Consider the following 55430-nt stretch of genomic DNA (forward strand, 5'->3'; position numbering starts at 1 on the left):
CTGGATTTCCTGACCGATCTGGTGCATAGGGACGCCGCCTCGGAAGGCTTGCTTCCCGTCGCGACCGCCCTGGACGACATCCCGGAGCTGGCCGTGACGGATCAAGACGCCTTCTCGCTTCGGCAGGGACGGCCGATCGTTCTGCTCCCCAGACAGGTCGAAACGTTGAAGAGCCGCCTTCGGGAGGGCTCCAGAACCGTTTCAGCCTTTCAGGGCCAGACCCTCGTCGCTCTCGGTCAGTTGCGGGCCGGCCGGCTAGAACCCGACCGCGTTTTCAACCTCCTTTAGGAGCTCCCCCGATGTCGATTACTGCTGAACGCAAACACGAAGTCATCGCCGACAACGCCCGCACCGAGGGCGACACCGGTTCGGCCGAGGTCCAGGTCGCGATCCTTTCGGAACGCATCGCCAACCTCACCGAGCACTTCAAGACGCACAAGAAGGACAACCACTCGCGCCGCGGCCTGCTCAAGATGGTCTCGCAGCGTCGTCGCCTTCTTGACCACCTGTCGAAGGTCGATCGCGAGCGCTACACGGCGCTGATCACCAAGCTGAACCTGCGCCGCTAAGAGGCGCCGGGACGAGCGGAAGAGTTTTTCGAGGCGCGGGCCATGTCCGCGCCTCGTTCCGCATCCAGAACCAAACCGCGCGCCGCGGTATTATCCGGCGCAGACGCGAGGGCTGAAACCGGTCCTCACCACTCCCGGACGGTTCGCGATGGCGCGGCCGCCCATGGACCGAAGGACTGAACGCCCGACGCTCCACCCACTGATGGGACCCCGCGCGGAATCCGCCCGCGGGATACGAAAGACGAAACATGTTCGATATCAAACGCAAGACGATCGATTGGGCCGGCCGCCCGCTGACGCTGGAAACGGGCCGCATCGCCCGCCAGGCCGACGGCGCCGTTCTGGCCACCTACGGCGAGACCGTCGTCCTCGCCACCGTCGTCTACGGTCGCGCGCCGAAGCCGGGCCTGGATTTCTTCCCGCTGACCGTCAACTACCAGGAAAAAACCTTCGCCGCCGGCAAGATCCCGGGCGGCTATTTCAAGCGTGAAGGCCGTCCCACCGAGAAGGAGACCCTGGTCTCCCGCCTGATCGACCGCCCGATCCGCCCGCTGTTCGTCAAGGGCTTCAAGAACGAGACCCAGGTCGTCGTCACCGTCCTCCAGCACGACATGGAGAACGATCCGGACGTGCTGGGCATGATCGCCGCCTCGGCCGCCCTGACCATCTCGGGCGTGCCCTTCATGGGCCCGATCGGCTCGGCCCGCGTCGGCTACATCGACGGCGAGCTGGTGCTCAACCCGACCCTCGACCAGATGCCCGACAGCCAGCTCGACCTCGTCGTCGCCGGCACCCAGGACGCCCTGATGATGGTCGAATCCGAAGCCAAGGAGCTGTCGGAAGAGATCATGCTGAACGCCCTGATGTTCGCGCATCGCGGCATGCAGCCGGTGATCGACGCGATCATCGACCTGGCCGAACACGCCGCCAAGGAGCCGTTCGACTTCCAGGCTGACGACGTCTCGGACATCGTCGCCTCGATCCAGTCGCTGGTCGGCGAGGACATCAAGGCCGCCTACACCCACGTTGGCAAGTACGATCGTCGCTCGGGCGTGGACATGGCCAAGAAGAAGGCCGCCGAGAAGCTGGTAAAGACCGACGAGAACCCGGACGGCGTCGACGCCTCCAAATTCTCCACCGCCTTCAAGGAATGCGAAGCCCACGTCCTGCGTCGCGACATCATCGACAACGGCCACCGCGTCGATGGCCGCGCCCTCGACAAGGTCCGTGACATTGTCTCGGAAGTCGGCATCTTCCCGCGCACCCACGGCTCGGCCCTGTTCACCCGCGGTGAAACCCAGGCCATCGTCGTCGCCACCCTCGGCACCGGCGAGGACGAGCAGTACGTCGACGCCCTGAGCGGGACGTACAAGGAGAAGTTCCTCCTGCACTACAACTTCCCGCCCTATTCGGTCGGCGAGACCGGTCGGATGGGCGGCGCGGGCCGTCGGGAAATCGGTCACGGCAAGCTGGCCTGGCGGGCGATCCGTCCGATGCTGCCGTCGTCGGAAGAATTCCCCTACACCATCCGTCTGGTGTCCGAGATCACCGAGTCCAACGGCTCCTCGTCGATGGCCACGGTCTGCGGCTCGTCGCTCGCCCTGATGGACGCCGGCGTGCCGCTGAAGCGTCCGGTCTCCGGCATCGCCATGGGCCTGATCCTCGAGCCCTCGGGCGAGTTCGCCATCCTGTCCGACATCCTCGGTGACGAGGATCACCTCGGCGACATGGACTTCAAGGTGGCCGGCACGCGCGAAGGCATCACCAGCCTGCAGATGGACATCAAGGTCGCCGGCATCACCGAAGAGATCATGCGCAAGGCCATCGCCCAGGCTTCGGCCGGCCGCCTGCACATCCTCGACGAGATGGACAAGGCCATCGATGGCGCCCGCACCGAGCTGGGCGAGTTCGCGCCCAAGATCGAGCAGATCAAGGTTCCGACCGACAAGATCCGCGACATCATCGGCACCGGCGGCAAGATCATCCGCGAGATCGTCGAAAAGACCGGCGCCAAGATCAATATCGAGGACGACGGCACGGTGAAGATCGCCGCCTCCGAGCAGGAGAAGATCGACGCCGCCAAGGCCTGGATCTCGTCGATCGTGTCCGAGCCCGAGCCCGGCATGATCTACACAGGCAAGGTCGTGAAGGTCGTCGACTTCGGCGCCTTCGTGAACTTCTTCGGCGCCAAGGACGGTCTCGTCCACGTGTCGCAGATCAGCATGGAGCGCGTCGCCAACCCCGCCGACGTCCTGACCGAAGGTCAGGAAGTGAAGGTGAAGTTCCTGGGCATGGACGACCGCGGCAAGACCAAGCTGTCGATGAAGGTCGTCGATCAGGAAACCGGCGAGGACCTGACCGACAAGATCAACGCCGAGCGCGCCGAGCGCGGCGAGCCCCCGATGTCGGAAGACACCGGCGGCCGTCCGAAGCGTGAAGGCGGCGGCGACCGTGATCGCGGTCGTAGCCGTCGCTAACCGGCGACGTCAGCGCTGAACGAAAGAAGGCCCCGGTGGAAACGCCGGGGCCTTTTTCATGGTCGCTGCCTGCCGCCCTGTTCTTACCGCGGCGCCCGCTTGGCCAAAATCCGCTGCAGCGTCCGCCGGTGCATGCCCAGCCGCCGCGCCGTCTCCGAGACATTGTGGTCGCACAGCTCATAGACCCGCTGGATATGTTCCCAGCGCACCCGGTCGGCGCTCATCGGGTTTTCGGGCGGCTCGGGGGCCTCGCCGGTCATCAGCAGGGCCTTGACCACGTCATCGGCGTCGGCCGGCTTCTGCAGATAGTCGACCGCCCCGGCCTTCACCGCCGCCACGGCGGTGGCGATGGCGCCATAGCCGGTCAGCATGACGATGCGGGAATCCTCGCGCCGCTCGCGGATGGCCTCGACCACCTTCAGGCCGTTGCCGTCCTCAAGCCGCATATCCAGCACGGCGAAGGCGGGGACGGAGGTGCGCAGCGCCTCGCGGGCTTCGGCGACCGAGCCGGCCGTGACGACCTCGAAGCCCCGGCTCTCCAGAGCCCGGCCCAGACGGGTCCGCAAGGCGTTGTCGTCGTCGAGCAGCAGCAGGGTCTTGTCCGCCAGGGCGGCGATCCGGTCTTCGCTCTCGGGCATCGATGTTCTCCTTGCGGCTGAAGTCGGTAACGGCGGGGCTGCGGTCAAGGTTCAGCGCGGGGGTGCGACATCACGACGGCGCCGCTTCAAGGGCCGGCCGGGACCAGCGCACGGCGACGCGCGCTCCCCGGGGCTGGGTTTTCTGGGGTTGTCCCTTCTGCGCCGTCGGGGCCGGGTCGCCCGGACCCACCATGACCCGGCCTCCGGTCCGCTCCAGCAGGGTGCGGGCGATGAAGAATCCCAGGCCCATGCCGCCCTGGCTGGGGGCGATGGCTTCGGGCTCGGGCACGACCTTTCGACCGCTGGCGCCCTTGCGGCCCTTGCGGCCGGGCGCGGCGGCGGCGACAGAGGCGGCGATCTGGGCGGCCAGCGCCCGGCGCGCCTTGCCCTGCGGCCGGCTGGTGACATAGGGCTCGCCCAGTCGCGGCAGAATGTCGGGCGGGAAGCCGGGGCCGTCGTCGACGACCTCGATCTCGATGAAGCCGGCGTCGACCAGGGCCTGCACCCGCACCCGGCTGGTGGCGAAGTCGGCGGCGTTCTCGATCAGGGTGGACAGACCGTGCACCACCTCGGGCAGGCGGCGCACGCGCGGCGCGGCTTCGCCCGACGCGGTCCGCACCTTGACCTCGAAGGCCAGGTCGAAGCCCCGGTGCGGCTCCACCACCTCTTCAAGCAGGGCCTTGAGCCCGACCTCGGCGAAGGCGGCGTCGCCTTCCTCCGGCTGCTGCGACAGCTGTTTGAGAATATCCCGGCAGCGTTCGGCCTGCTGCAGGATCAGGGCCGCGTCCTCGGCCGCCGGCCCGTCCTTCGCCGAGGCCCGCAGCAGTTCGCGCGCGACGACCTGGATGGTCGCCAGCGGCGTGCCCAGTTCATGCGCCGCCGCCGCCGCCAGCCCGCCCAGCGCCGCCAGCCGCTGCTCGCGCTGCAGCACGTCCTGTGTCGTGGCGAGGGCCAGCTCCAGCTTCTCGGCGTCCGCCGCCACGCGCCACGCATAGGCGGCGGTGAAGACCACGCCGGTGATCAGCGCCAGCCCGGTGCCGAAGCGATACAGCGGCGGCAGCTCCAGTTCGGTCCCCGCCTGCCACGGCAGCGGCATCGAGAAGAAGAACAGGCCGACCGTGGCCAGCAGCACCATCAGCCCCATCAGCGCCGCCTGACGGCCCGGCAGCGAGGCCGCCGCCACCGTCACCGGCGCCACCAGCAGCAGGCAGAAGGGGTTCTGCAGCCCGCCGGTCAAGGCCAGCAGGACCGACAGCTGCAGGATGTCGAAGCCGAGGTGCGCCGCGGTCATCGACCCGTCCGGCAGCGAGCCGTCGCTTCGCCTCAGCCGGGCGGTGGCGTTCAGGTTCATCGCCACGCTGGCGGCGATGGCGGCCAGACAGCCCCATAGCGGCAGGTCGAAATGGAACCAGGCGGTGGCGACGAAGATGGTGGCGCTCTGCCCGGCGATGGCCAGCCAGCGCAGGATCACGAGGGTCCGGAGCGACAGGCCCCGACTGCGGCGCGGCAGGTTGCGCCAGCCGCTGAAGCGACGGCCGCCATCCGGGGCGTCGAACTGCGGCGATGGGGGCTCTTGGGTCGGGCTCACACGTCTTCTATAGACCAGCCGCGCCCGCATGGCGCGTCTTGCCGGGGGCCGTTATGCCGCGTCGTTCCATCCTGCTTTTCGCCGCCGCCTGCGCCGTCATCGCCGCGGCCCTGATCGTGACCACCCTGGTGCTGGTCAGCCGCCCGTCCGGCGCCCCGCGCGCGGGCGAGGTGATAACGAGCGGGCAGGCCGACGTCGGCGGCCCGTTCCAGCTGGTCGATCACGATGGCCGGCCGGTCGACCAGTCGATGCTGGAAGGCAAATGGTCGCTGGTCTTCTTCGGCTTCACCTACTGCCCCGACTTCTGCCCGACCACCCTGGCCGCCCTCGACGCCACCAAACAGCGGCTGGGCGACAAGGCGAAGGACCTGCAGATCGTCTTCATCAGCATCGACCCCGAGCGCGACACGCCGCAGGCCCTGAAGGACTACCTGTCCTCAGACGGCTTCCCCGAGGGCGTCATCGGCCTGACCGGCACGCCGGCACAGGTGAAGGCCGCCGCTGACGCCTACAAGGCCTACTACCAGAAGGTTGGAGAGGGCGAGGGCTACACCATGAACCACTCCCTGACCGTCTATCTGATGGGTCCGGACGGCAAGTTCCGCACAGCGGTGGCCGAGGAGCTGGGGCCCGACCGCTCGGCCGAGGTGATCGAGCGGGCGATGGCGCGGGGCTGACCGGCCGCGTCGTGTCGACAAGGCGGAGCCTTGTTACCGCGGCCCGACGACCCGCTGCGTCGGGTCGACAGGGCGGAGACCTGTGACCGCGGCCCACTACAATGTGATCGCCGATAATCTTTTTGCAGTGCGGCGCGTTCTATGCTGCCCTGCCATATACCGGCGGGGGCCGTCTCAGGACACGCATGCTTTATTCGCTTCACGAGCTCGCCTACCATTCGGCGACGCCGTTCCGGATCGGGGCCCAGATGGCCCGCCAGTTCTGGAGTTCTCCGTTCAATCCGGCGGCTGACACCGCCCTTGCGCGCACCGCCTGGGCCTCGGCCGAGCTGTTCGAGAGCGTCACGCGCCGCTACGGCAAGCCGGCCTGGGGGCTGGAGGTCGTCACCATCGCAGACCGGCCGGTCCGCACCACGGAACAGGTGGTCTGGTCCTCGCCCTGGTGCCGGCTGGTGCGCTTCGCCCGCCACATCGGCGATCTCAAGCGGGCCGGAAAGCCGACCTCGGCGCCGGCGGTGCTGATCGTCGCCCCGCTGTCCGGCCACTACGCCACCCTGCTGCGCGGCACGGTGGAGGGCTTCCTGCAGGACCACGACGTCTATGTCACCGACTGGGTCAACGCCCGGCAGGTTCCGATGCTGGAGGGGCGGTTCGACTTCTTCGACTACATCGACCACGTGCGGACCATGCTGGGCGTGATCGGGCCGCGGGCTCATGTGGTCGGCGTCTGCCAGCCGGGACCGCCGGTGCTGGCCGCCTGCGCCCTGATGGCGGAGGACGAGGACCCCAACCGGCCCGCCTCCATGACCTTCATGGGCTCGCCGATCGATGCGCGGCTGTCGCCGACGGTGACCAATGAACTGGCCGAGCAGAAGCCGTTCGCCTGGTTCAAATCGAACATGATCCACACCGTGCCATGGCCCTATCCGGGCTTCGGGCGGCGGGTCTATCCGGGCTTCGTCCAGCTCTACAGCTTCATGTCGATGAACGAGGAGCGGCACCGCGACGCGCACCACGAGTATTTCCAGCACCTCGTCAACGGCGATGGCGACGGGGTGGAGAAGCACGAGGAGTTCTACAACGAGTACCTCTCGGTGCTGGACCTGACCGAGGAATTCTACCTCCAGACCATCGACATCGTGTTCCAGCAGCACCTGCTGCCGCGCGGCCTGCTGGAGCATCGCGGGCGCAAGGTCGACGTGACGAAGATCACCGACATCGGCCTGATGACGGTCGAGGGGGGTAAGGACGACATCTCCGGCGTCGGCCAGACCCAGGCGGCGCATGGCCTGTGTTCCAGCCTGACCGACGAGCGGCGCACCCTGTACGTCCACCCCGAGGTGGGCCATTACGGGGTCTTCAACGGTCGCCGCTTCCGCGATGACATCTATCCGCGGGTGCGCGACTTCATCGCCAGCAACGAGGCGCTCTGTGCAGTACCGGAACGGCCAGCGGCTGCCGCCTGACGCCGTCGGCGTTCCGGCCCGGCTGTCGGTCAATCCGCGCGCCCGGCGGCTGTCGATCCGCATCGACGGCCGCGCGGGAGAGGCCGTGCTGGTCGCCCCGTCCGAACGCGGCCTCGCCCAGGCCGTCGCCTTCGCCCGCACCAAGGCCGGCTGGATGCGTCAGCGGCTGGCCGAGCGGCCGGAGGGATCGCCGCTCGAACCCGGCGCGGCGATTCCCCTGTTCGGCCGGGACACCCGGCTGGTCGCGACCGGCGGCGCGGGCGCGGCGCGCCTGATCGATGCGCCCGACGGCCCGGTTATCCAGTCCGGCGGCGAGGGCGAGGCCTTCTCGCGTCGGGTCGAGAACCTCATCAAACGTCTGGCGCGGCAGGTGCTGGTCGAGCGGACCGAGCATCATCTGCGCACCCTGGGCCAGCGGCCGGTGAAGGTCTCGATCGCCGACACCAGGAGCCGCTGGGGCTCCTGCAGCCCGCACAACCGCTCGATCCGCTACAGCTGGCGCGTGATCATGGCCCCGCCCGCCGTGGCCGACTATCTGGCCGCCCACGAGGTCGCGCATCTGGTTCACGCCGACCACAGCCCGGCCTATTGGGCGGTGGTTCAGACGCTGGTCGGAGACCACCGGCCGTTCCGCAAATGGCTGCGTGAGAACGGCCCCGCCCTGCACGCGGTGGGGCGGTAGGGTCCTCAGAAGAACAGCGGATCGGCCTTCTTCTCGGGCGGCGGGGCCGGGTCGGGTTGCGGGGCCGGGTCGCGCTGGGGCTGCGGCTGGGTCGGACGCAGGACCGGCGGCTCGTTGCGGCCGGGGGTGGCCGGGCGTTGCGCCGGCGGCTCCATCAGGCCCTCGTCCAGCGGCTCGGCGGACGGGTCCGCCGGCGGATTGTCGCCGAACAGGTCGCCGATCTGGCCGATCAGGTTCTCGACCGGGCTGGGCGGTTGCCAGCCCTCGGGCATGGCCGGTCCGTCGGGGATCGGCGGCGCGTTCAGGCGGGGCAGGGCCGCCTCCATGAAACCGCGCCAGATGGCGGCCGGGGACGAACCGCCGGTGACGCCGCGCATCGGGGTGTTGTCGTCCTTGCCCACCCAGACCGCCGTGACGAAGCCGCCGGTGTAGCCGACGAACCAGGCGTCCTTGTAGTCCGAGGTGGTGCCGGTCTTGCCCGCCGTGTCGCGTCCGGCGATGGCCGCCGAGCGCCCGGTGCCCGAGGTCATGACCCCGCGCAACATCTGGTTCTGGTAATAGAGGAAGGGGTTCGAGATGGCCTGAACCGAGCCCGGCTCGCGGCTGGCGCGCTGGTAGATGACCCGGCCCTGCGGGGTACGGATGCGGCTGATGCCATAGGCCCGGACGCGCTTGCCGCCGTTGGCGAAGGCGTCATAGGCCTGGGCCATGTCCAGCGGCGAGACCTCGACGGCGCCCAGAGCCATGGCCGGCTCCAGCCCGATGCGCGAGGTGATGCCGAGGCGGCGCGCGGTGCGGGCGACGTTGTCGCGGCCGATCTGATCGGCCAGACCCGCCGCCACCGTATTGGTCGACTGGGCCACAGCATTGGCGAGGGTCATCTCGCCGGCGAAGGAGCCGGAATAGTTGCGCGGCGACCAGTTGCCGATGCGGATCGGGGCGTCATTGACCAGGGTCTGGGGCGTGTAGCCGCTCTCCAGCGCGGTCAGATAGACGAAGGGCTTCCACGCCGAGCCGGCCTGGCGGCGCGCGTCCACCGCCCGGTTGAACTGGCTGTCGGCATAGGAAGCCCCGCCAATCATGGCGCGCACCCGGCCCTCGCCATCCAGCGCCACCAGCGCCGCCTGCTGCACGCCCCTGGAGCGGTCGCGCTCGAGGATGCGGCGCACCGCCCGCTCGGCCGAAGTCTGCAGGGTCAGGTCCAGCGTCGTCTCGACGATCATGTCCTCGGTCGGTTCGCCCACCAGCTCCCGGATCTGCTTGTCCAGCCAGTCCACGAAATACTGCGCATGCTGGCTGGCCAGGGTGCGCGACACCCGCACCGGCTCGGTCACGGCTTGGGCGCGCTGTTCCGGCGTGATCACGCCGGCGTCGACCATCTCGTTCAGCACCACGGTGGCCCGGGTCGCCGCCCGCTCGCTCTCCGACACCGGCGAATAGCGCGACGGAGCCTTCAGCAGGCCGGCCAGCAAGGCCGCCTCGCCGACCGTCAGATCCTTGGCGCCCTTGTCGAAATAGCGCTGCGAGGCGGCTTCGATGCCGTAGGCGCCGGCGCCGAAATAGACCCGGTTCAGATAGAGGGCGAGAATCTCCTCCTTGGAGAATTTCATCTCCAGCCACACGGCCAGCATCAGCTCCTGGACCTTGCGCTTCATGTTCTGGTCCGGGCTCAGGAACAGGTTCTTGGCAAGCTGCTGGGTCAGGGTCGAGCCGCCCTGCACCACCCGGCCCGCGCGCATGTTGGCCGCGATGGCGCGGGTCATGCCTACGGGATCGAAGCCCGGGTGGTGATAGAAACGCCGGTCCTCGATGGCGATGAAGGCCGCCGGGACATAGTCGGGCAGGGCGTCCAGATCGGCCGGCGGGGCCATCTGGCTGCCGCGCACGGCGATCAGGGCCCCGTTGCGATCGAGGTAGGTGATCGAGGGCTGGCGATCGACATTGTACAGGGTCGAGGTGTCGGGCAGATCCCGCGCGAAGACGGCGAAGAAGACCACCAGGAAGATGAGGGCCCAGACGGCCAGCACCGATCCCCAGTAGATCAGCCGCTGCATGGTCGTGCGCGCCGGCTTCGGCTGCCCGCCGCCGCCGCCGCCCCGCCCGAAGCTGAAGCCGGAACCCGCCATCGAAACCTCATCCTGTCCGATCCGGTCTTAGCCGTTCGCCGGACACACGCAAACGCCCCTCACATCGTCACGCGACCGTGAGGGGCGTTTCCGCCGAAACCATGACCCTGGAGGGGCCTATTCTAAAAACGCGTTCACCTCGGCGGCGAAGATCGCGGGCTGGTCCAGCATGATGAAGTGGGCGCTGTCGTCGATCCGCTTGAGGGTGGCGCCCGGCAGGGTCGCGAACGAGCCGCGGTAGATGCCGTCCACCATCTCCTCCGTCATTCTCGGGTCGTTGAACTTCACATAGAGGACCGTGGTCGGGGCGGTGATGCGGGCCAGTTCGGCCCGCAGGTCGGTGACGATCAATTCCCGGAAGGCGGCGGCGGAAACCTTCTGGTCGCTGTTCCGGCTGTCCTCGAGGGGACCGGCGCGCAGGGCTTCGGTGTTGATCATCCCTACGATCTGGGCATCGGCCTGGGCCTGGTATTGATCGCGGGGCGAGTTGGCCATGCCCTGGTGGATCATGTCGGCCACAGGGGCGACGCTCTCGGCCGTCGGGGTCGTGCCCGGCTGGGCGAACATCGCGCCCATGAACGGCACCATGTCGACGACCATCAACTTGCCGACGCTGTCCGGGTGACGCGCGGCCAGCATCATGCCGATGGTCCCGCCCATCGAATGGCCGATCACCGCCGGCCTCTCAAGGCCCTGTTCGCGGATATAACGGGCGATGTCCTCGGCCACGGGGGCGGAGACGGGCCCCTCGGCATTGTCCTTGGGGGCCGCGCCGGCGAAGCCCTGGATGTGGATGCGATGGACGCGATAGCGGCCCTTCAGCTCCTCCGTCAGCGCGTCCCAGACCTCGGGCGAGGACGACAGGCCGGGGATCAGGATGACGTCTCCGACCGGGCTTTCAGGTCCATCGACGCGGACGTGGAACCGCCCCGACTCGAAATCGGCGTGCGTGTGCCCGTGGGCGGCGGGGGCGACCGGAGCGTGAGCGCCGTGGCTGTCCTGGGCCAGGACCGGGCTCGCCAGGGCGGCGGCGGCGAGCAGGGTCATTAGGGCGGTCTTCATTGGCGCGGTCTCTCCGTGAGCGTCCCGGTCGGATACGTCACTCGCTTTGCATTGTAAAGTGCTTTTCAGCATCGACGTTCGAGCGTCTGGCGGCGACCCGGGCGTCCGGCCTAGAATAGCGCCATGACCTCCGAGACCCTACCCGTTGACGCCCCCGCCGCAAGCCGCGCGGCGCCCTCCGCCGCCTTCGGCAAGGGCTTCGTACTCGACGCCTGGTATTTCGTCGCCCTGTCCCGCGACGTGAGGCCGGCCTCGCTGGAACGGCACGAGCTTCTGGGCGAGCCGGTGCTGGTCGGTCGCACCCGGGCCGGTCAGGTCTACGCCATGCGCGACATCTGCCCGCACCGCGCCGCCCCGCTGTCGGCCGGACGGCTGGTCGAGAAGCCCGGCGAGGGCGAGACCATCGAGTGCTGCTACCACGGCTGGCGCTTTCGACCCGACGGGGTCTGCGCCGCCATTCCCTCGCTGGTCGAGGCCCAGGACTATGAGCCGGAGCGCATCCGCGTCCGGTCCTATCCGGTGCGCGAGAGCCAGGGCATGGTCTTCGTCTGGATCGCCTCGGACCCGCGCAACCCGGCCGAGCCCGACCATGAGCCGCCGGTGTTTCCCGGCGTGGTCGGGGGCGAGGCCAAACTGGTCGAATCGATGGATTTCGACGCCCACATCGACCACGCCGTCGTCGGCCTGATGGACCCCGCCCACGGGCCCTATGTGCATCAGCAGTGGTGGTGGCGCTCAGAGCATTCGATGCACGAGAAGGCCAAGGCCTTCGAGCCGCGCGAGCTTGGCTTCGCCATGGTCCGCCACGCGCCGTCGTCGAACAGCCGGGCCTACAAGATCCTCGGCGGAGCTCCGGCCACCGAGATCACCTTCCGCCTGCCCGGCTACCGCTGGGAGCATATCCAGGTCGGCGAGCGGCAGGTGCTGGCCCTGACCTGTCTGACGCCGCGGTCGGAGACCCGGACCACGATCACCCAGATCTTCTGGTCCGACCACTGGGTGTTCGCCATCGCCAAACCCTTCCTGAGGCTGGGCGTGGTCGCCTTCCTGAAGCAGGACGGCGGCATGGTGAACCTGCAGAACGAGGGCCTGCGCTACGACCCCGCCCTGATCTGGATCGACGACGCCGACAAACAGGCGAAATGGTACCAGCAGCTGAAGCGGGAATGGGGGAAGAGCCGGGCCGAGGGGCGGGCGTTCCAGAACCCGGTCAAGGCCGCGACGCTAAGGTGGAAGAGCTGAGGCGGAGGGCTGCGGGCTCCCAGGCCACAAGCGGCGGTCTCAAGTGTCCGCCAAGGGTGGGGAGCGGACATTGCCTCGGCGCATACGCAGTGCCACGGTTGCCCCATGAGGAAGCACATCTTGGCCGTCAGAGTCTTGGCGATTGCTGTCTCGATATCGGTGGCCGCGCCTGCACTTGCAGATGAGCAGACACCACCCTGCCCCGTCCTTTGGGGGGAGCCCGGCAGGCCGCTGGTCTCGACGGCGGAAACCGCGAAGGCCATCTTCATCGCGGTCGAAGCGGATTTCTTTCCCGCTGCCGACCCTGAGCAATACCCGGAGGTCGTGGCCGAAGACGAAGGTGAGTGGTGGTCGGTGTTCCGCCACAGACCGCCAGAACCGCAGCCGGACGGCACCGTCATCGCCACCTTCGGCGGTGGTCAACTGTCATTGAAGATCGCCAAGTGCGACGCCAGAATCACTGAGGTGTGGTTCACCCGCTGACGACCGCTGAGGGTCGCGAGCAGACGCCCGCGTAAAGGTGGGAAGCGATCATAGCCGACTGATGATCACAGAGACGCTTCCGGCCTTCGCAAAGGCCACCTCATCAATGTGCTCGTGATAGCCTTCATGTTTCGCCATCGCCGTGCGGAGCGCGTAGGCGGCCAGCAGCAACAGACCATCCGTGTTCCCGGCCAACTCGACAGCGTTCTCGTGATGCCGGGTCGCGACAAACTCTGGAAACTGCTCTGGCTGGGTCCGGCGATCCACGAGTGCCCAGAGCGCGTCGTAGATTTCCGATACCGCCTTTTGGTCCTCCGGCGTAGCTGCTGGCATAGTCCACTCCCATCCGCGCGAGCGTAGCTTTAGCAGACGTTCCGACTGTCTGAGATGGGGCGCGAGCGGTCGGGGCCTAAGGGTGGAGAGCAGGCGTTGAGATAACCATCTACGCGATAGCGGGCCCATCAGCTGCAATGGTGCCGCGCATTGTCCTCAGACGACGCCGCATCGCCCACGCACCAATCATCCAGTAAACCATTAGCAGGAAAGTCCCGACGACCCTGTGAGCCGCAACTTTGGGCGTCCGATCCTCGGATGCCACCAAGGCAGCAGAAGCGAGCCATAGAGAGACGAAATAGAGGGCGGCGAGCGCGACCGTGACCACGGCAAAGACTCGCTCCGTCGTTCCCCCGTCCAATACGTTGCTGCTCAAGGCCAGGATTGGAACGCAGACGACCCCGACCTCAGCGACCCAGAACACCCAGTCACGGCTCGTGCCGACCGGACCGATCATTGCAAGCGCGGACCTCGATCCCCGGTAAATGCCGTGCGCCCATCCCAGTGGCAGCAGGAGAACCCAGACGGTCATGAATGCCATCGCGACCATCGCACCAATGTCCGCGCTCATCGTGAAGACCGGCGCGATGAGAGCGATGAGTCCGAGCAAGACGAACCAGATCGGGTGAATGAAAGCGAACTTCGTCGGAAAGGTCATGTCGGGGAGCATCCGTGAGACCGCCAAGGTCCGCAATGGGTCGGGAGCGGCCATTAGCTGCCATCTGAAAACAGGACCTACCCGCCCCCTCCCGTCATCCTCGGACTTGATCCGAGGATCAGACTGTCCGGTGCTCCATCGAGCCCTGCACGGTCGCGCTCGCCGGGCGTCACCGCCGCACAGTCCGCCTCCCGCCTCTGATCCTCGGATCAAGTCCGAGGATGACGGCGGGGTGTGTTGGAAGGCGCGCAAGAAAAAGGCCGCGACAGGCGACGTCGCGGCCTTTCACATGTCTCCGGGTCGTTCCTACTGCCGCGAGATCGCGCCGGCGAGGATCACGTCGACCTGCTGGGCCATGCGTTCGGTCAGCTGGGTGGTCGACCAGCCATCGTAGGCGGCGCGGCGGTAGTTGGACAGGAAGGCGTCATAGATCAGCTCGGACAGCAGCCGGACGTCGGCGTCCTGGCGCAGTTCGCCCTCGCGCACGCCGGCCTGCAGGGTGTCGGTGACGACGCTGAGCAGCGGCTTGATGGCGTCGCGGGTGCGCATCTCGGCGGCGACGGGCTGGAACCACGAGCGCGCGATCACCGCCTGGACCAGCGGCAGCTGCTCCAGCGAGCCGTGGTAGCCGGCGCCGAGCGCGGACAGCAGACGGTCGCGGGTCGAACCCTCGGCCGCGGCGGCCGTCTTCATCGTATCCGTCAGCCGCACCAGGTCCGTCGCCAGCACGGCCTCGAACAGCTCGGCCTTGTCCTGGAAATTGGCGAACACGGCGCCGGTGGACATGCCCGCGCCCTTGGCGATGTCGCGGATGGTGGCCGGCTCGTAGCCCCGCTCGGCGAACAGCTGACGGGCGGCGTCCAGAACCTTCTGGCGCGTGCGGACCTTGGCCGCCTGACGCCGGTTCAGGCGGGGAGCCTCGGCTTCGGACTGGGATTCGGAGGGGGAGGGGGACAGGGCGATATCTCGCATAAAACGGGTACTCGACTAAACGGCGGCTCTACGCCCGCCATCGAAAACTGACCGCCGAAGCGATGGGGAGGAAGCGGAACGCGATGCCATGCGCCCGCCGAAGGTCATCGTCTGACGACGGGGGCAATCATCACGCAACGATGACCAAAATGGGGTGCGGAGATTAATGAGGCGATGACCGCCGGGGTTAACGCCGCGACATCTTGACCGGGTCAGGGACGGACCGCGGACCTCAGGGCGCGCGCCTTGCGCGGCCGTTCGACGCTGTCGGGCATGGCGTCCTGGAACAGGGTTCGGAACCGGTCCCGGCGTTCGTGAATGGAGGCCAGCACCAGCCCCATCGGCACGCCCAGATCGACGAGGGTGTTCTCGGCCAGCTGCAGCGCCGCCTCGGTCGTCTCCGGCACGGCGTCGGTGACCCCAAGCTGGTACAGCCGCACCGCGTGACGTTCGTCGCGGGCGCGGGCGATCAGGATCAGGTCCGGCCGCAGCTGCCGCGCCGTCCGGACCGCCTCGTCCACCTGGGCCGGCGCATCCATGGTCACAATCACCGCCCGCGCCGTATCGATCCCGCAAAGCCTCATCATCTCGGGGCGCGCGGCGTCGCCATAGAAGACGTTGGCGCCTTCGGCCCGGCCCTTGGCCACGGTCGAGGGGTTGGAATCGACCGCCAGATAGCTTTGGCCGTGCTCGGTCAGCATCTCGCCGACCAGCCGCCCGACCCGGCCGAAGCCGACGATCAGGACCTGGTTTTCCGCCCCGACCGGCTCCATCGCCTCGGCGGGGAGGTCCGGCGCCGCCGCCGGCTTGCGGGTCAGGCGGTCGGCGATCAGCGCCATCAGGGGGATGGTGAAGATGCTGATCGTCGCCGCCAGCATCACGGTGCGGGTGAAGTCCGGCGAGGCGATGCCCTCGACCATCCCGGCCCCGAGGATGACGAAGGCGAACTCGCCGGCCGGGCCCAGCACCAGCGCTGTCTCGATGGCGGTGCGGTTCTTGACGCCCCACAGCCGCGCCGTCCCATAGATCAGGCCCGCTTTCAGCAGGGTCAGGGCGAGCGCCAGTCCGAACACACCCGCCGGATCGGCGGCCACGGCGTCCAGATCGAGGCTGATGCCGACGCCGACGAAGAACACCCCCAGCAACAGGCCCTTGAACGGCTCGATCGACAGTTCGACCTCGCGCCGGAACTCGGTTTCCGCCAGCAGCAGGCCGGCGACCAGGGCGCCCAGACTCATCGACAGTCCCGCCGCCTGGGCCGCCAGGCCGGCGCCGACGACGACCAGCAGGCTGGCGGCGACGAACATCTCCTGCCCCTGGCCGCGCGCCTTGGCCTTGGCCACGGAGCGGAACATCGGCCGCAGCACCAGCCGTCCCAGCCCCACGATCATGGCCAGGCCGACCGCCGCGGGGACCAGGGTCAGCAGCGCCGGACGCAGGACCGAAGGGTCGAACTCGCCGGCCGGGGTGGCGCCGGCCAGGGCTGTGGCGGCCATGACCGTCACCGTGATCAGGATCGGGGCCACCGCAAGGTCTTGCGCCAGCAGGATGGAGAAGGTGGTCCGCCCCGCCGCACCACCCAGCCGGCCGCGCTCGGCCATCACCGGCATCACCACCGCCGTCGAGGACAGGGCAAAGCCCATGCCCAGCACCGCCGCCGACACCAGGGTCTGGCCCATGAACATGAACAGGGCCGCCAGGGCCACGGTGCAGACGGCCACCTGGGTCAGGCCGAGGCCGAACACCAGCCGGCGCATCGACTTGAGCCGCTCCCACGACAGCTCGAGGCCGATCATGAACAGCAGGAAGGCGACGCCCAGCTCGGACAGGGAGCGGATCTGGCCGGCGTCCGAGATGGTCAGCCAGGACAACCAGGGGGCGGTGTCGGCCAGGCGGGCCAGCCCGTCAGGACCCAGCAGCACGCCGGCCGCGAGGAAGCCGAGGATGGGACTGATCTTCAGCCGGTTGAACAGCGGGACCATCACGCCCGCGGCAGCCAGAAAGACCACCAGATCCTTGTATTCGCCGCCCGCGCCGCCGTGACCCGTCATTCGCCCTCCGCACGGTTCAGCCTACAGGCTGAAACGCCGTCCTGTCCGGGTTTCCGTCGCTTCATGACAAAAAATTCAGGCGACATGCCCCTTCCCGCGCGTAGGGTCGCCGCCGACCTTCCGGAAAGCGAAGACAAGTCGAGGGAAACCCACATGAAGAAGCTGCTCATCGGCGCCGCCGTCGGCGCCCTGCTCCTGCCCGCTGCGCCCGCGCTGGCCCAGCATTTCTCGGACGATGGCCACGACCACGCCTGCGTCGACGAGTCCTGCACGGTGTTCGAACTGTTCCAGACCCCGGCGGAGGGCGCGACGGTCCTCGGCTACCAGGGCATCGAGACCCCGAAATATGGGACCTGGGGCTTCAACCTGGCCGGCCGCGACACCTCCGTGTCCCCCGGCGAGAGCTTCTTCCGCTACGCCAACGGCGCCGCCTTCGACGCCCTGCAGATTCCGTCGGACCGCACCAGCTACGGCTCCTTCAACCTGCTGCGGGAACTGTCCGACAACCGCGTCAAGGTGATGATCGACGCCCTCGCCGCCCGCACCGACCTGACCCCGGGCTCTGACGAGCAGAAGATCGCCGACGCCTACCGGTCCTACATGGACGAGGCCCGCATCGAGGCGCTCGACGCCCAGCCGCTGCAGCCCTACCTCGCCGCCATCCGCGCCGCCGACACCCACGACAAGGCCGCCGTCTACATGGGCGAGACCCAGGGCCGCATCGGCGGCTCGATCTTCGGCACCGGCATCACGACCGACCAGAAGGCCCCGACCCGCTACGTCGTCTCGACCGGCCAGTCGGGCCTCGGCCTGCCCAACCGCGACTACTATCTGGAAGAGCGCTGGGCCGAGAAGAAGGCCCTGTACCGGGCCTATGTCGAGCGCATGCTGGAGATGATCGGCTGGGAGAATCCGGCCGCCAACGCCGACGCCATCCTCGCCTTCGAGACCCGCATCGCGGAGGCGCACTGGACCCCGGTCGAGAACCGCAACCGCGACGAGACCTATAACGAATACACCATCGCCCAGCTGGCCGCCGAGGCTCCGGGCTTCCCGTGGCAGGACTACTACTCGGCCGTGGGCGTGGGCGACGTCCCGCGCCTGATCGTCCGTCAGGACACCGCCATGCCGAAGATCGCGGCCATCTACGCCGAGACCCCGATCGAGGTGATCCAGGCCTGGCAGGCCTTCCACACCACCGACGACGGCGCCTCGCGCCTGTCGCGCCGCTTCGCCGACGCCCAGTGGGAGTTCCGTTCGCGCGACCTGAACGGTCAGCCGATGCAGCGCCCCCGCGACAAACGCGGCATCAGCTTCGCCGAGGGCATGCTGGGCGAGGCCGTCGGCCGTCAGTATGTGGCCGAATACTTCCCGGCCGAATCGAAGGCCAAGATGGAGGACCTGGTCGCCAATCTGCGCATCGCCCTCGGCAACCGCATCAACACCTATGACTGGATGAGCGACGCGACCAAGGCCGCGGCCCAGGACAAGCTGGCCAAGTTCACGGTCAAGATCGGCTATCCCAACAAATGGCGCGACTATTCGGCCCTGGAAGTCCGCCCGGATGACCTGTTCGGCAATGCCGAGCGCGCTGGCCTGTTCCAGTGGAACTACCAGCTGGCCCGCCTGAACGAGCCCGTCGACAAGGACGAGTGGGGCATGACCCCGCAGACGGTCAACGCCTATTACAACTCGACCAACAACGAGATCGTCTTCCCGGCCGCGATCCTGCAGCCGCCGTTCTTCGATCCGGACGCGGACCCGGCCGTCAACTACGGCGGCATCGGCGGCGTCATCGGGCACGAGATCGGCCACGGCTTCGACGACCAGGGCTCCAAGTCGGACGGCGACGGCGTGCTGCGCAGCTGGTGGACCCCCGAGGACCGGGCCAATTTCGAGGCCCTGACCGCCCGTCTCGGCGCCCAGTACAACGAGTACGAGCCGATCCCGGGCTTCAAGGTCAACGGGGCCCTGACCATGGGCGAGAACATCGGCGACGCCGCCGGCACGGCGGTGGGCCTCGAGGCCTATCACCTGTCGCTGAACGGTCAGCCGGCCCCGGTCCTGGACGGCACGACGGGCGATCAGCGCTTCTTCTACGGCTGGGCCCAGGTCTGGCAGTCGAAATATCGCGACGACGCCCTGCGCAACCAGATCGCCACCGATCCGCACAGCCCCGCCGAGTTCCGGGTCATCGGCCCGGTGCGCAACGTCGACGCCTGGTACGAGGCTTTCGACGTCCAGCCGGGCTCGAAATACTACCTCGCGCCGGAAGACCGCGTCCGCATCTGGTAGGCGCGCGGTTCAGTCGAACTGGAACGGGCCGGGGCGGCGACGCTCCGGCCCTTTTCCTTGGTCGCGGCCTTGCGGTCAGAGCGTCAGCCCGACCCTCGGCGCGGCCCAGACCATCGCCAGATAGAGAACCACCGTCAGGGCGCAGCCCGCGGCCAGGGCCGGATAAAAGGCCACGCCCCGCTTCAGCAGCAACGGGATCAGCAGGAACATCGGCAGCGACGGCAGCACGTACCAGAAGGTCGCGCCGGCATGCGCCGCCATGCGCTCCGGGTCTGACGTGTCGCGCCACAGCCAGATCATGCCGAGGACCGACACCAGCGGCAGCGAGGCGACCAGGGCGGCGAACCCCGGACTGCGTTTGGCGATCTCGGACACCAGGGCGATGATGACCCCGGACAGCAGGGCCTTCACAACGAGATAGACCATGGGGCGCCTCCCTTCAGGGCACGAAAAAGCCCGCCGCGGGGGATACGTCGCGGCGGGCTTCTTTCGCTCTCTACGGAGCGGACGTTTCCTCCCCGAAACGCCTCCGAAAGGCCGCCGCGTCGGAACGCTGCGGCTTTCGAGTGGGCCGAGAATGACGGCATTCCCGTAGCCAAGTCAATGAAGTCGCAGCCGAAACGGCGAGTTTTCATTCCTTATCAATGATAACTCACGCATCCGTGTGCGGACGATCGGCAATGCGGCGCACCGTCTCGACCAGGTCGCCGCGCGGGATGGTCATCTGGCCGGGCCGCTCCGATTTCCAGGCCTCGTTATCCGTGATGCCGGCGGCCAGGGCGCGGCCCGCGTCGAGGTCCTTCACGGTGGCCTGACCGGCCGCAATCTCGTCTCCGCCGAGGATCACCGCCGCGGGCGCGCCGCGCCGGTCGGCGTACTTCATCTGCGCCTTCATCCCCGCCCGGCCCAGATAGAGCTCGGCCGCGATCCCGGCGTTGCGCAGCTCCGAGACGGCGTCGAGGTAGTGCTGCATGTCCGCCTCGGAAAAGACGATCACCACCACCGGTCCGCGCACCGCGTCGGCGGCCCCGCGGCCCGCCGCGCGCAGGGCCGAGGCCAGCCGCGAGACCCCGAACGAGAAGCCGGTCGCCGGCAGCCGCTCGCCGGTGAACCGCGCCACCAGGTCGTCATAGCGTCCGCCGCCGCCGATCGAGCCGAACCGCACCGGCCGGCCCTTGTCGTCGGTGGTCTCCAGCAGCAGCTCGGCCTCGAATACGGCTCCGGTGTAGTATTCCAGCCCGCGCACGATGGTCGGGTCGAACCGCACCGCCGCCTGGCCGACCTTCATCGCGCCCAGCGCCCGGTCGATCGCGGCCAATTCGGCCAGCGCCGCCTCGCCCGCGGCGCCGATCTCGCCCGACCGCGCCACGGCCTCCAGGGTTTCCGCGCGCGAGGCCTGGCCGTCCCCGGCGGAGGCGAGGAAACCCTCGATGGCGCCGATCACCGGCGAGGGCAGGCGCGCGCCCCTGGTGTAGTCGCCGGATTCGTCCAGCCGTCCCTCGCCCAGCAGGGCGGCCACGCCTTCCCAGCCCAGCCGGTCGTATTTGTCGATGGCGCGCAGGGCGGTCAGCTTCTGCCCCGCGTCGTCGACCCCGCCGGCCTCGAACAGGCCGTCAAACAGCTTGCGGTTCGAGACCCGGATCACCGCCTGGTCGGGGGCCAGCCCGGCGGCCTGCAGGCCCTCGCAGGCCATGGCGATGATCTCGGCGTCGGCCTCGGGCCGGTCCGATCCGACCGTGTCGGCATCGCACTGTACGAACTCGCGGAAGCGGCCGGGACCCGGCTTCTCATTGCGCCAGACCGGCCCGAAGGCGTAGCGGCGGAACGGCTTGGGCAGGGTCTCCCAGTTCTGGGCCGCGAACCGGGCCAGCGGCGCGGTCAGATCGTAGCGCAGGGCCATCCATTCGCCGTGTCCGTCGGCGTCGGGATCGTCCTGCAGGGCGAAGACGCCTTCGTTGGGACGGTCGGCGTCGGGCAGGAATTTGCCGAGGGCGTCCGCGTATTCGAAGGCGCCCGTGTCCAGCGGCTCGAAGCCCCAGCGCTCATAAACGGCGGACACCCGCGCCACCAGACGGCGTTCGGCGATCAGGTCGCGGCCGCGACGGTCGGCGAAGCCCCGCGGGCTGCGGGCTTCGGGGCGTGAGGAGGCGTCGGTCATGCCGGGCTTTTAGAGGGGTGAGGGGCGAGGGTCGAGGGGCGAGGACGGCCGCCGCGCGGTCCCACCCGTCGCGCGAGCCTTCCCCCGGTCAGATCGAGACCGGATCCCCCAGGGACGCCGAGGCGGGCTTCCGGATCGGCACCCGTCGGCCGTAGGTGAGGCAGCGCCAGACCCACTCCAGCGGCCCCATCTGGAACACCGACAGCCACAGCGGAGACCAGATCAGCTGGGCGATCCAGATGCCGCCGACCGCCATCCACAGCGGCCCCGGTCCCCAGGACGGCTCGCCGAACCAGTGGAAACCCCACGGCATGTAGAACAGGGTCGTCATGATCAGGGTCTGGGTCAGATAGTTGGTGAAGGCCATCCGCCCGACCGGCGCCAGCCGCGCCGTCAGGACCCTCAATCCGAAGCGGGTCATCAGGATCAGCAGGCTGACGTAGCCGAGGGTGATCAACCAGGCGAAGCTGCCGGCAACGCCCGCCAGACCCCCGGAGGCGTTCTCGACGCCGCGCGGCGCGCTGGCCTCGATCCAGTCGTACCAGCCCAGGGCCGCGAGATTGGCTCCGCCCAGGACCAGCACCAGCAGATAGACCCAGGTCGGCGACTTGCCGACGAGGAAGCCGGCCTTGAACAGGCCGAGGCCCAGCATCATCAGCCCCATGGTCACGGGAATCAGGCTGAGGCTGACGATCTGCAGAACCAGCCAGGCCTTCGCGTTCTCGATCTGCGCTCCGGGCCAGCCGGCCTGATAGGTCTGGATGAGCGCGGTCAGGCCCTCCTGGGTGAGGGCGAACGGATTGCCGCCCCCGCCGCCGCCCGACCCGCCGTCCAGCAGGCCCTGGGCCATCATGGCCGCGGCGGACAGCAGTCCGAAGAGCAGGTTCAGCCCGCCGCCGATCCAGATCAGCCGCTTCGCCGACCAGGACCGCATCAGCATCACGATCAGGCCGCAGTAGGCGTAGTGCAGCAGGATGTCGCCGAACCAGAAGGCCAGTCCGTGGATCAGGCCGAACACCGCGAGCCACAGCAGCCGGCGCGTCAGCAGCGGTCCGCGCGCGGCGTCGGACCGCTCTCCGCCGATCAGGAAGATCGACACGCCGAACAGCATCGAGAACAGCGAGCGGAACTTGTCCTGGAAGAAGACGTCGGTGACCCAGTGGCCGAGGATATTGGCGTGGTCATGCGGATAGGGCGGGACCAGATCGCCGCCGGCCTCCAGCGCGAAGGGCCAGGCGAAGGACATGGCGTTGACGGCGAGGATGCCGAGAATCGCCCAGCCGCGGAGCATGTCCAGGGTGAAGATGCGGTCCTTGGGCGCGACGGGCCCGAGCTTCGGCTGCGTTTGCGGCGTCGGCTGGATGTCGACAGCGGCCATGGCGTTTCCCCCCACTCAGGCGAGACGCAGCTTGGCCTCAAAGGTCCGGCTGTCCAACTGAATTTGCCGTAACGTGCGGCGGGCGGCTCAGTCCGGCTCGCGCTCGCCCATCAGGCCGAGGCGATCGCGCACTTCGGGCTGGGGCCGGAAGGCGATGAAGGCCGCGCACAGGCCCGCCCACAGGGCGTAGCTGACGCCGACCAGCACCGCGACCGAAAGGCCCCCGACGCCATAGATCAGCAGCGAGGTCTCGCTGCCCCCGACCGCCTCGCCGACATTGGACGCGTGCAGCCATTGCAGCAGCGACTGGACGACGGCGAACAGCGCACCGAGGCCCGCCGCCAGCAGGCCGCCATAGAACATGAAGCGCCAGATCACCCCCAGCCGGGTCGCCGGCCGCCCGCTCCACCGCCGCTCCTTGTCCAGCAGCCACAGGCCGCCGGGCACGGCCATCAGGCCGATGAACAGCACCACCAGACGCCAGTCGACCTCCAGCCCGGGAATCCAGTTCTTCGGCGGCCACAGCGGCAGGGTCAGGATCAGCGGCGGCCACAGGGCCCCGAGGATCGCGGCCAGCACGATGCGGTGGGGCTCGCGCCGCCATGTCACCCGGGTCTGGCCGGGAAAGTCCTCGGGCCGCTCAAGCGGCGGAAGCTTCGCGCGGATCATCGGGTCGGCGCCGGCGTCTCGCCGGAATAGTCGTAGAAGCCGCGCCCGGACTTGCGGCCCAGCCAACCGGCCTCGACGTATTTCACCAGCAGCGGGCAGGGGCGGTATTTGCTGTCGGCCAGGCCCTCGTAGAGGACGTTCATGATCGCCAGCACCACGTCCAGCCCCATGAAGTCCGCCAGCTCCAGCGGCCCCATCGGATGGTTGGCGCCCAGTTTCAGCGCCTTGTCGATCGAGGCGACGTTCCCGACCCCTTCGTACAGGGTGTAGATGGCCTCGTTGATCATCGGCACGAGGATGCGGTTGACGATGAAGGCGGGGAAGTCTTCGGCGTTGGTGGTGGTCTTGCCCAGGCTCTCGGCGAAGGCCACGGCGGTGTCGTAGGTCTCGGCCGAGGTGGCGATGCCGCGGATGATCTCCACCAGCTTCATGACCGGGGCCGGCTTCATGAAATGCAGGCCGATGAAGCGCTCCGGCCGATCGGTCGCGGAGGCCAGTCGGGTGATCGAGATGGACGATGTATTCGAGGCCAGCAGGGTGTTGGCGCCCAGATGCGGGACCAGTTCGGCGAGGATGGACTTCTTCACCGCCTCGTCCTCGACCGCCGCCTCGATGACGAGGTCGGCCTTCGCCGCCTCGGCCAGCGATTTCGCCGCGCGGATCCGCGCCACCGCGGCGTCGGCCTCGGTCTGGGCGGTCAGGCCCCGCGCCACCTGGCGGGCCAGGCTGGCGGCGATGGCGCCCTGGGCCTGGGGCACGCGCTCGGGCGCGGCGTCGTAGAGGAGGACGTCATAGCCGCCGGCGGCGACGGCCTGGGCGATGCCCGCGCCCATCTGGCCCGCGCCGACGATGGCGACTGATCGGATCGTGGTCATGAAGTCCGGTGTACTGGCGGGCGGCTGGCCCGATCGGAGCGGCACCCTAGACGGCCTGCCGGGCGGCGCAAGCGCCCGGCGTACGCCGCGCCCCTGTGCGGGTCCGGATGTCGCCCGCCGGTCACGCCTAGCCCAGCATCTGGATCAGGAAGGGGGCGCTCATCCGGTTGAACAGGATGCCGAGGAACTGCAGCGTCAGGATCGCCACGATCGGGGTGATGTCCAGCCCGCCCAACGGCGGGATGATCCGCCGGAACGGTCCGAGGATCGGCGCGGTCAGGGCGTCGAGGAACATCGACACCTGATTCACGAAGCGGTTGCGGTGGTTGATGACGTCGAAGGCGAACAGCCAGCTGAGGATGGCCGACAGTATGATCGCCCAGGTCATGAGCGACAGGATGGTGTTGACCAGCCAGACGATGGCGTAACCCATGGACGAGGTGCTCCCGCAATGCTGCGCCGCTTCTAGCGCGTCGGCCCGGCCAGTCCAAGGATTCGCGCGTTCGCCGCGACGATCGGCGCCGAACACCGTTGACACCACAGGGCCCTCGCTCGTATGTCGCGCCCTCGCCTGCACCCGATTTCCGGTGGGTCCGGGGGGCCGTAGCTCAGTTGGTAGAGCGCGTCGTTCGCAATGACGAGGTCAGGGGTTCGACTCCCCTCGGCTCCACCAGTCCCCGGTATGCTCAGCCCGCCGGCTGCAGGGTCGGCCGGATCAGGGACAGGTCGTAGCCCAGCTCCGCGGTCCGCCGCATCAGGGCGTCCCGCACCATTTGCGAGGGCTGCGGGTCCCGGGTCAGGATCCAGAGGTAGCGGCCCGACGGCTCGCCGACGATCGACCACGAATAGTCGTCCGCCCGGTCCAGCACCCAGTAGTCCCCGTAGAAGGGGCCGAAGAACGAGACCCTGAGTTTGGCGTCGCCGCTGCCCGGCGTGACCTTCGCCCGGCCCTCGATCGACTTCTCCTGCCCCGTCACGCCGCCCTGTCGGCAGGTGTTGAGCACGGTCACCAGGCCGTCGTCCCGCAGGGTGTATCGCGCGGTCACGCCCTCGCAGCCGCGCTCGAAGCCGTTTTCGTAGCGTGCGAGCTCATACCACAGCCCGGCGTAGCGCTGCAGATCGACCGGCTTGTCGGGTTGAGGGACGGCGGCGTTGCCCACGGGGCCGCGTTGAAGTGTCGCGCAGGCGGTCAGGGCGATGACCACGCCCGACATCAGGACGAGGGGCAGAGCGCGTTTCATCGGCATTCCGACCCAACGGCCACGTCGGACGGTCGTTCCCCGTCCCCCGGAAAGCTTCTGTTGCGTCGGCCACACTGGCCCACGAAACCTGACAACACGGTTCGTTCAGCTTGACGACGGGCCGGGATTGGCGTGGAGTCGGGATCGGGCTGAACCACAGGATTCATCGGGGACTCAAAGACATGAAACGACTTATCAGCGCGCTGGCGGTCGCCGCCACGATGGCGGCGCCCGGCATGGCCGTTGCCCAGAACGCGGGCCTGAGCGCCAATTTCGGCGAAATCCGCCTCAACGCCGGCTTCACACCGGATCCGTACCGGGTCGAAATCACCGCCGGCGGCTCCATCGACGCCTATACCGATACCGACCTGCCGGGCGCCTGCGTGGGGGACATCTCCGACGCGCCGGACTTCGAGGTCACCTACAGCGCCGGCTCGCTGCCGCTGGTGTTCCGCACCCGCTCGTCGACCGACACGACCCTGATCATCAACGGCCCCGACGGCCACTGGTATTGCGATGACGACAGCTGGGGCGACGGCGACGCCGAGGTGCGTTTCAACAAGCCCTCCAGCGGCACCTATGACATCTGGATCGGGACCTTCAACGGCGGCACCGCCTCGGCCTCGCTGCTGATCACTGAAACGCCGTAAGGCGGGACCTGCACGATAGAGACGCCCCGACGGTCCGCCGTCGGGGCGTTTTCGTTTCGGGCCCCGGGCCCCGGGACCAGGAAGCGTTGCTGTTACTGGTCTTCGTCGAAGCGGCGGCCGACCAGATCGGCGAGGGCGGCGACGGCGGCCTCGGCCTCCGGCCCTTCCGCAGCGATCTCGATGCCGCAGCCGTTGCCAGCGCCCAGCATCAGCAGGCCCATGATCGACAAGGCGTTGACGGTGACACCGTCGCGGGTGACGTGGATCTCGGCGTCGAAGCTGGAGGCCAGCTTGACGAATTTGGCGCTGGCCCGGGCGTGCAGCCCGCGGGTGTTGCAGATGTTGGCGGTCGCGGCCGCCTTGCCGCCGGCCTCGCTCATTTCTCGCCCTGCAGCACCCAGCTGGCCACAGAGATGTATTTGCGGCCGGCGTCCTGGGCGTGGGCCACGCAGGCCTCCAGCGGCTCGCGCCCGCGGACGCTGGCCAGCTTGATCAGCATCGGCAGGTTCAACCCGGCGATGACCTCGGCGTGGGTCTCTTCCATCACCGAGATGGCGAGGTTGGAGGGGGTGCCGCCGAACATGTCGGTCAGCAGGATGACCCCGTCGCCGTCGTCCACGGCCCGGGCGGCGTCGACGATGTCGCGCCGGCGGCGCTCCATGTCGTCCTCGGGGCCGATGCAGATGGCGGCGACGCCCCGCTGCGGGCCGACGACATGCTCCATGGCCGACAGGAATTCGGAGGCCAGACCCCCGTGGGTGACGATCACCAGGCCGATCATGAAGGCTTCACCAAGACTTGCGCCCCCGCGTCCCGGCCGTCCCATGGACTGACCGCGCAAGCCGCGCGGAATAGCCCAACTCGACGCCGGGTTAAAGCCGGGCGAGCGCCGCCGCGACCTTTTCGACCGCCGAGGCCTCGAATCCGTTCAGGCGCAGGACCGGCAGGGCCACCCCCTCCACCCGCCGCTCGGCTGCCTCGGGCAGACGGTCGACGGGGCCGCCGGTCAACTCCACGGCCAGCGACAGCCGCGTCGAGCCGCGGGCGCAGGCCGGAATGATACCGACGCCCCGCGCCTCCATCCGCCCCGTGATCGTGTCCGGAGCCACGGCGTAAAGGACGCCGCCAGAGGCGGTCACATGCGCGTAATCGTCCGCCACCAGACGCCAGCCGCGTCCGATCAGTCGCAGGGCCAGATCACTCTTCCCCGCTCCGGCCGGCCCGGTGATCAGCACCGCGCGCCAGCCGACCCGCGGGGTCCAGAGGGCGGCGACGGTGCCATGCAAAGGCTGCCGGCTGGTCATGGCCGGCGTCCGGCCATCGAAGCCGGCAGCGCGACCTCGAACCGGGCGCCGAGCGTCTCGCCGTCCTCGCCCGTCCGGTTTTCGGCCCAGACCCGCCCGCCGTGGGCCTCGACGATCTGCCTGACGATCGACAGTCCGAGGCCGGAATTGGTCCCGAACGCCGTCCCGCGGGGCCGCGAGGTGTAAAAGCGCTCGAACACCGTCTCCAGGTTTTCCGGCGGAATGCCCGGACCGTCGTCGTCGACCCGCACCCGCACCGGCCGCTCAGGGTCGAGGTCGTCGCGCGACAGGCTGATCCGCACCTCGCCGCCCGGCGGGCTGAAGGAGCGGGCGTTGTCGATCAGGTTGCGGAACACCTGACCCAGCGGGCCGTCGCGGCCGCGGATCATGGCGTGCTCGGCAGGCGCGGCCGCGAAGGCCACATGGACCCCGTCCGGCTTGAGACCGGCCTCGTAGACGCCGACGATCTCGCTCAGCAGCACGGTCAGGTCGATCGGGCGCGGCCGGTCCCGGTTCAGTTCGGCGTCCAGCCGCGAGGCGTTGGAGATGTCGGTGATCAACCGGTCCAGCCGCCGCACGTCCTGCTGCAGCAGGGTGGTCAGCTTTTCGCGCTGCGCCTCGGTCTTCACCAGCGGCAGGGTCTCCAGCGCCGAACGAATCGAGGTCAGCGGATTCTTGATCTCGTGGGCCACGTCGGCGGCGAACCGTTCGATGGCGTCCATCCGGTCCGACAGGGTCTCGGTCATGGTCTCCAGCGAGCGAGCCAGGTCGCCGATCTCGTCCTTGCGGTGATCGAGGTCGGGCAGGGAGATGGCTCGCGCCCGCTGCAGCCGCACCGCATCCGCCGCCGCCGACAGCCGCATCACCGGCCGCGCCACGAACAGGTGCAGCAGCAGGGAACCCAGCAGATTCACGAACAGGGCCACGAGGGCGAACGGCATCAGCGCCAGCCGCTGCGCCGCCAGGGTCTCGTCGACGTCGCCCGCCTCCAGCGTCAGCACGCCCAGAACCTGTTCGACATGCCGCACGGGAATGGACACCGACACGACCCGGTCGCCGCCCTCGGTCAGCCGGACGGTGGCGGACGACCGGCCCTCCAGCGCGGCCTCAACCTCCCCGGCGAGATCGGCCCGCGCCCGCTCGAGGTTGCGCGCGTCGTTCGCCCGGTCCTTCGGATCCGCCGCCGGCGGGGGCGTGCCGGCCGGCCGCGCGGGGGGCAGGGGCTCGCCCGGAATGGACTCCGTCACCGTATAGCTGTCGGCGACAAGGATGCCGTCGATGTCGAACAGGCGCGCCCTCTGCCCCTCCGGGATGAAGTTGTCGCGCAGCCAGCGGCTGGCCTCGATCGGATCGAGATAGGGGGTCGGCTCGCCGCGGGTGACGCCGATCTGCGGTTCGCCCAGCACCTGCACCAGCAGTTCAGCCTGCGCCGAAAGGGTCTCCTGCCGGGCCTCGATCAGACCACGCGTCCACTCGTTCAGGGCCAGCGCCCCGACGAACAGGATCAGCAGGCTGAGCAGATTGAGGGCGAGGATGAAACCGCCCAGCCGCGAGCCGCCGAACCGCTGGGGGCGGCGCGGTCGGTCGTCGTCGGCCGGATAGGCCGGCTCAGCTTTCGCGGTATCGGTAGCCGACGCCATACAGGGTCTCGATCGCGTCGAACTCGGGATCGACCACCCGGAACTTTTTGCGCATCCGCTTGACGTGGCTGTCGATGGTGCGGTCATCGACGTAAACTTGGTCGTCGTAGGCGGCGTCCATCAGGTTGTCGCGGCTCTTCACGAAGCCGGGCCGCTGGGCCAGGGCCTGCAGCAGCAGGAATTCCGTCACCGTCAGCTTCACGGGCTTGCCGTCCCAAGTGCACTCGTGCCGGGCCGGATCCATCGACAGCTTGCCGCGCTTGATGGCCTTGGTCGAACCGTCGCCCGACGGCTCGGGCTCGCCGCCGTCGGCGCCGGTGCGCCGCAGCAGCGCCTTGACCCGCTCGATCAGCAGCCGCTGGCTGAACGGTTTGTGGATGTAGTCGTCGGCGCCGAGGTTGAAGCCGAGGATCTCGTCGATCTCCTCGTCCTTGGAGGTCAGCATGATGACCGGGATCTGGCTGGTCTGACGCAGGCGGCGCAGCACCTCCATGCCGTCCATCCGGGGCATCTTCACGTCGAGGATGGCCAGATCCGGCGGGTTCGACTCCAGCGCCTCCAGGCCCGACGCGCCATCATGCCAGGCGGTGACCTTGTGGCCATGGCTTTCCAGCGCCAGCGAGACGGACGCCACGATGTTTTCGTCGTCGTCGACCAGGGTGATGTTGGCCAAGGCGGTCTCCTTGCAGGCTTCCCGTTCCCGCACTCAACGCGCGGCAAGCGTAACCGTTCTAAATCAACTGGGTGAGATTACGGCGATAAAATGGGCCGCGCAGGCTGAATGCGCAATGAAACCCGGCCTTAAAGCCTTCGCGCCATGATGCGGGGTCATCAGTGTGAGTGTTTCATGGCCGGCCCCGTCCACTACGAAGTCTATATCCGCAAGACCGCGCCTGCCCCCTGGGCTCTCCAGATGGCGACGGAGGACCGCAACCACGCGATCCAGACGGCTGAGGAGCTGCTCGATGACAATCGCGCCGCCGCCGTCCGGGTCACCAAGGAGACCCTCGACCCCGACACCATGGCCTTCAACAGCGTCACGGTTCTGACCCGTGGCGCGCCGGAGGCGCCCCGCAAGCGGGTCGTGCCCGAGGATGAAGCCGGCCCTCGATGTGGTTCGCCGCAGGATCTGTATGCGCCGATGGCGCGCGATCTGATCGGCCGGGTGCTTGAGGACTGGTTGAACCGCCAGGGCGTCACCGCCTTCGAACTGCTGCACCGCCCGGACCTGGCCGAGAAGCTGGAAGCCTCGGGCGTGGAGCTCCAGCACGCCATCCAGAAGGTCGCCGTGCCCGAAAGCCAGGCCGTCGGCCAGCCGGTGCACGACCTCGTCCGCCACTATCAGAGGCTGGCCGAACAGGCGATCGAGCGGCTGCTCTTCGCCGGCCGGCGCAGCCAGTTCCCCGATCTGGAGAACCATTCCCTCGCCGACGTGGCGCACAGGCTGGCCGGCCAGGCCGACCGGGCCTTCATCATGGGCGGCGTCGTATCCGGCGCGCTGAAGGGCGTGCGCGGCGGTCGCGCGCGGCTGGACCGCCTGATGGATCTCGCCGGCCGCGCGCCGATGGAGGGCCCGCCGCACGCCATGGTCATGGTGCCGATCGAGCAGATCATGTGCGAGCTGTTCGCCGCCCGGACCAATCTGGCCGATGTGCTCGGGCCGGCGCTCGACCAGGGGGCCTCGCTCGCGGCGGTGGTGCGGATGGTGGCCCCGCGCGAGGTCGCGGCCCTGATCAAACAGGACGCCCGTCTGGCGCTCCAGGTGCCCGTCGTCGAGGGACCTGCGGCGAAGCTCGGCGAGCGCGTCGCCGCCGGCCAGTTTCCGCTGCTCTCCGCCGCCCTGGCGCGGATGGTGGTGCGCGAGCTGATGAGCCCGCGTCGGCTACGCCCGAACGACGCCGCCGGCGAGATCGACATCCTGCGGACCCTGGCCATGACCCTGACCGCGACTGCGGGGCGACTGCTGACGCTTGAGGAGGTCCAGACGGCTTTCAACGAGCGGTCGAAGTCGCTGGTCACCGCCGACTTCGTGGCCGCCTATGTGAAGCCCTGCAGCACGGTCCTGTGCGAGGCCGAAGCCCTGACCCGCCTGTGTGAGAACGTCACCGGCACGGCCAACAAGCGCGCCGCCGCACGCTGGCTGTCCGCCTGCGTCGGATCATTGCGCTTCGAGGCCGAGATGCGCGCCGCCTCCGCCGACCAGACGGCGGCTCAGAGACTGGGCGTGCTGGCCGCCCTGGCGCGCGCGGTGCGCGGCTGCGGCCTGACGGAACGGGATGAGACAGAGATCGTCGCCAGCATCGGTTCGGTCGGCGGAACGGTCGAGGCCGAGGCGCGGATCGTCACCATGCTGGCCCGCGCACCTGCCCCCTTGCCGCAAAAGCTCTCTGTCCTGCTGCGCATGGCCGCCGGCGAAACCGCGCCGCTCGGCCCGGCCGCCGACCGCGCAAAGGCCGAGGCGATCAAGCTGTTCCGGGCCCCGGACAATCGCGCCGCCCTGGCCGCCGCGCCCGAAACGCTGGCGCCGCTCAAGGGGTTGATGCGGGCGGCGGGGCTGGCCGCCTAGACCAGGGCGCGTCGGGTCGAGAAGGCGGAGCCTTCTGATCGCGGCCGCCGGAAAGCTCGCGTCGGGTCGAGAAGGCGGAGCCTTCTGATCGCGGCCGCCTAGTCGAAGATGTCGAAGATGCTGTCGCGCTTCTTCTTGCGGTATTTGTAGTCGTCGTCGCGGTAGCGGTCGTCCTTGTAGCGGGGCGGCTCGCGGTAGCCCTGTTGCGGCTGGCCCCACGGCTGCGGCGCGGCCTGCGGCGGAGAGGGCTGGGGTGCAGCCTGTTGAGGGGGCGGCGGCGCCGAGGCGCGGCCGTCCTCGGCGGCGGCAGCCATCAGCTTCTCCAGCTCGCCGCGGTCGAGCCAGACGCCGCGGCAGGCCGGGCACATGTCGAACTGGACGCCGTCGCGCTCCAGCGTCTGCATGGCGGCGTTGTCATTGGGGCACATCAGCAGCGGCATCAGATCGTCTCCGGAAGGGTCAGAAGGGGGATCGGGCGCTCCAGCGGGCCCGGATTGGGCCGGAGTCGAACGCCGGAGCGCCCGATGCGGTCCGACATCACGCGCCTCCGACGGCCGAGGGGAAGGAGGCGCCGCCGGGGGCCGCGCCAGAGGGGCCCGTCCCGCACGTTCAAGTTGGGGGCGCCCGGCCGCGGCGGCAAGAGGCCGGAACGTCGCGGCCTCAGCAGGCCTGCCCGGCCGCCCAGCCCGACGACCAGGCCCACTGGAAATTATAGCCGCCCAGCCAGCCGGTGACATCGACCGCCTCGCCGATCACATACAGTCCGGGCACGGACCGCGCCGCCATGGTCTGCTGGTCCAGCTGGTCTGTCGCTACGCCTCCCAAGGTCACCTCGGCGGTGCGGTAGCCCTCCGACCCCACCGGCTTGACGCTCCAGTGATTGACCGCCTGGTCCAGCCGCCGCAGCGCCTTGTCCGGCAGGTCGGCCAGGTTCCCCTGCGCCGCTTCCTGCTCGACCAGCACCTCGGCCAGCCGTTTCGGCACAATATGGCCCAGCGCCGTATGCACCGCCTGCCGCCCGTTCTCCGCCTTCATCGCCTTCAGCCGCGCGAACACGTCGATCCCCGGAGCCATGGCGACCGAGATCGCCTCGCCCTCGCGCCAGTAGCTCGAGATCTGCAGGATCGAGGGCCCGCTGAGACCCCGGTGGGTGAACAGCAGGCCTTCTGCGAACCGCGCCTTGCCGTGCGAAACCAGCGCCTCCACCGACACGCCCGCCAGCGGCTTCAGCCGTTCCAGCAGCCCGGCCTCGAAGGTCAGCGGGACAAGCGCCGGCCGCGTCTCCGTGACCCTCAGACCGAACGCCCGCGCGGTGTCATAGGCCCAGCCGGTCGCTCCCATCTTCGGGATCGACTTGCCGCCCGTGGCCAGCACCAGCGAGGCGCAGCGCACCGTCGATCCGTCCGACAGCGCCGCCTCGAAGCCCTCCCGGGCGCGTGTGATCCGCTCCACCGACACGCCCAAAGAGAGGCTCGCACCCGCCTCGCGCAGATCATCCATCAGCATGCGGATGATCTGTTTCGCCGAGTCGTCGCAGAACAGCTGGCCGAGCGTCTTCTCGTGCCATGCGATCCCGGCCTTATCGACCCGCTTGATGAAATCGTGCTGGGTGAACCGCCTCAGCGCCGAGGTGGCGAAGCGCGGGTTCTCGCCGAGGAAGTTGGCCGGGCCGGCGCCGAGGTTGGTGAAGTTGCAGCGACCGCCGCCCGAAATGCGGATCTTCTCGCCCGGCGCCCGGGCGTGATCGACGACCCGGACGGTCCGGCCGCGCCGCCCGGCCTCGATGGCGCACATCATTCCGGCCGCGCCGGCGCCGACGATCAGGACGTCCGTGGAGGTCTGCATCGACCTCCCATACCCCAGCCGGGCGGCGGCGCCATCCGTCTCAGGCCGCGGGCGGGAGACCGTTCGGCCAGACGATCTCGATGCGGTGATGGGTCTGGTCGATCCGGACGCGGGCGCCGCGCAGCGCCTTCGACCCGATCAAGGCCAGGTCGCCGGGGCCCGGCCAGGTCACGGTGCTGATCGGAAGGGTCGCCTCGCCCAGCCGAACGGGGCTGGCAAGGTCGCCCTCGTAGACGGTCAGGGTGTTGGCCACGGTGCGCATGGTTCCCCGCGAGCGGGGTTCGCCGCGGATCAGACTCCGGGCCGTCGCCTCGGGCATCACCAGGGTGGCGGCGGTGTGGCCCGTGTCCAGCACGGCGTCATACTCTGTTCCACCGATCGTCAGGGTGAGGACCATCAATCCATCCTCCCTCGCGACATAGTCGAACACGGTGCGTCCGTCGGCGGGCGGCAGGGCGCCGGGAGCCAGCGAGACCGTCTCGCCGGCGAAGTCGAGGGTCAGCACGCCCTCCTTCAGCACATCCATGCCGAACAGCCCTTTGAACTCGCCGCCCCAGCGGCGGGCGTCGACGCCCTCGGCCTCGGCGACGGGCAGGGCGCGTCCGCCGATTGTCAGGCTGGTCACCCCGTACATCGGGGTCGCGACCTCGTTCTGGCCGGAACCGTCGCCGGTGGTCTGGCCGCCGACCACGGGCAGGCCGAGGCTTTCCGCCGTGGCATGGTCCAGCCGGATCGGCCCCGGGGCGCCGGTGTCTATGCCGAACAGGAAAGGTCCGTGCCCGTTCAGCATGACCTCCACAGCCGGCATGCCGCGCAGCGGCCGGCTGGGCACGGTGACTGCGGTCGCGGCGGCGTCCTGGACCGGCGGGCGGGGCGCGGCGGCGCAGGCGGCGGCGAGCATGAGGCCGGCGGCGACGGCCAGCGGCAGGCTCAGGGACTGGGGTCGGATCATCGTGGGCTCCCTTTCGGCAAGGGGCGAGGATGAGGGCGCCCGGACGCCCTGTCCGCTTTTGATCGACGGATCGTCCGGCCTTCGACGAAGACGCGACCAAACGGGCGGACGCGCGGGATTCGTGCGCTATAGTTCCCAATCCCCCCTGGACGCCGCGCGCGATGGTCCCGACCCGTTCCCCCTTCCCACCGCCGCCGGAAGTCCGGAACCTGCTCGGCGCCCTGTGGGCGTTCGGCTTCGTCGTCATGCTCCTTGGCGCAGCGCCAGCCCTGGGCGTGGTGGTGGTGGCGCGCTTCGCCCTGCTGTGCGGGCTCGGCGCCGCCCTGTCGACGGCGCTGTGGGTCCTCGTGGCCCGCGCGCGGGGCGGCCCTCCGGTGGTCGGCGTCGCCCTGCTGAGCCTCGGCGCGCTGGCGGCCCTCGCCGTTCAGGTCGGGGCCGACCTGCTCAGCGCCTGGCTGGCGCTGAACCTGTTCGACGCGGAAGTGGTGCGGTCGCAGATCGTCTCCAGCCGCCCCGCGGCCGCTCTGACCATGCGGCTGATCGCCGAGACCGGGGTGGTCCTCTACATCGGCCTGTTCGGCGTCTTCGCCATCGCCGCCGCCTCGCTGCTGTCGCTGGCCGAGGCGCGCGAGCGCGACCGGCAGCTCGCCGAGGCCCACGCCGCCGCCGACCGCGCCCAGTTGGCGGCGCTGCGCCTCCAACTCGGCCCCCACTTCCTGTTCAACACCCTGAACGCGATCGGCGCTCTGGTGGCGACGGGCCGACCCGCCGAGGCGGAGGCGATGATCGACCGTCTCTCGGATGTGCTGCGAGCCTCCCTCGCGCCCGGGCCCGAAACACTGGTTCCGCTCCGCGACGAACTGGCGTCGACCCGGGCCTATCTGGAGATCGAGGCGGTGCGTTTTCGCGACCGGATGACCGTGGCGTACGACTGCCCGCCCGATCTGGAGGGCGCCCTGACCCCCGGCTTTCTGCTCCAGCCCCTGGTCGAGAACGCGGTGAAGTACGCCGTCGCCCCGGCCCTGCGCCCCGTGTGCATTCGCGTTTCGGCCCGCCGCGACGGCGAGGACCTGGTGCTGGCGGTCGAGGACGACGGGGCCGGCGAGGCCCCCGCGACCGCCGGGGGGACAGGTCTCGGCCTCCGCAACGTCCGTGACCGGCTGGCCCTCCTGTTCGGTCCGCGCGGACGTCTGGACGCCGGCCCCGTCGCCGGAGGTTTCCGCGTCGAGGCCCGGCAGCCGCTTGCCTTCGCCCCGGAGCGCGTCCGGGAGGCCGTTCCGTGAACCGTCCCCTGCGCGTCCTTCTGGCCGACGACGAGCCGCTTGCCCTCGAGCGGCTGGACTTCGCCTTTCGCGATATCGAGGGCGTCGAGGTGGTCGCCCGCGTCGGCAACGGGCCCGAGGCGCTCGAGGCCATCCGCCGCCTGCGGCCGGACCTCGCGGTGCTCGATATCCAGATGCCGGGCCGCAGCGGCCTCGGCGTCGCCGCGGAACTGACCGGCCCCGACCGGCCCGAGATCATCTTTCTGACGGCTTACGATCAACACGCCGTCGACGCGTTCGATGTCGAGGCGACCGACTATCTGCTCAAGCCCCTGCGGCTGGACCGGCTGCGGCAGGCGGTCGAGCGCGCGCGCCGCCGCGTCTCCGCCCGGACGCCCGGCGGAGCGACGCCCGATCTCGCCGCCGCCGTCCCCTGGATGGCCGCCGACGAGGCCGCCTTCTGGGTCCAGGGCCGGGACGGACTGGTTCGCGTCCCCTTTGCCTCGGTCGACTGGATCGAAGCCGCGCGCGACTATGTCCTGCTGCACGGCGAGGGCCGTGCGCCCCTGCTGCGCGCCACGATGGCGGCGCTGGAGGCCCGCCTGCCCGAGGCCGTCTTCCTGCGTGTGCACCGGTCGGCCTTTGTGCGACTGGCCGCCATCGCCGGCTTCCAGCCTCTCGCCCCCGGCGGCGCCGCTCTCAGCCTCCGGTCCGGCGGAGCCGTTCCGGTCGGGCCCAGTTATCTGCCCATGGTCCGTTCGCGGTTCGGCGGCTGATCCGGTCGCCCGGTCCTATTCCGCGGCCAGATAGCCGACGGTGGTGGCGAACGCGCTGACCAGTTGCAGCCACAGGGCGGTGGGATCTGTCAGTTGCTCGACGCCGCCCTCGCCGATCAGCACATCGTACTGGACCACGGCCGTCGGCTCGGCGCCCGGCTCCGCGGGGGTCAGGAAGGCCTTGAGGAAGCGGCGGTCCCGGTTCCAGTCATTGACCATGGTCTCGGTGATGGTCGGGTTCGAGAAGCTGGCTGCGTACTGGATGTCGCCGCACACGTCGGCCTCGCAGCTGTAGAAGAAGATCACCCACTTCAGCGGCCCGTCGTCGATGCTGATCCAGGTCTCGCCGTCCCGGCGATTGATCTCGCTGACGACGCCGCCCTTCGAGGTCAGCCAGGCGCGCACCGCCTCGACCGACACGCCCGGATCGGTCGCGGTCTGGACGGGGGCGGCCGCCGTGGAGGCGGCCGCGGGTGCGGCGAGAGCCATGACGGCGGCGGCGGCGAGGGTCGCGAAACGGATCATCGGGGTCTCCTGCGGGACGTCACCTACCGACGGATGAGCGGCGAAAGCAAGGCGTTACACCCGGTCGCGCGCCAGCCACTCCGCCCCGGCCATCTCGTTCAGGCGCGACACGGTCCGTTCGAATTCGAATGCCCCGACCCCCTTGCGGTACAGATCTTCCGGCGGCGCCTCGGCCAGCGCGACCAGCCGCGTGCGCGCCTCGTACAGGGCGTCGATCAGGGTCACGAACCGCCGCGCCTCCTGCTGATTGGCGGGGCCGAGCACCGGCACGTCCTCGACGAACAGGGTGTGGAACCGTTCGGCCATGGCCAGATAGTCCTGCGGCCCCAGCGGGCGGCCGCACAGCTGGTCGAAGGTCGCCCGCGCCAGTCCGCCGTCGGTGCGCTCGATCACCACCTCCCGTCCCAGTACGGTCAGACGAGCCGGACATTCCTCCTGCTCGCCCTTCAGGTCGGTCCACAACGCTTCGAATCCGGCGCGGGCCCCCTCGTCCGGCGGGGTGAACCACACCCGGTCGCCCATCAGCCGGTCCAGCCGCCAGTCGCGCGCGCCGGCCACCGACACCACCTGACAGCGCGCCTCGATCAGGTCGATGAAGGGGGTGAACAGTTCGCGGTTGATCCCGTTCAGATACAACTGGTCCGGGGCCCGGTTCGAAGTCACGGCCAGCACCACCCGATTGTCGAACAGGGCCTCGAACAGCCGGCCGAGGATCAGGGCGTCGGCGATGTCGGTGACCTGTAACTCGTCGAAGCACAGCAGCCGCGCCTCCGAGGCGATCAGATCAGCCACCGGCTTGATGGGATCGTCGCCCTTCCACTGTCCGAACACGGCCTTGCGCGCCGCCGCGTCGCCCTCGCGCCACTGCCGGATCAGACCGTGCACCCGGGCCATGAAGGCGTGGAAATGGGCCCGCTTCTTCCGCTTCTCTGGCGCGCAGGCGTAGAAGAGGTCCATCAGGATGGACTTGCCGCGCCCCGGCGGGCCCCACAGATAGACGCCCCGAACCTCGGGCGGCCGCCCGAACAGTCCGCCCATCGGTCCCTTGCGCCGCAGGTCGATCTCCAACCGGGCCAGGGCCTCGACCACCGGAACCTGGGACGGATCGGGGGTCAGCCGGCCGTCGGCCAGCCGCTTCTCATAAGCAGCGCGTATGCGTGATCCCATCGTTCTCGGCCTTAGCGGCGCCCGCCGCCGCTGAAAAGCGATTGCTTCGCGCCCGCGAAGGCCCACATAGAGCCTCACTGTCCGGATAGCCGGGCCTCACCACATTCCTGCGCTCAGGCAGCGAGGCTCCGCGAGCCGAGCGGCGGCGCATCCGAAGGATCACCTCATGGGATACAAAGTCGCCATCGTGGGCGCCACCGGCAACGTCGGCCGGGAGATGCTGAACATCCTCGAGGAGCTCGAATTCCCCGTCGACGAAATGCACGCCGTCGCCTCGCGCAAGTCCAAGGGCGTCGAGGTGTCGTGGGGCGACAAGACCATCAAATGCCAGGACATCGACGGCTTCGACTTCTCCAGCGTCGACCTGGTGCTGATGAGCGCCGGCGGCGACGTCTCGCGCGAATGGTCCGAGAAGATCGGCAAGGCCGGTCCGATCGTGATCGACAACTCCTCGGCCTTCCGCAAGGACCCCGAGGTGCCGTTGATCGTGCCCGAGGTGAACCCCGACGCCATCAAGCTGGCGAAGAAGAAGAACATCATCGCCAACCCGAACTGCTCGACCGCCCAGCTGGTCGTCGCCCTGAAGCCGCTGCATGACGCCGCCAGGATCACCCGCGCGGTGGTGTCGACCTATCAATCGGTCTCCGGCGCCGGCAAGGCGGGCATGGACGAGCTGTGGAACCAGACCAAGGCCATCTACGGCCTCGGCGACGCCACGCCGAAACTCTTCCCCAAACAGATCGCCTTCAACGTCATCCCGATGATCGGTTCGTTTCGCGACGACGGCTACACCGACGAGGAAGCCAAGATGTGGGACGAGACCCACAAAATCCTCGATCCGGACATCAAGCTGACCGTCACCTGCGTCCGCGTCCCGGTCTTCGTCGGCCATTCGGAATCGGTGAACCTCGAGTTCGACCGCCCGATCAGCCCCGACGAGGCCCGCGCCATCCTGCGCGAGGCCCCCGGCGTCATGGTCATCGATAAGCAGGAGCACGACGGCTACATCACCCCGGTCGACGCCTCGGGCGAGCACGCCGTCTACGTTTCGCGCATCCGCAAGGACCCGACGGTCGAGAACGGCCTGTCGCTGTGGATCGTCTCCGACAACCTGCGCAAGGGCGCGGCGCTCAACGCCGTTCAGATCGCCCAGCTGCTGGATGAGACGGGGACCATCAAGCCGTCGTCGGGGTACCGCTCCATTACCGTCTGATCCGTCCGCTCGCCGCTCCCCCGGCGAAGGAGTCCCCCATGGCCACCGTCACCGGCTCCGATCAGGGCCGCGCCGCCCTTTTGTCGGCCTTCGCCTGCTACACCCTGTGGGGGATCATGCCCCTGCTGTTCATGGGGCAGGCGGCGGCCGGCTTCGACTCGCTGGAGATCCTCGCCCACCGCGCCCTGTGGGCGGTCGCGGTGGCCGGCCTGTTGGTCTGGCTGGCGAAGCAGGGCGGTCAGGTGCGCGCCGTCCTGACCTCGCCGAAGACCTTGGCCTGGCTCGCGTTCTCGACCGTCCTCATAGGCCTGAACTGGGGCGTCTATGTCTGGGCCACGACCCATGGCGCGACGCTGGAGGCCAGCCTCGGCTACTACATCAACCCGCTGCTCAATATGGTTGTCGGTCTGTGGCTGTTCCGTGAGAAGATCGACCGCTGGGGCTGGATCGCCATCGGCCTCGCCGCCATCGGCGTGCTGTTCCAGGCCCTCGCCCTCGGCCGCCCGCCGTGGATCTCGATCGTCCTCGCCATCAGCTTCGCCACCTACGGCGTCATCCGCAAACGCGTGCCGATCGACGCCCAGGCCGGCCTGCTGGTCGAATGTCTGCTGCTGGTCCCGTTCGGCCTCGCCTGGGTTCTGTGGCTGCAGCACACCGGCGCCGGCGTGGCCTTCGACAGCCCGACCAACACGCTTTGGGCTCTCGCCAACGGTCCGGCCACCGTGCTGCCGCTGGCCCTGTTCGCCTGGTCGGCCCGGCGCCTGCCGCTGTCGACCATCGGCTTCATCCAGTTCCTCGCCCCGACGCTGCAGTTCATCGTCGGCGTCTGGGCCGGGGAGGCGCTGACGCCCCTGCGCATCCTGTCGTTCGTCTTCATCTGGGGCGGCGCCGGGGTGTTCGCAGCGGCGGCGTATTTCCGGGTCCGGGCGGCGCGGCAAGCCTTGAAGCGGGCGGCGGAACCGGCCTAGCGTCTGCTCCCCAACCCGGAGGGCGCCCATGTCCGTCGTCCAACGCGGCCCGTGCGAAGAAGGCCAGGTCCGCGCGGCGGCCGCGCCGGATCGCCCGTTGCCGGCGTCCCGCAAGCGCTGGATTCTGGTCGCCACAGTCCTTGGGTCCAGCCTCACCTTCATCGACGGCTCGGCGCTGGGCGTCGCCCTGCCGGCGATCCAGCGCGATCTCGGCGCCGGCCCCGCGGCGGCGCAGTGGGTCTCCAACGCCTATCTGCTGACCCTCGGCGCCCTGGTCCTGATCGGAGGGGCGGCGGGCGACCGCTTCGGCCGCCGCAAGGTCTTCCTGATCGGCGTCGCCCTGTTCGCGCTCGCCTCCGTGGCCTGCGGCCTCGCCCCCACGGTCGAGCTGCTGATCGTTGGCCGGTCCGTCCAGGGCGTCGGCGCGGCCCTGCTGACCCCTGGAGCCCTCGCCGTCATCGGCTCGGCCTTCCCGCCGGAGGAGCGCGGCAAGGCGTTCGGGACCTGGGCAGGGGCGGGGGCCCTGTTCGGCATGATCGGGCCCCTCGTCGGCGGCTGGTTGGCCGACGCCGCCGACTGGCGCCTCATCTTCTGGATCAACGTTCCGCTGGCCCTGCTGACGGCGGTGATCACGCTCTGGGTGGTGCCGGAGAGCCGTGATCCGGACGCCCGTGGGCTCGACTGGGTCGGCGCGCTGCTGGCCATAACCGGCCTCGGCGCCCTGACCTGGGCCCTGACCGCCGCTCCCGATATCGGCTGGTCGGACCCGGCGATCCTGACCGGCCTCACCGGAGGTGCGCTCCTGCTGGCCGCCTTCCTGTTCGCCGAGGCCCGCCAACGCCACCCGATGATGCCGCCGGGCCTGTTCCGCTCGTCCGTATTCAGCGGAATCAACGTGTTGACCTTGCTGCTTTATTTCGCGCTGGGCGGGGCCATGTTCTTCCTGCCCTTCGACCTGATCCGGGTGCACGGCTGGAGCGCCACCCTCGCCGGCGCGGCCATGCTGCCCTTCGCCGTCATCATGGGCCTGTTCTCGGGTTACGCCGGAAAGCTGGCCGACCGCTTCGGCGCCAGGCTGTCGCTGAGTCTTGGCCCGGTACTCGCGGGTGTCGGCCTCGCCCTGCTGGCCGTGCCCGCGCCCGGCGCAGGCTATGTCGACGGGCCGCTGGCGGGGATGATGCTGCTGGCCGTCGGCATGACCCTGGCCGTCGGTCCCCTGACAGCCGCCGTCATGGGCGCTGTGCCGGAGGGGCGCACAGGCGTCGCCTCGGGGATCAACAACGCCGTCGCCCGCATCGCCGCCCTGCTGGCCATCGCCCTGCTCGGCGTCATCCTGTCCGCGGTCTTCCTGTCCGGCGTCGACAGCCCGAACGCGCGCGCCTTGCTGGGCGAGGTGATGGGCGGAGCCGATCTCGAGCCCGCCGCCCGCGACGCCTTCCACGCCGCCTTCCGCGTGGTGATCCTGACCTGCGCGGGCCTGGCGGCCCTGTCTGGCGTCATCGGCGGGCTGACGGCGCCCGGCCGTCACAAGGCGGAGTAGAGCGCCTTCTGGAGCCGCACCGCCCGCGGGTCGCCGATCAGGTGCGGCGACTGGCGGGTCATCACATAGGCCGCCGACAGCCGCGCCTCTGGATCGGCCCAGGCGCAGCTGCCGCCCCAGCCGTAGTGGCCGAGGGCGTCGGGGTTCGGCCCGAACACCTCCAGCCCGGCGTTCATCGTCCAGCCGGCGGCCCAGCCCATGACGAACGGCAGCACCCGGTCCTGACCGTGGATGCGCTCGCGCCGCGCGGCCGCCAGCGTCGCTTCCGACAGCATCTCCCGCCCCTCGAACGACCCGGCGACCAGCACGGTCATCAGCCGCGCCAGATCCCGCGCCGTGCCATGCAGATTGGCCGAGGGAATCTCCATCATCCGCCATTCGGTCGAACCCCGCCCGCCGGGCGCCGAGCCCTTGTCGAGGAAGGCCGAGCGCTTGACCGCGTCGATGGACCCCAGATCCGGCGCGGAGGTCGGCTTGCGCATTTGGGCCACGCGGTCGTGCTCGACCTCGGGCAGGCCGATCCACAGGTCGAGCCCGGCGAACTCCTCGCGGAGCGCGGCGCCCATGGTCCGCCCGTCGACCATGCGGAACAGCTCGCCTGCCAGATAGCCGATGGTGATCGGGTGATAGCCGCTGGCGGTCCCCGGCGCCCACATCGGGGCCTGGGCGCACAGCCGCTCCAGCACCGAGGTCGGGTCGAACCACAGGCTCGGCTCGACCGCCTCGTCGAACCCCGGCAGCCCCGCCTGATGGCTCATCAGCTGGCCGACGGTGACCGTTTCCTTGCCCGCCGCCCCGAAGGCCGGCCAGTAGCTGGCCACGGGCCGCTCATAGTCCAGCAGGCCTCGCTCGACGGCGAGGGCTATCAGCATCGCCATCACCGCCTTGCCGGTCGAGAACACCGGGACGAGCGTGTCGGCCTCGAACGGGCGGGTCCGGGCGGTGTCAGCCCAGCCCGCGCGCAGGTCGACCACCGTCTCGCCCTCGATGCAGACGCTGAAACCGGCGGCCAGTTCATGCAGCCCCTCGGGAGCGTCGGTGAAGTTGGCGGCGAAGGCGTCCTTCACGGCGGCGAAACGGGGCGGGCAGACGCCGTGAATCTCGGGGAGGTCGGTCATGCCCCTGTCCTACTGTCCTCCGCCAGCCAGTCCAGCACGCCTTCCGCCGCGACCACGCCCGAGGCAAGCGACGCCTGAAGCAGATAGCCGCCGGTCGGCGCCTCCCAGTCCAGCATCTCGCCGGCGACGAACACGCCTGGCAGGGTCTTCAGCATCAGCCGCTCGTCCACGCCGTCCAGCCGCACCCCGCCCACCGAGGAGATGGCCCGCGCCAGTCCCTGCACTCCGGTCAGGGTCAGCCGCACGGCCTTGATCCGCCGCGCCAGCTTGTCGGCCCCGGCAGGCAGTTCGCCCGGAATCTCGCGCAGCAGCCCGACCGCGACCGGCGACAGCCCCGCGGCCTTTCTCAGCCAGTTGGACGCGCTGTCCTTGCCGCGCCCCTTCGCCAGCCGACCGGCCAGGGCCTCGATCGTCAAATCCGGCCGCAGATCGACGGTCAAGGTTGCGGTCCCGTCCCGCTCGATCGCATCGCGCAGCGGGGCCGACAGGGCATAGACCGCCCCGCCCTCCAGCCCGTAGCGGGTCGCCATCGCCTCGCCCCGCACCGTCGTCTCGCCGAAGGTCAGGGCGACCGGCTTCAGCGGCTGCCCCGCGAACCGCTCCGCGAAGACCTCTGACCACGCCACGTCGAAGCCCACGTTCGACGGCCGGAACGGCGCCACCTCGACCCCCTCTGCTTCCAGCGGCTCACGCCAGCGGCCGTCCGAGCCCAGCCGCGGCCAACTCGCCCCGCCCAGCGCCAGCACCACCGCGTCGGGCCGCTCGACCTGCTCGCCGTCCGCCGTTTCGAACACCCAGCCCCCGTCGCGGCGGCCGGTCCAGCGCGACCGGGTCCGCACCTCGACGCCGAGCTCGGTCAGCCGCCCCAGCCACGCGCGCAGCAACGGCGAGGCCTTCATTGCGCGCGGGAACACCCGCCCCGACGATCCGGTGAACACCGGCTGGCCCAGCCCCTCGGCCCAGCCGATCAGATGCGTCGGCGAAAACCGCTCCAGCCACGCCCCCACCGTCCCGGACGCCTCGCCATAGCGGCCCGTAAACCCCTCCAGCGGCTCCGAATGGGTCAGGTTCAGCCCGCCCCGCCCGGCCATCAGGAATTTGCGCGCCGCCGACGGCATCGCCTCGTGCACCACAACGGCCACGCCGGCCCGGGCCAGCCGCTCGGCCGCCATCAGCCCGGCCGGGCCGGCCCCGATCACATGCACCGTCTTGTCTGGAGAACTCATCGGCCCTTTGTAGACCGGAACGCCTGCGACCGGCATACGCTTCCTCCCCATGAGCGTCGCCTTCACCCGCGAGGAAGATCTGGAGGCCACGGCCGCCGACCTCCCCGACCGTCCGATCTCGCCCCACCCGAACCTCGTCACCCCCGAGGGTCTGGCGGCGATCGACGCCGCCCTGGCCTCGGCGCGCGCGGCCTACAGCGCCGCCCAGGCCCACGGCTCGATCGAGGCCGACCGCACCGCCATGGCCCGGGCCACCCGCGACCTGCGTTACTGGTCCGCCCGCCGCGCCTCGGCCCAGCTGGTCGAAACCGAAGCCGACGGCCGCGTCCGCTTTGGCGGCTCGGTGACGATCGAGCGGGAGGACGGCCGCCGCCAGACCTGGCGCATCACCGGCGAGGACGAAGCCGACCCCGCCGCCGGCTCGGTCAGCCATGTCTCCCCGCTCGCCGTGGCCCTGATCGGCAAGGGCGTCGGCGACGAGGCGACGGTGGCGGGGCAGACGGTCGAGGTCGTCGCCGTCGATTGACGGTTGTTGCGGGGGCTGCGGCGCCCCACCTTGTACGCATCCCTGCGCCGCACTCCGGCGTTCTCCCGGCGCACCGCGTCAGGCGCGTCCGCGCCGGAAAGGAAGACCCGCCGATGGCCCGTAAGCCCAACTACAGTTTCGAACGCATGGAGCGCGAGCGCGCTGACGCCAAGAAGGCCGCCGAAAAAGCCGCCGCCAAGGCCGAGAAACGCGCCGCCGCCCGCGGCGAGACCTCGTCCGACGAACCGAAGGATGAGGACTGAGCGAATCCCGCTCCGGGGCGTTCATCGTCCTTGACCGGTCGGTCAGGGACGGGAGACGCCAGTGCGCGGCGAGCTTGAGACCTACAGGACGAAGCGGAATTTCGGCGACACGCCGGAGCCGCAGGGCAGGAAGGGCCGGGCGCGCAAGGCCGGACTGACCTACCTGATCCAGCGCCACGCTGCGACGCGGCTGCACTACGACTTCCGTATCGAGGTGGACGGCGTGCTCAAGTCCTGGGCCGTCACCAAGGCCCCGTCGCGCGACACGGCTGTCAAACGGCTGGCGGTCGAGGTCGAGGACCATCCGCTCGACTACGGAACCTTCGAGGGGACCATCCCGGCCGGCAACTACGGCGCCGGGACGGTGCAGCTGTGGGACCGCGGAACCTGGGAGCCGCAGGAGGAGGACCTGACCGACGCCTTCAAGCGCGGGAACGTCAAGATGATCGTCCACGGCGAGCGGCTGCAGGGCAAATGGGCCCTGATCCGCATGAAGACCGACCGCGGCAAGCCGTCGAAACGCAACAACTGGTTGCTGATCAAGGAGAAGGACGAATTCGCCGTCCCCGGCGAGGGCGACGCCAATATGGAGATCGACGCCTCGATCGCCACCGGCCGCAGCCTGGCCGAGATCGCCGAGGGCAAGAAGCAATGGGGCTCGTCGAAGAAGACCACCCGCGCGGCGCCGCCGAAACCGGAGGCCCGCCCGGCCGAGGCGAGCAAGGCCTCGAAGCTCCACGCCTTCGTCCCCATCCAGCTGTGCAAGATCGCCGACTACCCGCCCCACGGAACCGGCTGGGCCCATGAGATCAAGTTCGACGGCTATCGCCTGCAGGTCGCCTCGGGCGGCGGCCGCGCCGTCGTCCGCACCCGCAAGGGGCTCGACTGGTCGGACAAATTCCCCGAACTGGCCGCCGACGCCGCCGAATGGCCGGACGCGGTGGTCGACGGCGAACTCTGCGCCCTGGCGGAAAACCACATGCCGGACTTCTCGGCCCTGCAAGCGGCCATCTCCAGCGGCGAAACGGCCGACCTCGTCTATTTCGCCTTCGACCTGCTGTTCGAGGGCCCCGAGGACCTGCGCAAACTGCCGCTGTCGCACCGCAAGGCCCGGCTGCAGGCGTATATCGACCGCATCCCGAAAGCCGCCCGTGGCCGCATCCGCTACGTCGACCATTTCGCCACCACGGGCCAGGCCATCCTCGAGAGCGCCTGCCGCATGGACCTCGAGGGGGTCATCTCCAAGAAGCTGGACGCGCCGTATCACGCCGGCCGCTCGACCACCTGGCTCAAGTCCAAATGCCGGGGCGGCGACGAGGTCGTCATCGGCGGCTGGACCTCCGAGGGCGGCGGCCGCTTCCGTTCCCTGATCGTCGGCGTGCAGGACAAGGGCGGCCTGCGCCACCTCGGCCGCGTCGGGACCGGCTACAACCAGACCCTGCTCAAGACCCTGCTGCCGAAGCTCAAGGCGGCGGAAACCGACACAAGCCCCTTCACCGGCAAGGACGCGCCGAGGAGGACCCGCGCCGGCGGCGTCACCACCCACTGGGTCAAACCCGTGCTGGTCGCCGAGATCGAGCACGGCGGCTACACCGACACCGGCTCCCTGCGCCATGCCGCCTTCAAGGGGCTGCGCGAGGACAAGCCGCCGGCCGAGGTCACCGAACGCCCCCACGCCCCCTCCGACCCGGCGAAGGAGCCGGGCCGCCATTCCGGCGCGGTCCCGCTCGTCATGCCCGGCGAAGGGGCCGCCGCGGGCAAGGGCAGGGGAAAGCTGGTCGTCGCCGGCGTCACCATCTCCAACCCCGACAAGGTCCTGTGGCCCGCCGCCGACGGGAAGCCCGCGATCACCAAGGCGGAACTGGTCCGCTACTATGAAATGGCCGCCGAACGTATCCTGCCGCACGTCGCGGATCGCCCGGTCTCGATCATCCGTACGCCGGAAGGCATCACCGGCGAGAAATTCTTCCAGCGCCACGCCATGCCCGGCTCCAACCCGCGGCTGAAGCTGATCGATGTGAAGGAGCGCAAACCCTACATCGGCGTCATCGACGTCGGGGGCCTCGTCGCCATCGGCCAGTCCGGCGGGCTGGAGCTGCACCCGTGGGGCTGCAAGCCCGGCGACCCGGAGACCCCGGACCAGGTCACCTTCGACCTCGACCCCGACGAGGGCCTCGACTTCGCCGACGTCATCGCCGCCGCCAAGGTGCTGAGGCGTGAACTGGAGGGGCTCGGACTCAACCCCTTCGTCAAGACCACCGGCGGCAAGGGGCTGCACGTCGTCGTCCCCATCCTCGCCGATGCGAAGAGCCGTATCGAATGGGACCAGTGCAAGGCCTTCGCCAAGGCGGTGTCGGAACGCGTCCGCGCCGCCGATCCCGACCACTTCACCACCACCCTCGCCAAGAAGGCGCGCGGCGGGAAGATCTTCCTCGACTATCTGCGCAACGGCCGCATGGCCACGGCGGTCGCCCCATGGTCCCCCCGCGCCCGCCCCGGCGCCGGCCTCGCCTTCCCCCTGTCGTGGGGTCAGGTGAAGAAGGGCCTCGATCCGGCCGCCTTCACCCTCCACGACGCCGCCGCCCTGCTGAAGAAGCCCGACCCGTGGAAGGATTTCCGCGCCGGCGCGGTCAACCTCAGGCCGGTGTTGAAGAAGGTTCTCTGAGCGGCGATCACGCCGCCTTCTTCTTCCCCGCCGGCTTCTTGGCGGCCGCCTTCTTCGCCGGCGGCTTGCCGGCCGCCGAGCCCTTCAGGCTGGCCCGCAGCGCCGCCATCAGGTCCACCACATTGGTGTCGTCGGGCTCGGGCGCCTCGACCAGCCCCTTGCCGCCCTTCTGCTTGGCCTTGATCATCTCCTTCAGGGCCTCGTCGTAGCGGTCCTTGAACTGGGTCGGATCGAAGTCGGCCTCCTTCTGGGCGATGATCCGGGTGGCGATGTCGACCATGTCCTTGTCCGCCTTCACCGCCGGGATGTCGTCGAAATAGTCATCGGCGTCGCGCACCTCGTCGTGCGGCCGCAAGCTGTAGGCGACCAGCCCCTTCCCCCGCACTTCCAGCGCGATCTGCCGTTCGCGCCCGCGCAGCACCAGACAGCCGATGGCGATCTTGCCGGCGGCCTTCATCGAGTCGCGGATGACCGCGAAGGCCTCGGCTCCGACCCCCTTCTCCGGCACCACATAGAAGGGATCGTCCCAGTACAGACGGTCGATGTCGTCCTTGTCGACGAACTGGTCGATCGAGATGGTGCGGGTGCTCTCCAGCCGGACCTTCTCGAAATCCTCGTCGTCGAACAGGACGTATTCGTCCTTCGACACCTCATAGCCCTTGACCAGATCCGACCGTTCGACCGGCCCGGCGTCCGGGTCGGTCGGCACCATTCTGATGCGGTTGTTGGTCTCGGGGTTGATCAGGTGGAAGCTGACGTGGCTCGACGACGAGGTCGCCGTGTAGAGGGCCACCGGGCACGTCACCAGCGACAGCTTCAGATGCCCCTGCCAGGTCGGTCTCGCGGCCATGATCGCCTCCTCATCCGGTGTTCGCGGACTCGAACGCGGCGGGACCGGGATTCGTTCAGGTCGCCCGTTCCGCCAAGGTCGCGGCCAGCGCTTCGGACAGGCTGTCGATGCCATAGGGCTTGGGCAGCAGGCGGAAGGCCTCGCCCGTCGCGGCCGAGGCCGCCTCGCTGAAGCCGGTGGTCAACAGGACCGGCGTATCGGGCAGCCGCCGCCGCACCTCCTGCGCCAGGCCGAGGCCGTCCATCTCGCCCGGCATCACCATGTCCGAGAACACCAGGTCGAAGCGGCTGTCCTCCTCCAGCATCGCCAGGGCCTCGGCCGCGCTGGCCACCCGCACATGACGATAGCCGAGGTCGCCCAGCATATGACCGACCCCGGCGGCGACGGCGTCGTCGTCCTCGACCAGCAACAGGCGCACGCCGCCCTTGCGTCTGGCGGCGGCCGCCCCGTCCGCGAGCGGCGCGGCCGGCTCGGCCGCGAGCGGAGTCTTTTCGGTGCGGGGCAGACACAGGGTGAAAGTCGCGCCCTCGCCCTCGCGGGACACCACGCTGATGTCGCCGCCCGACGAGCGCACGAAGCCATAGACCTGTGACAGGCCCAGGCCGGTCCCGCGCCCGACCGCCTTGGTGGTGAAGAAGGGTTCGAACACCCGCGACGCGACGAGCTCCGACATGCCGGCCCCGGTGTCGGCGATGGTCAGGCAGACCCGATCCGGCCGGCCGTCCTCTCCGGTCAGGTTTCGGCCCGAGACCGTCAGCCGCCCGCCCTGGGGCATGGCGTCCCGGGCGTTCACCGCCAGGTTCAGCAGGGCCAGTTCCAGTTCGCCGCGGTCGGCCTCGACCGGCCACAGGTCGGAGGACAGGTCCAGCACCACCTCGATATCCTCCCGCAGCGACCGCTCCAGCAAGAAGCGCAGGCCCTCGATATGGGTCCGAAGGTCCAGCACCTCGGCCCGCAGCGGCGACCGCCGTGCAAAGGCCAGCAGCTGTCGCGTCAGGGCCGCCCCGCGCTCGACCGCCTGTTTGACCCCCGCGCTCAACGCCTGCCGGCGCTTTGGGTCTTCCGTCCGGTCCAGCAGCTCGATGCCGCTGGAGGCCACCATCAGAAGGTTGTTGAAGTCGTGGGCGATTCCGCCGGTCAGCCGGCCGATCGCCTCCATCTTCTGGCTCTGGCGCAGGGCCTCCTCGGCCTTTTCCCGCTCCATCATCTGTTGCTGCAGCAGGCTGTTGGTCCGCACCAGATCGGCGGCGCGGTCGGCGAGCTGGCGGTTGGCGCGGCGCAGCGCCCCCTGCGCCACGGCCAGGACGATGACGACGAGCGCCGCCAGCCCCAGCACCAGCAGCAGGCCGGCGTAACGGCTGAACCGCTGCGCGGGCGGGGTCTGCAGCAGGCGCAGATGGACGGCGCCCAGCCTCTGCCCGGCCTGCTCGACCGGCCTGACCACGTGCAGGCGGTCGTCCTCGAATATGGTGGCGCGCCCCTCGTCCGGAAGGGCGGATGAGGGGCTCTCTCCGGGCCGCACGAAGCTGGCGACCAGCTGGTTCTCCTCGTCATAGACCGCCGCCGCCAGCACGCTGGGATTGATCTGTACGGCGTTGACGTAGTCCTGCGCCGCCTGCCGGTCGTCGAACGCCAGGGCCCCGCTGACAGCCGAGGCCAGCAGGTCCGCCTGCGCCCCGGCCTCGCGGGCGGTCTGCAGCTTCAGGGACTGCTCGTTGACCACCGCGATGACCACGCCGGCGATCAGAAGGACCAGCAGGGAAGCCAGCGCCACTATGGGGAAGCGGCTGGAGCGGAGACGGGCGACCCAGGGCATGTCTCAGCCTCCCCGTACGCTGAGAGCGAGATTGAGCAGGCGCGAGCTGATCGACAGTCGGCTGCGCGACGCCGCCTGCAGGTCGATGTGGAATCGCACCCGGTCGTCGTCGATGACGAAATGGATCATGCCCCGGTCCGCCGATACGGCGGCGTCGGTGACCAGCAGGACGGCCCGCTGACCGCCCGGGGTCAGGCTCGCTCCGCCACGCCCGAGGTAGAGGACGTGGCAGCCGGCGGCCGCCTCGGCCGTGCGGGGCCGTCGCACGATCAGCGGGCGCCCATGGGCGGTCTGGGCGCGCGCCGCACGATCCAGGGCGCCGTTGAACGGATCCCGGCCGGCGACGCACAGCACCACCGGCGACCGGCTGTCGGCGAACGCTTGCGGGGGCCAGTCGACGAAGGCGGCGAACCGCACAAGGTAGTTGGCCTTGACCGAATACTCGAGGCTGGCGGGCACGGGTGCGGCGAAAGCCGGGAGCGACAGGCTCCACGACAGGGCGACAAGCACCAGGATGAACCGCCGCCCCGGGCCCATGTCAGAACCTCGCCTGCAGGGCGGCGAAGACGCTGCGGCCGAACGCCCGGGCGCGAACCGGGTCGCCGGTCTCGACCCGGCGGTCTTCCAGCAGGTTGCGCCCCGTCAGCGACAGCTCCAGCCGGTCCGTCAGCCGCCATCCCAGCCGCGCGTCCGCCTCGACATAGCCGTCGACCGCGGCTAGGTCGTCGACCGCCCGAAGCCGGACGTCCAGCTCGACCGCCTCGGTCAGATCGTGCTGCGACCGCAGCAGCAACTGGTGGTCCGGATCGTCGCCGATCGAGACCAGACCGCTGATGTCGTCGGGCGTCAGGGTGGCGTCATAGTCCTTGGTCAGGGTGCTCAGCCCCGCGCTCACCCGCCAGGCTGGCGAAACGTCATAGCTGCCCCAGGCTTCGACGCCCCAGGTGGTCGCCTCGCCGTTGTTGCTGAGGTGCAGCGGGAAGAACGTCGCCGGCGTGATCGAGACCGTCCGCAGGTCATCGTAGACGTTGTAGAAGGCGTTGACCGAGAACGACATTCGCGGGACGGGATTGGCCCGGTAGCCCAGCTCGTAAGCGGTCACCGTCTCCGAGCGGAAGTCCGCCCCGACGAGGAAGCCGGGCAGGGTCAGGTCGCGCTCGATCCGGTTGGGCGTGCGGCTGGCGCGGCTGACGGCGCCCCACAGCAGATCCCCGCCGGGCCGATGCCACGCCAGCCGGACATTGGGCAGGAATTCCTGGCCCGAGAAGCTGTTGTCCTCGAACTTGGCCCCCAGCGTCAGGGTCAGTCCCTCGCGGAGGGCGATCTGGTCCTGCACGAAGATATTGGTCAGCGTCAAAGTCCGTTGGGCCGGATCGAGGAAGGCTCCGCCCGGCGCCGCGTCAAAGCGGGAATCGACCACCCGGTGGCCGGCGCCCAGCACCAGCCGGTGCCGGCCGAAGTCCGTCGCGTGCTGAACCGCCAGATCCCACGTGTCCGACTCCTCCAGCGTGCCCGGCTCCTCGCGCTCGTGGCGATCGAAATAGGCCTGGACCTGCAGCTCGCCCCCCGCCAGCGGCCGGGTCCAGCGGCCCAGCAGATTGCCGCCCCGCACATGGGTTTCGGTTCCCAGCAGGTCCTCGTTGACCGCCACCTGATTGTCGAACATGTCGCCTTGGAGCGTCAGCCGGTTCTCGCCCACGGCCCAGTCCGCCCGCGCTCCGGCCCGCATGCCCTCGGCGTCGTCGTTGGCCTCCTGCCCGGTCAGGGCCCGGCTCTCGCCCCGCACATGGCCCATCAGATAGGCCCGCCACGCGCCGGCGCCGCCCAGGTCGCCGCCATGGCGCAGGGCCCAGGCGGCATCGTCGTCCCCGGCGCCGACGCTGACCAGCGTGCCCCGGGTCTCGGCCGCGCCGCGGGTGATGATGTTGATCACGCCGTTCATGGCGTTCGAACCGTACAACGCCCCGCCGGGCCCGCTGATCACCTCGATCCGCTCGACATCCTGCAGCATGACGTCCCGGGCGTCCCAGAACACGCCCGAGCTCAGGGTCGAATAGATGCTGCGCCCGTCCACCAGCACCAGCAGCTTGTTCGAGGTCTCATAGCCGTTGAAGCCGCGCGCGCTGATCGCATAGTCGACGGCGTTGACCCGCTGCACATTGAGGTTCGGCGCCAGCCGCAGCACTTCCGGCAAGCTGCTCGCGCCCGAGCGCCGGATGTCGTCGGCGCTGATCACGAAGATCGCCGCCGCCGCATCGGCCAGCGCCTCGGGCCGGCGCGACACCGAGGTCACCTCGACCATCGACAGCTCTTCCAGCGACAGCCGCGACAGATCCTGGTCGTCGAACCGGGCCGCCACCAGCTGCTGCGAGAGCCGGGCGACCCCGTCGGCGCCTGCGGTCGCGACCACAGCCGTCGACTCCTCCGCCCGGGCGACGCCGGGCAGGACAAGTAGGATCGCCGCGGCGGCTCCCCGCCGTAAATGACGCATGAAGACCTCCCCCATCGCTGATCCGCGAGCGGCTGCAACGCCTCTCCTCGAATTCGGTTGCCGAACCGTGACCGTATCCGTCGGCTACGAGAGTCGCACGCCGGGCCGCGTTTCCCTGTCCCGGGCCGTCGTGAAGCTCCGCGACAGCTTGCGCGCCAGTTCGGCCTGCACGAAGGGCTTGTGGACGATCTGGTGATCGCCGACGCCCATCAGGGCCTCCGCGTCGGCATAGCCGGTGGCGAACAGGATCGGCACCCGGGGCCGCCGGGCCCGCAGCTCCCGCGCCAGGTCCGCGCCGTTCATGCCGGGCATGGCGAAATCGAGCACGACGGCGCTGATCTCCCCGTGTTGTTCGATGAGGTCCAGCGCGGCCCCGCCGCTCCCCGCCTCGACGACATTATAGCCGAGGTCGGTCAGCAGGCCCGCGGTGACCTCGCGAACCGCGTCGTCGTCATCGACGACGAGGACGACCAGATGATTGTCGTGGGCGGCCGGCGCCGCCCCGGCGTCGGCGGTCCGGCCGGCGGGCGCTTCGTGGGCTCTCGGCAGGAAGACCTTGATGGTGGTGCCGCGGCCCACTTCCGTCTCGATCCCGACCCCGCCGCCCGACTGCTTGGCCAGCCCAAACACCTGGCTGAGCCCCAGGCCGGAGCCCTTGCCGACCTCCTTGGTGGTGAAGAAGGGCTCGAACGCGCGGGCGCGCACCGCCTCTGTCATCCCCGACCCGGTGTCGCTCACCGACACCATCACATACTCGCCCGCAGGCGGCGCCTCGGCGGCCTCCGGCTCGCCCAGCACCACATTGTCCGTACTGATGGTCAGGGAGCCGCCCACCTCCATGGCGTCGCGGGCGTTGATCGCCAGGTTGAGAACGACCAGTTCGATCTGGGTCGGGTCGATCATGGCCGGCCAGAGGTTCTCGGCGAGGCGCGGCGCCGCGATCTGCACGCTGCCGCCGATCGTGCTCTGCAGAAGGTCTCCCATGCTCTGGACCGTTTCGTTGAGGTCCACCGCCCGCGGCTCCAGCTTCTGCTGGCGCGAGAAGGCCAGCATCTGGGCGGTCAGGCGGGCTCCCCGTTGCGAGGCCTCGCTCATCATGGCCAGCCGCCGGATCAGCTTCGGATCCTCGGCGTGTTTCCGCATCTGCTCGACGTTGCCGAGGATCACGGTCAGCAGGTTGTTGAAATCGTGGGCCACGCCCGAGGTCAGCTGCCCGACCGCCTCCAGCCGCTGCGCCTGCCGCAGGGCGGATTCCACCTTCTCCCGCTCGCTGATCTGGGCGGCGAGTTGGCGGTTCGCCGCTTCCAGCTCGGCCGTACGTTCCGCCACCCGGCGCTCCAGCATCGCCTCTCCGCGGCGGATCTCCTCCATCCGCTCCCGGGCCTCATACTGGCGCCGCCGCCCTCGAAGGGCCGTCCGGACCGCGCTGACGAGCGTGGTCGGATGAAACGGCCGTTCCAGAAAGCTGACGTTGCCGAGCGTGACCGACAGCCGTTGCGCGCCCGGATTCCGCTCCACGCTGCCGCCGCGCTGCGTCAACACGAGGAAGGGAAAGTCGGACCATGAAGGCTGGTCCTCGATCCACGCCGACAGGGCGCTCAGGTCGCCGTCGCGCAGCGCCTCCTCGACGACCACGGCCAGACCGGCGCCCTCGTCGAGGCGTTCGCGCAGGGTCTCGAGGGTGTCGCAGACCAGCGCGGGCGCCCCGGCCTCCTTCAGGATGGCGGCGGCGATGGCGGCGTCCCGCCCCGTGGGGGCCAGCACCAGGGCCCGTTCCGAAAGCTCCCCCCCGCGGCTCATGCCGAGGCGTCGCCCATCAGGCCCGAACCCTGACCGACGAAATTGGGCACGCCGCGCAGCACGCCCTGGAAGCCGTGCAACGGCTCGCCCATCGACAGGCCGTCGGCGCCGATATCGAATTCGCGGATCGTCTTTTCATGCCCGCCGGCGCGCTTCTTGATCACCGAGACCGCCCGGCGCACATGCCCGGCCGCCTCGAAATAGCGCAGCAGGATCACCGTGTCGGCCAGGTAGGTCACATCCACCGGCGCCTTCATCTCGCCGACCAGCCCGTGCTGCGCCACGGTCAGGAAGGTCGAGGCCCCCTGGCGGTTCAGGTACTGGAGCAACTCGTGGATATGCAGGACCAGGAACTGCTCCTGCGGCATGGCCGCCTGGTAGCCGTTCAGGCTGTCGATCACGACGGTCCTGATGTGCTTCTCCGAAACGCATTCCCGGACCCGCGCGGCGAACTCGCCCGGCGACAGCTCGGCCGCGTCGACCTGTTCGATGATCAGCGAGCCGGCGTCCCGCATCGCTTCCAGCTCGACGCCCAGCCCGCGCATGCGGTCGAACAGCAGGCCCAGCTCCTCGTCGAAGATGAACAGGGCCGCCTTCTCGCCCCGCTCCACCGCCGCGACGGCGAAA

The 55430-nt window shown here is 69.5% G+C and carries 51 protein-coding genes, 1 tRNA gene and 1 pseudogene (1 of these 53 running past the window's edge); 20 read left to right on the forward strand and 33 right to left on the reverse strand.

Going from position 1 to position 55430, the window contains the following annotated elements; translation table 11 throughout:
* The 3 genes and pseudogenes from V6M45_RS13085 to pnp form a co-directional block, all read left to right on the forward strand.
* Positions 1-288, forward strand: a pseudogene (locus V6M45_RS13085) (tRNA pseudouridine(55) synthase TruB); the annotation flags it as partial.
* A gap of 11 nt (positions 289-299) precedes the next feature.
* Positions 300-569: a 30S ribosomal protein S15 gene (gene rpsO / locus V6M45_RS13090; RefSeq protein WP_298744151.1), complete on the forward strand. Its 270-nt coding sequence runs from the start codon at positions 300-302 to the stop codon at positions 567-569.
* A 248-nt stretch (positions 570-817) separates the two neighbouring features.
* Positions 818-3046 carry a polyribonucleotide nucleotidyltransferase gene (pnp, locus tag V6M45_RS13095; protein ID WP_332656977.1) on the forward strand — a complete coding sequence of 743 codons (2229 nt, stop codon included), beginning with the start codon at positions 818-820 and terminating at the stop codon, positions 3044-3046.
* 83 nt (positions 3047-3129) lie between these two features.
* Here pnp and V6M45_RS13100 read toward each other — a convergent pair whose 3' ends face one another.
* Both V6M45_RS13100 and V6M45_RS13105 read right to left on the reverse strand, forming a co-directional pair.
* Entirely contained in the window at positions 3130-3684 is a 555-nt protein-coding gene (locus tag V6M45_RS13100; RefSeq protein ID WP_332656978.1) for an ActR/PrrA/RegA family redox response regulator transcription factor, read from the reverse strand.
* A gap of 70 nt (positions 3685-3754) precedes the next feature.
* Positions 3755-5272 (reverse strand): ActS/PrrB/RegB family redox-sensitive histidine kinase, encoded by a 1518-nt coding sequence (locus V6M45_RS13105; protein WP_332656979.1) that lies wholly within the window; start codon positions 5270-5272, stop codon positions 3755-3757.
* 53 nt (positions 5273-5325) lie between these two features.
* On the opposite strand from V6M45_RS13105, the gene V6M45_RS13110 reads away from it, so the two are divergent.
* The 3 genes from V6M45_RS13110 to V6M45_RS13120 all read left to right on the forward strand — a co-directional run bounded on the left by V6M45_RS13110 (position 5326) and on the right by V6M45_RS13120 (position 8097).
* Positions 5326-5949, forward strand: coding sequence for an SCO family protein (locus V6M45_RS13110; protein ID WP_332656980.1), 624 nt, complete (start codon positions 5326-5328; stop codon positions 5947-5949).
* 185 nt (positions 5950-6134) lie between these two features.
* Positions 6135-7415, forward strand: a complete 1281-nt coding sequence (locus tag V6M45_RS13115; protein ID WP_332656981.1) for a polyhydroxyalkanoate depolymerase — start codon at positions 6135-6137, stop codon at positions 7413-7415.
* On the forward strand, positions 7381-8097 hold the full coding sequence (locus V6M45_RS13120) for a M48 family metallopeptidase (protein WP_332656982.1): 717 nt from the start codon (positions 7381-7383) through the stop codon (positions 8095-8097). Before V6M45_RS13115 ends, V6M45_RS13120 begins: the two co-directional genes overlap by 35 nt.
* A gap of 5 nt (positions 8098-8102) precedes the next feature.
* Here V6M45_RS13120 and V6M45_RS13125 read toward each other — a convergent pair whose 3' ends face one another.
* Positions 8103-10223 carry a transglycosylase domain-containing protein gene (locus V6M45_RS13125; protein WP_332656983.1) on the reverse strand — a complete coding sequence of 707 codons (2121 nt, stop codon included), beginning with the start codon at positions 10221-10223 and terminating at the stop codon, positions 8103-8105.
* Positions 10224-10340: 117 nt separating this feature from the next.
* Positions 10341-11285 (reverse strand): alpha/beta fold hydrolase, encoded by a 945-nt coding sequence (locus V6M45_RS13130; RefSeq protein WP_332656984.1) that lies wholly within the window; start codon positions 11283-11285, stop codon positions 10341-10343.
* 123 nt (positions 11286-11408) lie between these two features.
* Here V6M45_RS13130 and V6M45_RS13135 point away from each other — a divergent pair, with 123 nt between their 5' ends.
* Both V6M45_RS13135 and V6M45_RS13140 read left to right on the forward strand, forming a co-directional pair.
* Positions 11409-12527: an aromatic ring-hydroxylating dioxygenase subunit alpha gene (locus tag V6M45_RS13135; protein WP_332656985.1), complete on the forward strand. Its 1119-nt coding sequence runs from the start codon at positions 11409-11411 to the stop codon at positions 12525-12527.
* A gap of 120 nt (positions 12528-12647) precedes the next feature.
* Positions 12648-13010 (forward strand): hypothetical protein, encoded by a 363-nt coding sequence (locus tag V6M45_RS13140; RefSeq protein ID WP_332656986.1) that lies wholly within the window; start codon positions 12648-12650, stop codon positions 13008-13010.
* Between the two features lie 48 nt (positions 13011-13058).
* On the opposite strand, the gene V6M45_RS13145 is transcribed toward V6M45_RS13140, so the two are convergent.
* The 4 genes from V6M45_RS13145 to V6M45_RS13160 form a co-directional block, all read right to left on the reverse strand.
* Positions 13059-13343, reverse strand: coding sequence for an Imm32 family immunity protein (locus V6M45_RS13145; protein WP_332656987.1), 285 nt, complete (start codon positions 13341-13343; stop codon positions 13059-13061).
* A gap of 109 nt (positions 13344-13452) precedes the next feature.
* Positions 13453-14001: a hypothetical protein gene (locus V6M45_RS13150; RefSeq protein ID WP_332656988.1), complete on the reverse strand. Its 549-nt coding sequence runs from the start codon at positions 13999-14001 to the stop codon at positions 13453-13455.
* A gap of 306 nt (positions 14002-14307) precedes the next feature.
* Positions 14308-14973 (reverse strand): TetR/AcrR family transcriptional regulator, encoded by a 666-nt coding sequence (locus V6M45_RS13155; protein ID WP_332656989.1) that lies wholly within the window; start codon positions 14971-14973, stop codon positions 14308-14310.
* A 212-nt stretch (positions 14974-15185) separates the two neighbouring features.
* Positions 15186-17024 (reverse strand): cation:proton antiporter domain-containing protein, encoded by a 1839-nt coding sequence (locus V6M45_RS13160; RefSeq protein WP_332656990.1) that lies wholly within the window; start codon positions 17022-17024, stop codon positions 15186-15188.
* A 153-nt stretch (positions 17025-17177) separates the two neighbouring features.
* On the opposite strand from V6M45_RS13160, the gene V6M45_RS13165 reads away from it, so the two are divergent.
* The gene (locus V6M45_RS13165) at positions 17178-19319 is read left to right on the forward strand and encodes a M13 family metallopeptidase (RefSeq protein WP_332656991.1); all 2142 of its coding nucleotides are present in this window, start codon (positions 17178-17180) and stop codon (positions 19317-19319) included.
* Positions 19320-19394: 75 nt separating this feature from the next.
* Here V6M45_RS13165 and V6M45_RS13170 read toward each other — a convergent pair whose 3' ends face one another.
* The 6 genes from V6M45_RS13170 to V6M45_RS13195 all read right to left on the reverse strand — a co-directional run bounded on the left by V6M45_RS13170 (position 19395) and on the right by V6M45_RS13195 (position 24832).
* Entirely contained in the window at positions 19395-19745 is a 351-nt protein-coding gene (locus V6M45_RS13170) for a DUF3147 family protein (protein WP_332656992.1), read from the reverse strand.
* Between the two features lie 226 nt (positions 19746-19971).
* On the reverse strand, positions 19972-21477 hold the full coding sequence (hisS, locus tag V6M45_RS13175; RefSeq protein ID WP_332656993.1) for a histidine--tRNA ligase: 1506 nt from the start codon (positions 21475-21477) through the stop codon (positions 19972-19974).
* Positions 21478-21565: 88 nt separating this feature from the next.
* Positions 21566-22855 (reverse strand): DUF418 domain-containing protein, encoded by a 1290-nt coding sequence (locus V6M45_RS13180; protein WP_332656994.1) that lies wholly within the window; start codon positions 22853-22855, stop codon positions 21566-21568.
* Positions 22856-22942: 87 nt separating this feature from the next.
* A complete protein-coding gene (locus V6M45_RS13185) occupies positions 22943-23524 on the reverse strand; it encodes a phthalate transporter (protein WP_332656995.1) in 582 nt (193 codons plus the stop codon).
* The gene (locus V6M45_RS13190) at positions 23521-24399 is read right to left on the reverse strand and encodes a 3-hydroxybutyryl-CoA dehydrogenase (protein WP_332656997.1); all 879 of its coding nucleotides are present in this window, start codon (positions 24397-24399) and stop codon (positions 23521-23523) included. Before V6M45_RS13190 ends, V6M45_RS13185 begins: the two co-directional genes overlap by 4 nt.
* Before the next feature lie 127 nt (positions 24400-24526).
* Positions 24527-24832, reverse strand: coding sequence for a YggT family protein (locus V6M45_RS13195; protein WP_332656998.1), 306 nt, complete (start codon positions 24830-24832; stop codon positions 24527-24529).
* A 164-nt stretch (positions 24833-24996) separates the two neighbouring features.
* Between V6M45_RS13195 and V6M45_RS13200 the strand changes: the two genes are divergently transcribed.
* Positions 24997-25072 (forward strand) — tRNA-Ala (locus tag V6M45_RS13200).
* A gap of 13 nt (positions 25073-25085) precedes the next feature.
* Here V6M45_RS13200 and V6M45_RS13205 read toward each other — a convergent pair.
* Positions 25086-25640: a lipocalin family protein gene (locus tag V6M45_RS13205; RefSeq protein WP_332656999.1), complete on the reverse strand. Its 555-nt coding sequence runs from the start codon at positions 25638-25640 to the stop codon at positions 25086-25088.
* Between the two features lie 182 nt (positions 25641-25822).
* Here V6M45_RS13205 and V6M45_RS13210 point away from each other — a divergent pair, with 182 nt between their 5' ends.
* On the forward strand, positions 25823-26290 hold the full coding sequence (locus tag V6M45_RS13210) for a peptidase S1 (protein ID WP_332657000.1): 468 nt from the start codon (positions 25823-25825) through the stop codon (positions 26288-26290).
* 92 nt (positions 26291-26382) lie between these two features.
* Here the strand turns inward: V6M45_RS13210 and V6M45_RS13215 are convergent, their stop codons facing one another.
* The 5 genes from V6M45_RS13215 to V6M45_RS13235 all read right to left on the reverse strand — a co-directional run bounded on the left by V6M45_RS13215 (position 26383) and on the right by V6M45_RS13235 (position 29907).
* Complete coding sequence (locus V6M45_RS13215; protein ID WP_332657001.1) at positions 26383-26670, reverse strand: HPr family phosphocarrier protein; 288 nt, start codon at positions 26668-26670, stop codon at positions 26383-26385.
* The gene (locus V6M45_RS13220; RefSeq protein WP_291837378.1) at positions 26667-27071 is read right to left on the reverse strand and encodes a PTS sugar transporter subunit IIA; all 405 of its coding nucleotides are present in this window, start codon (positions 27069-27071) and stop codon (positions 26667-26669) included. Before V6M45_RS13220 ends, V6M45_RS13215 begins: the two co-directional genes overlap by 4 nt.
* 91 nt (positions 27072-27162) lie before the next feature.
* The gene (locus V6M45_RS13225) at positions 27163-27594 is read right to left on the reverse strand and encodes an HPr kinase/phosphorylase (RefSeq protein WP_332657002.1); all 432 of its coding nucleotides are present in this window, start codon (positions 27592-27594) and stop codon (positions 27163-27165) included.
* Positions 27591-29234, reverse strand: coding sequence for an ATP-binding protein (locus V6M45_RS13230; RefSeq protein ID WP_332657003.1), 1644 nt, complete (start codon positions 29232-29234; stop codon positions 27591-27593). The genes V6M45_RS13225 and V6M45_RS13230 overlap by 4 nt, the downstream gene beginning before the upstream one ends.
* The gene (locus V6M45_RS13235; RefSeq protein WP_324822604.1) at positions 29203-29907 is read right to left on the reverse strand and encodes a response regulator transcription factor; all 705 of its coding nucleotides are present in this window, start codon (positions 29905-29907) and stop codon (positions 29203-29205) included. Before V6M45_RS13235 ends, V6M45_RS13230 begins: the two co-directional genes overlap by 32 nt.
* A gap of 174 nt (positions 29908-30081) precedes the next feature.
* On the opposite strand from V6M45_RS13235, the gene V6M45_RS13240 reads away from it, so the two are divergent.
* The gene (locus V6M45_RS13240; RefSeq protein ID WP_332657004.1) at positions 30082-31800 is read left to right on the forward strand and encodes a hypothetical protein; all 1719 of its coding nucleotides are present in this window, start codon (positions 30082-30084) and stop codon (positions 31798-31800) included.
* A 98-nt stretch (positions 31801-31898) separates the two neighbouring features.
* On the opposite strand, the gene V6M45_RS13245 is transcribed toward V6M45_RS13240, so the two are convergent.
* The 3 genes from V6M45_RS13245 to V6M45_RS13255 all read right to left on the reverse strand — a co-directional run bounded on the left by V6M45_RS13245 (position 31899) and on the right by V6M45_RS13255 (position 34597).
* On the reverse strand, positions 31899-32240 hold the full coding sequence (locus V6M45_RS13245) for a TFIIB-type zinc ribbon-containing protein (protein ID WP_332657005.1): 342 nt from the start codon (positions 32238-32240) through the stop codon (positions 31899-31901).
* A gap of 220 nt (positions 32241-32460) precedes the next feature.
* Positions 32461-33645, reverse strand: coding sequence for an NAD(P)/FAD-dependent oxidoreductase (locus V6M45_RS13250; RefSeq protein ID WP_332657006.1), 1185 nt, complete (start codon positions 33643-33645; stop codon positions 32461-32463).
* A 40-nt stretch (positions 33646-33685) separates the two neighbouring features.
* Positions 33686-34597, reverse strand: a complete 912-nt coding sequence (locus tag V6M45_RS13255; protein ID WP_332657007.1) for an aspartyl protease family protein — start codon at positions 34595-34597, stop codon at positions 33686-33688.
* Positions 34598-34758: 161 nt separating this feature from the next.
* Between V6M45_RS13255 and V6M45_RS13260 the strand changes: the two genes are divergently transcribed.
* Entirely contained in the window at positions 34759-35880 is a 1122-nt protein-coding gene (locus V6M45_RS13260) for a sensor histidine kinase (protein WP_332657008.1), read from the forward strand.
* Positions 35877-36635 carry a LytR/AlgR family response regulator transcription factor gene (locus V6M45_RS13265; RefSeq protein ID WP_332657009.1) on the forward strand — a complete coding sequence of 253 codons (759 nt, stop codon included), beginning with the start codon at positions 35877-35879 and terminating at the stop codon, positions 36633-36635. The genes V6M45_RS13260 and V6M45_RS13265 overlap by 4 nt, the downstream gene beginning before the upstream one ends.
* A 15-nt stretch (positions 36636-36650) precedes the next feature.
* Here V6M45_RS13265 and V6M45_RS13270 read toward each other — a convergent pair whose 3' ends face one another.
* Positions 36651-37160 (reverse strand): YbjN domain-containing protein, encoded by a 510-nt coding sequence (locus tag V6M45_RS13270; RefSeq protein ID WP_332657010.1) that lies wholly within the window; start codon positions 37158-37160, stop codon positions 36651-36653.
* Between the two features lie 54 nt (positions 37161-37214).
* Positions 37215-38327, reverse strand: a complete 1113-nt coding sequence (gene zapE / locus V6M45_RS13275) for a cell division protein ZapE (protein WP_332657011.1) — start codon at positions 38325-38327, stop codon at positions 37215-37217.
* Between the two features lie 166 nt (positions 38328-38493).
* Here zapE and V6M45_RS13280 point away from each other — a divergent pair, with 166 nt between their 5' ends.
* Genes V6M45_RS13280 through V6M45_RS13290 form a run of 3 tightly spaced genes read left to right on the forward strand, consistent with a single transcriptional unit; the run spans position 38494 to position 42048 of the window.
* Positions 38494-39540 carry an aspartate-semialdehyde dehydrogenase gene (locus V6M45_RS13280; protein ID WP_332657012.1) on the forward strand — a complete coding sequence of 349 codons (1047 nt, stop codon included), beginning with the start codon at positions 38494-38496 and terminating at the stop codon, positions 39538-39540.
* A gap of 38 nt (positions 39541-39578) precedes the next feature.
* A complete protein-coding gene (gene rarD / locus V6M45_RS13285) occupies positions 39579-40508 on the forward strand; it encodes an EamA family transporter RarD (RefSeq protein ID WP_332657013.1) in 930 nt (309 codons plus the stop codon).
* Between the two features lie 28 nt (positions 40509-40536).
* Positions 40537-42048 (forward strand): MFS transporter, encoded by a 1512-nt coding sequence (locus V6M45_RS13290; RefSeq protein ID WP_332657014.1) that lies wholly within the window; start codon positions 40537-40539, stop codon positions 42046-42048.
* On the opposite strand, the gene V6M45_RS13295 is transcribed toward V6M45_RS13290, so the two are convergent.
* Positions 42033-43166 carry a serine hydrolase domain-containing protein gene (locus tag V6M45_RS13295; protein WP_332657015.1) on the reverse strand — a complete coding sequence of 378 codons (1134 nt, stop codon included), beginning with the start codon at positions 43164-43166 and terminating at the stop codon, positions 42033-42035. The two genes, V6M45_RS13290 and V6M45_RS13295, sit on opposite strands and share 16 nt — an antisense overlap.
* A complete protein-coding gene (locus V6M45_RS13300; RefSeq protein ID WP_332657016.1) occupies positions 43163-44428 on the reverse strand; it encodes an NAD(P)/FAD-dependent oxidoreductase in 1266 nt (421 codons plus the stop codon). The genes V6M45_RS13295 and V6M45_RS13300 overlap by 4 nt, the downstream gene beginning before the upstream one ends.
* A 13-nt stretch (positions 44429-44441) precedes the next feature.
* Between V6M45_RS13300 and greA the strand changes: the two genes are divergently transcribed.
* The 3 genes from greA to ligD all read left to right on the forward strand — a co-directional run bounded on the left by greA (position 44442) and on the right by ligD (position 47846).
* Positions 44442-44918 carry a transcription elongation factor GreA gene (gene greA / locus V6M45_RS13305; protein ID WP_332657017.1) on the forward strand — a complete coding sequence of 159 codons (477 nt, stop codon included), beginning with the start codon at positions 44442-44444 and terminating at the stop codon, positions 44916-44918.
* A gap of 113 nt (positions 44919-45031) precedes the next feature.
* Complete coding sequence (locus V6M45_RS13310; protein WP_332657018.1) at positions 45032-45181, forward strand: hypothetical protein; 150 nt, start codon at positions 45032-45034, stop codon at positions 45179-45181.
* A 61-nt stretch (positions 45182-45242) separates the two neighbouring features.
* Entirely contained in the window at positions 45243-47846 is a 2604-nt protein-coding gene (gene ligD / locus V6M45_RS13315; RefSeq protein WP_332657019.1) for a DNA ligase D, read from the forward strand.
* A gap of 7 nt (positions 47847-47853) precedes the next feature.
* Here ligD and ku read toward each other — a convergent pair whose 3' ends face one another.
* The 6 genes from ku to V6M45_RS13345 form a co-directional block, all read right to left on the reverse strand.
* On the reverse strand, positions 47854-48696 hold the full coding sequence (gene ku, locus V6M45_RS13320) for a non-homologous end joining protein Ku (protein WP_332657020.1): 843 nt from the start codon (positions 48694-48696) through the stop codon (positions 47854-47856).
* A 55-nt stretch (positions 48697-48751) separates the two neighbouring features.
* Positions 48752-50512: an ATP-binding protein gene (locus V6M45_RS13325; RefSeq protein ID WP_332657021.1), complete on the reverse strand. Its 1761-nt coding sequence runs from the start codon at positions 50510-50512 to the stop codon at positions 48752-48754.
* A gap of 3 nt (positions 50513-50515) precedes the next feature.
* Positions 50516-51049, reverse strand: a complete 534-nt coding sequence (locus V6M45_RS13330; protein WP_332657022.1) for a YfiR family protein — start codon at positions 51047-51049, stop codon at positions 50516-50518.
* Between the two features lies 1 nt (position 51050).
* A complete protein-coding gene (locus V6M45_RS13335; RefSeq protein ID WP_332657023.1) occupies positions 51051-53003 on the reverse strand; it encodes a TonB-dependent receptor plug domain-containing protein in 1953 nt (650 codons plus the stop codon).
* Between the two features lie 84 nt (positions 53004-53087).
* Positions 53088-54803, reverse strand: a complete 1716-nt coding sequence (locus V6M45_RS13340; protein ID WP_332657024.1) for a response regulator — start codon at positions 54801-54803, stop codon at positions 53088-53090.
* A protein-coding gene (locus tag V6M45_RS13345; RefSeq protein ID WP_332657025.1) for an ATPase domain-containing protein crosses the window boundary here: on the reverse strand, positions 54800-55430 show its 3' end. Its footprint extends 869 nt past the window's final position; 631 of the gene's 1500 nt are visible here — the last part of the coding sequence; the start codon falls outside the window, past its right edge — the gene reads right to left on this strand; it ends in the stop codon at positions 54800-54802. Before V6M45_RS13345 ends, V6M45_RS13340 begins: the two co-directional genes overlap by 4 nt.

This window comes from Brevundimonas sp. (assembly GCF_036676055.1).
Classification (GTDB): Bacteria; Pseudomonadota; Alphaproteobacteria; order Caulobacterales; family Caulobacteraceae; genus Brevundimonas.

What these genes read in the sequence shown, in the direction of transcription:
- rpsO (WP_298744151.1), top strand. Translation starts at nt 300, where the DNA reads ATGTCGATTACTGCTGAACGCAAACACGAAGTCATCGCCGACAACGCC.
- pnp (WP_332656977.1), top strand. Translation starts at nt 818, where the DNA reads ATGTTCGATATCAAACGCAAGACGATCGATTGGGCCGGCCGCCCGCTG.
- V6M45_RS13100 (WP_332656978.1), bottom strand. Translation starts at nt 3,684, where the DNA reads ATGCCCGAGAGCGAAGACCGGATCGCCGCCCTGGCGGACAAGACCCTG.
- V6M45_RS13110 (WP_332656980.1), top strand. Translation starts at nt 5,326, where the DNA reads ATGCCGCGTCGTTCCATCCTGCTTTTCGCCGCCGCCTGCGCCGTCATC.
- V6M45_RS13115 (WP_332656981.1), top strand. Translation starts at nt 6,135, where the DNA reads ATGCTTTATTCGCTTCACGAGCTCGCCTACCATTCGGCGACGCCGTTC.
- V6M45_RS13125 (WP_332656983.1), bottom strand. Translation starts at nt 10,223, where the DNA reads ATGGCGGGTTCCGGCTTCAGCTTCGGGCGGGGCGGCGGCGGCGGCGGG.
- V6M45_RS13130 (WP_332656984.1), bottom strand. Translation starts at nt 11,285, where the DNA reads ATGAAGACCGCCCTAATGACCCTGCTCGCCGCCGCCGCCCTGGCGAGC.
- V6M45_RS13135 (WP_332656985.1), top strand. Translation starts at nt 11,409, where the DNA reads ATGACCTCCGAGACCCTACCCGTTGACGCCCCCGCCGCAAGCCGCGCG.
- V6M45_RS13145 (WP_332656987.1), bottom strand. Translation starts at nt 13,343, where the DNA reads ATGCCAGCAGCTACGCCGGAGGACCAAAAGGCGGTATCGGAAATCTAC.
- V6M45_RS13150 (WP_332656988.1), bottom strand. Translation starts at nt 14,001, where the DNA reads ATGACCTTTCCGACGAAGTTCGCTTTCATTCACCCGATCTGGTTCGTC.
- V6M45_RS13155 (WP_332656989.1), bottom strand. Translation starts at nt 14,973, where the DNA reads ATGCGAGATATCGCCCTGTCCCCCTCCCCCTCCGAATCCCAGTCCGAA.
- V6M45_RS13160 (WP_332656990.1), bottom strand. Translation starts at nt 17,024, where the DNA reads ATGACGGGTCACGGCGGCGCGGGCGGCGAATACAAGGATCTGGTGGTC.
- V6M45_RS13165 (WP_332656991.1), top strand. Translation starts at nt 17,178, where the DNA reads ATGAAGAAGCTGCTCATCGGCGCCGCCGTCGGCGCCCTGCTCCTGCCC.
- V6M45_RS13170 (WP_332656992.1), bottom strand. Translation starts at nt 19,745, where the DNA reads ATGGTCTATCTCGTTGTGAAGGCCCTGCTGTCCGGGGTCATCATCGCC.
- hisS (WP_332656993.1), bottom strand. Translation starts at nt 21,477, where the DNA reads ATGACCGACGCCTCCTCACGCCCCGAAGCCCGCAGCCCGCGGGGCTTC.
- V6M45_RS13180 (WP_332656994.1), bottom strand. Translation starts at nt 22,855, where the DNA reads ATGGCCGCTGTCGACATCCAGCCGACGCCGCAAACGCAGCCGAAGCTC.
- V6M45_RS13185 (WP_332656995.1), bottom strand. Translation starts at nt 23,524, where the DNA reads ATGATCCGCGCGAAGCTTCCGCCGCTTGAGCGGCCCGAGGACTTTCCC.
- V6M45_RS13190 (WP_332656997.1), bottom strand. Translation starts at nt 24,399, where the DNA reads ATGACCACGATCCGATCAGTCGCCATCGTCGGCGCGGGCCAGATGGGC.
- V6M45_RS13195 (WP_332656998.1), bottom strand. Translation starts at nt 24,832, where the DNA reads ATGGGTTACGCCATCGTCTGGCTGGTCAACACCATCCTGTCGCTCATG.
- V6M45_RS13205 (WP_332656999.1), bottom strand. Translation starts at nt 25,640, where the DNA reads ATGAAACGCGCTCTGCCCCTCGTCCTGATGTCGGGCGTGGTCATCGCC.
- V6M45_RS13210 (WP_332657000.1), top strand. Translation starts at nt 25,823, where the DNA reads ATGAAACGACTTATCAGCGCGCTGGCGGTCGCCGCCACGATGGCGGCG.
- V6M45_RS13215 (WP_332657001.1), bottom strand. Translation starts at nt 26,670, where the DNA reads ATGAGCGAGGCCGGCGGCAAGGCGGCCGCGACCGCCAACATCTGCAAC.
- V6M45_RS13220 (WP_291837378.1), bottom strand. Translation starts at nt 27,071, where the DNA reads ATGATCGGCCTGGTGATCGTCACCCACGGGGGTCTGGCCTCCGAATTC.
- V6M45_RS13225 (WP_332657002.1), bottom strand. Translation starts at nt 27,594, where the DNA reads ATGACCAGCCGGCAGCCTTTGCATGGCACCGTCGCCGCCCTCTGGACC.
- V6M45_RS13230 (WP_332657003.1), bottom strand. Translation starts at nt 29,234, where the DNA reads ATGGCGTCGGCTACCGATACCGCGAAAGCTGAGCCGGCCTATCCGGCC.
- V6M45_RS13240 (WP_332657004.1), top strand. Translation starts at nt 30,082, where the DNA reads ATGGCCGGCCCCGTCCACTACGAAGTCTATATCCGCAAGACCGCGCCT.
- V6M45_RS13245 (WP_332657005.1), bottom strand. Translation starts at nt 32,240, where the DNA reads ATGCCGCTGCTGATGTGCCCCAATGACAACGCCGCCATGCAGACGCTG.
- V6M45_RS13250 (WP_332657006.1), bottom strand. Translation starts at nt 33,645, where the DNA reads ATGCAGACCTCCACGGACGTCCTGATCGTCGGCGCCGGCGCGGCCGGA.
- V6M45_RS13255 (WP_332657007.1), bottom strand. Translation starts at nt 34,597, where the DNA reads ATGATCCGACCCCAGTCCCTGAGCCTGCCGCTGGCCGTCGCCGCCGGC.
- V6M45_RS13260 (WP_332657008.1), top strand. Translation starts at nt 34,759, where the DNA reads ATGGTCCCGACCCGTTCCCCCTTCCCACCGCCGCCGGAAGTCCGGAAC.
- V6M45_RS13270 (WP_332657010.1), bottom strand. Translation starts at nt 37,160, where the DNA reads ATGATCCGTTTCGCGACCCTCGCCGCCGCCGCCGTCATGGCTCTCGCC.
- zapE (WP_332657011.1), bottom strand. Translation starts at nt 38,327, where the DNA reads ATGGGATCACGCATACGCGCTGCTTATGAGAAGCGGCTGGCCGACGGC.
- V6M45_RS13280 (WP_332657012.1), top strand. Translation starts at nt 38,494, where the DNA reads ATGGGATACAAAGTCGCCATCGTGGGCGCCACCGGCAACGTCGGCCGG.
- rarD (WP_332657013.1), top strand. Translation starts at nt 39,579, where the DNA reads ATGGCCACCGTCACCGGCTCCGATCAGGGCCGCGCCGCCCTTTTGTCG.
- V6M45_RS13290 (WP_332657014.1), top strand. Translation starts at nt 40,537, where the DNA reads ATGTCCGTCGTCCAACGCGGCCCGTGCGAAGAAGGCCAGGTCCGCGCG.
- V6M45_RS13295 (WP_332657015.1), bottom strand. Translation starts at nt 43,166, where the DNA reads ATGACCGACCTCCCCGAGATTCACGGCGTCTGCCCGCCCCGTTTCGCC.
- V6M45_RS13300 (WP_332657016.1), bottom strand. Translation starts at nt 44,428, where the DNA reads ATGCCGGTCGCAGGCGTTCCGGTCTACAAAGGGCCGATGAGTTCTCCA.
- greA (WP_332657017.1), top strand. Translation starts at nt 44,442, where the DNA reads ATGAGCGTCGCCTTCACCCGCGAGGAAGATCTGGAGGCCACGGCCGCC.
- V6M45_RS13310 (WP_332657018.1), top strand. Translation starts at nt 45,032, where the DNA reads ATGGCCCGTAAGCCCAACTACAGTTTCGAACGCATGGAGCGCGAGCGC.
- ku (WP_332657020.1), bottom strand. Translation starts at nt 48,696, where the DNA reads ATGGCCGCGAGACCGACCTGGCAGGGGCATCTGAAGCTGTCGCTGGTG.
- V6M45_RS13325 (WP_332657021.1), bottom strand. Translation starts at nt 50,512, where the DNA reads ATGCCCTGGGTCGCCCGTCTCCGCTCCAGCCGCTTCCCCATAGTGGCG.
- V6M45_RS13330 (WP_332657022.1), bottom strand. Translation starts at nt 51,049, where the DNA reads ATGGGCCCGGGGCGGCGGTTCATCCTGGTGCTTGTCGCCCTGTCGTGG.
- V6M45_RS13335 (WP_332657023.1), bottom strand. Translation starts at nt 53,003, where the DNA reads ATGCGTCATTTACGGCGGGGAGCCGCCGCGGCGATCCTACTTGTCCTG.
- V6M45_RS13340 (WP_332657024.1), bottom strand. Translation starts at nt 54,803, where the DNA reads ATGAGCCGCGGGGGGGAGCTTTCGGAACGGGCCCTGGTGCTGGCCCCC.